Genomic DNA, 41,149 nt, shown 5'->3' with positions numbered 1-41,149 from the left:
TTGCTCGACGGACTGCCTCTGTCGTCGTGGCGCTCCCATGTAAAACCTGGCCCATAGTGCTTCCCTCCATGCCAAGGAAAATGATGCACCATCAAATGCCGGGATCAAACAACTAGGCTCTTGGCTCGATCTCCTGCTGTCATTTGGGCAGGGCATTAACTCCATCCAATCTCCCCCCTTGTGGGGGAGATGCCCGGCAGGGCAGAGGGGGGTATCCCACGGAACGCTTCAGAATGATTATTCGCGGCAACTTGCGCCGATGAAACCTACCCCCGCCACCGCAGGAACACAGTCGCCAGCGGCGGCAATACCGCGGAGATGGAAAATTCCTTCCCGTGCGCCGCCTGGCGCTCCGTCCAAGCTTCCGTCTGTCCCAGATTGGACCCGCCGTAAAGCGCCGCATCGGTGTTCAGCACCACCTCCCAGCGGCCCTCTGCCGGAACTCCGATGCGATACCCGTGCCGCGGCATCGGCGTCAGATTCGAGGCGACCAGGATATGCGACGAGCGATCCGGCGACGAGCGCATCATGCCGTAGACGGAATTTTCCGCATCATCCGTCACCGCCCACTCGAACCCCTCGTGATGCAGGTCGCCGAACTGCAGCGCCGGTTCCCGGGCGTAAAGCGTGTTCAGGTCGCGGACGAGCCGCTGGACGCCCGCGTGGTCGGGGCTGTCGAGCAGGTCCCAGACCACCGAGCCGTCATGGTTCCATTCGCTCTGCTGCGCCAGTTCGCCGCCCATGAACAGGAGCTTCTTGCCGGGATGGCCCCACATGAAGCCGTAATAGGCGCGAAGGTTCGCAAGTTTCTGCCAGCGGTCGCCCGGCATCTTGGCCATCAGCGAGCCCTTGCCGTGCACCACTTCGTCATGGGAGAGCGGCAGGATGAAGCGCTCGGAATAGGCATAGATCATCCCGAAGCTCATGGCTCCATGGTGGTATTTGCGATAGACCGGGTCGTCCTGCATGTAATGCAGCGTGTCGTGCATCCAACCCATGTTCCACTTGAAATCGAAACCGAGGCCACCCTCTTCGATTTTCCTGGTGACGCCCGGCCAGGCGGTCGATTCCTCCGCCGCGGTAAAGGCATGCGGGCAACGGTCATGGATGATGCTGTTCAGATGCTTGAAGAACTCGACCGCCTCAAGGTTTTCGCGCCCGCCATACTGGTTCGGAATCCATTCGCCTTCGTTGCGGCTGTAGTCCCGGTAGAGCATCGAGGCGACAGCATCGACGCGCAAAGCATCGACATGGTAATGCTCCAGCCATTCGAGTGCCGAGGCGATCAGGAACCCTTTCACCTCGTTGCGGCCGAGATTGTAGATCAGCGTGTTCCAGTCCCCGTGGAAACCTTCGCGCGGATCGGCATGCTCGTAGAGCGGCGTCCCGTCGAATTTGGCGAGCCCCCAGACGTCGGTCGGGAAATGCGCCGGCACCCAGTCGAGGATGACGCCGATACCCGCCTGATGGCAGCGATCGATGAAATAGGCGAAATCTTCCGGCGTACCGTGACGTCCGGTCGGGGCGAACAGCCCGAGCGGCTGATAACCCCAGGAACCGCCGAACGGATGCTCCATGATCGGCAGCATCTCGATATGGGTGAAGCCGAGGTTCTGCACGTAGGGGATCAGCCGCTGACTGAGTTCGACCCAGTCGAGCATCCGGTTGCCTTCCTCGGCGATCCTGAGCCACGAGCCGAGATGCACCTCGTAGATCGACATCGCACCTTCGCGGGTGCGATCGGCACGCTGCCGACGCATCCAGTCCTCGTCGCTCCAGCGGAACGGTTTCGAGGAGGCGACGATCGAGGCCGTCGATGGGGCAGCCTCGCTGGCGCGAGCAACCGGATCGGCCTTTTGCGGCAGCAGGTTGCCGTTGCCGTCGAGAATCTCGAACTTGTAGCGTTCCCCGTGGGTCAGGCGGGGGATGAACAGTTCCCATATGCCCGCCTGCGGACGCAGCCGCATCGGATAACGTCGCCCATCCCAGGAATTGAAATCGCCGACCACAGAGACGCGCCGGGCATTCGGCGCCCAGACGGAAAAGCGCACGCCCTCGACCCCTTCGACCTCCATCGGAATGGCGCCGAGCGCCCGGCCAAGATCGTAATGGGTGCCCTGGCCGATCAGGTGCAGATCGAGATCGCCGAGCAGCAGCGGGAAGGAGTAGGGATCCTCCATCTCCTGGATGGCGTCCGGCCAGCGGATCCGGAAGAAATATGGCGCCGTGCTGCCGGTCACCCCGGCAAACAGCCCGCCCTCATGGATGGTCTCGAGTTCGGCCAGCATCTTGCCGGTATCGGTCTCCACCACCTCGACCGACAGCGCGCCCGGCAGCAGCGCCCGGACCACGGTGAGATTGCCGTATTGATGGCGTCCGAGGATCGAGAACGGGTCTCCGTGCCGCCCTTCGATCAGGGCCTGCAGACCTTCCTGGACGGTGCCGATCATCAAATCGGTGCGCTCGTATCTCATGAGACATTCTCCAGAAGTCGGGATGCGATCGCCGAGAAGCCGGCAAGCGGGAGGGGAAGCCAATGCGGGCGGCTGCGCACTTCGTAGGCGATCTCGTAGGCAGCCTTTTCGAGCAGGAAGAGATCGAGAATGCGGCCACGGGCCTCCGGCGAGATGCGCAATTCCTCGGAATTCCCGGTCACTTCGAAATAGGTATCGAGGAAGGCCGGCTCCGCCATCTCCATGAAACGTGTGACCAGTTCTTTATGGCGGGTGTCTTCAACCTCGCTGACGATTTCCCGGTCGAGGTCGGCCGAGGCCGCAAGATAGCTCAGCGACCGCAGCAGCCCGGCGGCGTCGCGCAAGGGATTGGTCTTGGCGCGGCGTTCGGAAAGGTCGCGGGTCGGTTCGCCTTCGAAATCGATGATATAGGCGTCGCCCTCCGAGACCAGGATCTGGCCGAGATGGAAATCGCCGTGGTTGCGGGTCATCAGCGTGCCTTCCACCGCGCTCGCAAGATGCGCGGCGAGGCCGAGAAGATCGTCACGGCGGCCTAGTAGTATTTTTGCCTCGCGGGCAATATCCGAATCCAGGTCCTCGACGGTCTTTTCGAGGATCGAGAGGCTGCGGGAGATTTGGCCCGTGACAGCCTCGCGCCATTTTTCGGCATCGGCCGCCTTTGCCCGGACCGGCTGAAAGTCCGGATCGTCGGTCGGCTGGGCGAGCGCCACATGCAGTTCGCCCAGCCGCTTGCCGATTGTCGCGACAAAATTGACGAGCGGCTTGAAATGCTCGTCCACCACCTCGCCCTGAAGGCCGGTCACCACGATTTCGTCGATGGCGCGGCGCAGGTTGCTGAGCATCCAGTTCCAGGCATCGCCTTGATTGCGGATCGCACTCTGCACGATGATCAGCGTGTAGCGACTGCCATCCGGCGCCGTGCGGGCGACCTCGCCGAGCAATTGCGCGGTGTTCTGATAGCCGACATTGGTCAGGTACCGGGTCATCTCGACCTCGGGATGCATGCCGGGGAAGACGTGGCGGATGAGCTTCACCATCGCCATGTCGCCCAGAATAAGCGAACTGTTGGATTGTTCGGCCGACAGCCAGCGGACGGCCATGTCGTCGTTGATGGTCAGGCAGTCGAGCTTGTCGGTGCCGATAAATTCCAGCGTACCGGCGCGGCCTGATATCACCGACCGCTCGCAGAGGCCGCGGATCACCCCGCGCGCCAGTCCTTCCATCGCGAACCCGTCAGTCAGGAAGCCGACGCGGCGGCCCTGGCGGATGCGGGCGAGCGCCAGCTGCTGGGCGAGCGCCGTCGGCTGGGCATCGTCCCAGGAAACGGCGAGCGGCAGCAGGTATGTATCTTTGCGGCCGTCCACCTCGGCTTCGAGTTCGCCAAGCAGGATGTTGTTGGCAAACGCGATCGGCGTTGCGGCAACCAGCGAAGCACCGGTCAGGATTTCGCCCTTCAAACCGAACCAGCGGCGTTTGCCGAGGTAGGCGGGCAGGACCTCGTTCGACAGCGTAGTCGCAAGCCTCGGCTGATCGACCAGTTCCTGCAGGTCGCGGCGAGTGACCATGGTCACCATGTCCTGCATCTGCTCCGGCGGCTCCTTGCGCCAGACCGGACCGTCCGCTTCCGCTACCAGATTGAACCAGAAGAAACCGTAGGGCTGCAGGGTGAGCAGATAGGTCAGCTGCCCGATCGGCGGAAAGGGCGACATGCCGGAAAGCTCGATCGGCACACGGCCGGAGAACTGGGCCAGGTCGAGTTCTACCGCCTGCGGCAGGCGTGAGAGATTGGCGACACAGAGGATCGTGTCGCCATTGTATTCGCGCAGATAGGCAAGGATCTTGCGGTTGCCCGGCGACAGGAACTTCAGCGAACCACGGCCGAATGCGAAATGTTTGTTGCGCAATGCCAGCATCCGCCGCGTCCAGTTGAGCAACGAATGGGCATCGGCCCCCTGCGCCTCGACATTGAGCGCTTCATATCCATAGAGCGGATCCATTATCGGCGGCAGCACCAGCCGCGCCGGGTCGGCCTTGGAGAACCCGCCGTTTCGGTCCGGCGACCATTGCATCGGCGTGCGCACCCCGTCGCGGTCGCCGAGATAGATGTTGTCGCCCATGCCGATCTCGTCGCCGTAATAGAGAACCGGCGTTCCTGGCATGGAGAGAAGCAGTGCGTTCATCAGCTCGATGCGGCGGCGGTCGCGCTCCATCAGGGGTGCGAGGCGGCGGCGAATGCCGAGGTTGATGCGGGCGCGGCGGTCGGCGGCATAGATGTTCCAGAGGTAATCGCGTTCCTCGTCGGTCACCATTTCGAGCGTCAGCTCGTCGTGATTGCGAAGGAAGATCGCCCATTGACAGTTTTCCGGGATTTCCGGCGTCTGCCGCATGATGTCGGTGATCGGGAAACGGTCCTCCTTGGCGATCGCCATGTACATCCGCGGCATCAGCGGGAAATGGAATGCCATGTTGCATTCGTCGCCATTGCCGAAATATTCACTCGTGTCCTCCGGCCATTGATTGGCCTCGGCGAGCAGCATCTTGCCGGGATGGGTGGAATCGAGCGAAGCGCGGATCTTCTTCAGGACGTCGTGGGTCTCGGGCAGGTTCTCGTTGTTCGTGCCCTCGCGCTCGACGAGGTAGGGGATCGCATCCAGCCGAAACCCGTCGATGCCGGTATCGGCCCAGAAGCGCATCACGCCGAGCAGTTCTTCCAACACCTGCGGATTGTCGAAGTTGAGGTCCGGCTGATGGGAATAGAAACGATGCCAGTAATAGGCGCCGGCGCCGGGGTCCCAGGTCCAGTTCGATTTTTCCGTGTCGAGGAAGATGATCCGGGTTTCCGGGAATTTCTGATCCGTATCCGACCAGACGTAGAAGTCCCGTTCGGGAGAGCCGGCCGGCGCATGGCGCGCCCGCTGGAACCAGGGATGCTGGTCGGACGTGTGGTTGATGACCAGCTCGATGATGACCCGGATGCCGCGCTGGTGCGCCGCTTCGACAAAAGCCTTGAACTCGTCGACCGTGCCGTAATCGGGGCTGACGCTGCCGTAATCGGCAATGTCGTAGCCGTCGTCCCGGCGCGGCGAGGGGAAGAAGGGCAGCAGCCAGATCGCGTTGGCGCCGAGCGAGGCGATATGGTCGAGCTTTTCGTGCAGGCCCTGAAAATCACCGATCCCGTCGCCATTGGCATCGAAGAACGATTTGATGTGGAGCTGATAGATGATCGCGTCCTTGTACCATAGCGGATCGTCCTCATTCATCTGAGCGTGGTTCTGCCCCTGGCTCCGGTTCGCGCTCGTCATGTCCATTTTGCTTTCCTCCCTATCGCACGCGCCAGATTCCGAAAGGCAGGCCCCAATGGGGATCGAGACGCAGCCTCTGCAGCTTGCCGGCCCAGGTGAATTTGTGGCCGGTGATCAGGTCTTCGACGTCAAGTGCGCCATGGTCCGGGAGGTTCCATGACCAGAGCGGTATTTCGACATCCGCCTCGTGGACATTGTGGGGATCGAGGTTGATCGCGATCAGGAGGACGTTCTCGCGACCGGCGCTCGCCTTCTCGAAGAACATGATATTGTCGTTCCAGGCGGTGAGAAGCTGCAGGCCGAGATGCGAATGCAGTGCGGGGTTCTCCCGGCGGAGCCGGTTGAGAAGCGTGATCTCGCCCTTGATATTGCCCGGGCGGTCATAGTCCCAGGCACGGATCTCGTATTTCTCCGAATCCGCATATTCCTTGCGCTTGGCGTCCGGCCGGCCCTCGCAGAGTTCGAAGCCGTTGTAGACGCCCCAGAGGCCGGACAGCGTTGCGGCAAGTGCGGCACGGACCAGATAGGCGGGACGCGGCGCGTTCTGCAGGAAGTCCGGGTTGATGTCATGGGTGTTGACGAAGAAATGCGGCCGGAAGAACTCCTTCGGCTCCTCGGTGGTGATCTCGCGCATATATTGCTCGAGCTCCCACTTGGCATTGCGCCAGGTGAAATAGGTATAGGACTGCGAGAAACCGACCTTGGCGAGCCGGTACATCACCTTCGGCTTGGTGAAGGCCTCTGACAGGAAGACCACATCCGGATGCCGCGCCCGAATGTCGGCAATCAGCCACTCCCAGAACGGGAAGGGTTTGGTGTGCGGATTGTCGACACGGAACAGTTTTACGCCGTTGTCGACCCACTTCTGCACGACATCGCGGAGCTCGACCCAGAGCGAGGGGATCGCGTCATGGGCGTAGAAATCGACGTTGACGATGTCCTCGTATTTCTTCGGCGGGTTTTCCGCATAACGGATCGTCCCGTCCGGCCGCCAGTCGAACCAGCCGGGATGCGATTTCAGCCATGGATGGTCGGGCGAAGCCTGGATTGCCAGGTCGAGTGCGATTTCGAGGCCCTCGTCCTTGGCGGCATCCACCAGCCGGCGGAAATCCTCGAACGTACCGAGCTCGGGATGGATCGCGTCATGGCCGCCTTCCTCCGAGCCGATCGCATAAGGGCTGCCCGGATCCTCCGGTGCGGGATTCAGCGTATTGTTCTTGCCCTTGCGGTTGGTCTTGCCGATCGGGTGGATGGGCGGGAAATAGAGAACGTCGAAACCCATGTCGCGGATGGCGGGCAGCCGCTTGATGACGTCTTCGAAGGTGCCGTGCCGGTTCGGATCGCCACTCTGCGAGCGGGGAAAGATCTGGTACCAACTGGCGAAACCGGCAGCGATACGTTCCGCGTCGACCGGGATTGCTTGTGAGCGGACCTTGAACGGCCGACGGTCGGCCTCCGCCATCAGTTCGGCCGTCTCGGGCGCCAGCAGGATTTCGGTGCGCTGCGGGTCCTGCACCTCGGTCAGCTTGTCGAACAGGGTTTTGAGCCGTGTCTTGATCCTGCCCGACGAGTTGTCCAGCGCATCGAGGACGAGGTTGATGCCCTCCTGGATTTCGAGCCGCAGATCGAGCCGGGCCTCGTGCTTCTTGACGAATTCGTAGCGGAATATCGCAAAGGGATTACGCCAGGCTTCGATGAGGAACTCGTGACGTCCCATCCGCTTCAGTGTGAATTCCGCGTTCCAGCGATCGTTCAGAACGAGCTGCATGCGCTCCTCGGTCCATTCCGTCTCGTCGACCGCGCGCCACAGCAGCGCGGCCGCCAACGGATCATGGCCGTCGCCGAAAATGTCAGCCTCGACCGTCACGGTTTCGCCGACGACGCGTTTGACCACGAAACGGCCGTCGTCGACCGAAGGCGTGATCTTCTCGATCGCCAGCCGGGGGGAAGCGGTCGCCTTGTCCACCGAAGGCACCGGCACGGCATCGACGACCGGCACCGACGACCGGCCCTCGAATATCCTGATCTCGCCGGGTTTCAGCTTGAGCTGTGCGGCAAAGGCTTCGCCATCTGCCTCCGGCGCTTCGAGCGGCAGGAACGGTGAGGCAGCCTCGCGGAGCGCGTTGAAGGGAGCAGCCACGGCACGGCGCAGATCGCGGTTCAAAACCACGACGCGCACCTTCTGCGCCGAACGCACGTCCTCCCGGTCCGTCTGCATGAGCGCCACCGCCGGCGTCTGGCTGGTGGAGATGAGACGCAGCGGCTGGCGGGCGAAGCCGGCAGCGGTCTTGTTGGTACCGGCGTTGACGCTGCGTATATCGATCGAGAGATCGAACGAGCCCTGTTCGCGCAGGCCCCTGAGCCCCATCCCGTCGCCGTGCAGCGGGTCGAGCGGCGTTGAAGCGCCGAATTCGAACCCCATCGGGATCATCAGCCCGCTCGCGAAGGTCGAGGCGAGCTTCAGCGACCGGACCGCTTTCCTCTGCAGCACTTCGCAACTGTCGGTGCCGTGGGCGATGCGTTTGCCGAAAGGCGCTTCCGGAAACGTGACCTGATATCCGAGCTGGCGCTGGATCTGGTATTCGTCGAGGATCCAGCGCTCCTCCAGGTTCCACCAGGCAAGCGACGAGAAGCTGCCATCGAAACCGGCGCCCTCAAGCGCCCTCCGATCCTCGAAAGAGGTGCCTGGCGTCGATGCCAGAAAGGTGGTTTCCGGCGTCGTCTTGCGGGTCGAAACGATCAGGTCGTACCAGGCCTCCGGCGCCAGCCGGCCGATGCCGAGGCAGCGAAAACCGGCAACCCCAAGGCCGGCAAGCCGCGCCATGCGGTTGCGCCAGTCCTCGACATGACGGGCTTCGCTCATGAAATCGATGCCGCGGCTGCAGCTATCGCGCGGCGCGACACGCGGATCGGCAAGGATCGGTCCTGCATGTTCCGCATCCACCGCGACCCGGTCGACCACGAGGTCGAGCATCAGCTTGACCTTGCTTTCACCGGCCGCCTGGATGAGCGCCTTGATGCCGTCCTCGACGGAGGAACCGAGCCGAAGCTCCGAGTCGAGGCGATCGAAATTCTTCGTGACGAAGACGCTGGCATTGTGGCCGCGTTCGAAAAGCGGCGCCGTCAGCACCGTATCGAAACCGAGATCCCTGGCATGCGCGAAAACCTCCCGCCAGGCGTCGAGCCCTCTCAGCATCAGCGGATGAACGTAATAGATCTGTGGGGGGAGGTGTGCGAGGGATGTCCCGGCGATGAATTGGGGGCGCGTGTTCATCGGTTTTGCCTCGCCGCAGATTAGAGCCGTCGAATTTGCGGTCTAACTGTCGGACGGCGGCGGTTGTTCCGATAAAAGTCCCGAGACCCGCCAGTTTTCACGCCCTTCGGACATACATCCCCGCGGAAGTCATTGAAGCGGATGATCAATCCGTAGTTGTCCCCAAGCGCGTCTCATAAGCCTTATTTTCGGACAAGCTCAATGAAAAGGCCGGAGATCGCTCCGGCCTTGCTGGTGTGGTCAGGTTTCCGGAAGCCTTACTGCTTTTCGATCTTGCCGATCTTGGCCCACTCTTCCCAGCGCTTGGTGTCCATCGTCGCATAATCGAGGGTCGCCTGCGGGCTGTCGAGCGTCATCGGCTCGCCGCCATTGGTGCCGACGAACTTGCGGGCTTCCTCGCTGGTGGTGACCTGCGTCATCACCTTGTGCATCTTGTCGACAATATCCTTCGGCGTGCCTTTGGGCGCGGCGAGAACCCACCAGATGCGGACGTCGACATTCGGCACGCCTTCTTCCGCGAAAGTCGGGATATCCGGGACGGAGGAAATGCGCTTCGCCGTGCTGACGGCCAGCACCCGCAGCGTTCCATCACGCGAGCGGGCAAGACCGAAGACCGGATCTCCGACCATGTAGTCGATCGCGCCGCTTGCAAAGTCGTTGAGCGAGTCGGCACTGGTCTTGTAGCGCACCTGAAGCGTGTCCGGCACGCCGGTATTGGCCTTGTACATTTCGGCCAGGATCACCGACGGAAAGTTCGAGGTGGCGTAGGAGCCCTTGGCGCCCTTTTCCTTCATCGCCTTGGTCAGGTCGGAAATCTTCTGGTAGGGCGACTTGGCGTTGACCAGCATCATGAAGGCCTGGCTGAACACCGGCGCGACATAGTCGAAGTCCTTGAGCGGATCATACGGCGGCGCGTTGAACACGAAAGGCGCCGCCGTGAACTGGTCGGCCGAGCCGATCAGCATCGTATAACCGTCCGGCTTGGCGTTCTTCAGCGCCACCACCGAAAGGCTGCCGAGGCCGCCTGGCTTGTTATCGACGATGACGGTCTGCTTGAGCTGCTCTTCGAGTTTCTTTGCAAAGAAGCGGGCATAGACGTCCGCGCCGCTGCCGGCCGGGAAGCCGGCGATTAGCGTGATCTGCCGGCTTGGGTAATTGTCGTCGCCGGCGGTGGCCGTACCTCCCGGAATGTACGCGGAAAACACCAGCGCCAGGGCGCCTGCTAAAAATTTCTTCACTGCACTCTCCTCCTAGAGTCAGTCCGGAACATCGTAGGCGAGGCCGGAATGTGATAACGCGAACAGTCTCCTCCCGCTCGCGCTAAAATATAAGGTAGCCATACATTTTGGGGACCGTCAAATGCCCTGCCGGTGCGAAAGTGGCTTCCGGTCAAAATCTAATGGGCGCGATGGCCGCGCTTATGCCGCGGCGGCTCGAGACCTGATTTTTGGGCGATTTCGAGGCTCAAAACACGAGATCTCGCCACTCCAGAAGCCGAGCTGAAGACCGTCATTCCGCCCGACAGCTGGAGTGTGAGGAGGCTTTAGGATCGGCGTGGCGGCCAGGCGCGGAGAAGGGCGCCGGCGGCGCCTCCGACAGGATCGGTCTTTGGAAGCGGCAGGTTGGCGATCCTGGCGAACTGCGCCTCGCTCGCCGGCCCCGTCTGGATATCCGCCTTCTGCCCGGGCGGGTAGGCGCCGACGACCAGAAAGTCCCGACTGGCGTCGATCCGCATATGGCCGGTGCCGGCGGGCAGGATCAGGCAGTCGCCGGTATGGACGCTGAGTTCCGTGCCGTCCGGCCCGCCGATCAGCAGCCGTGCCCGGCCGCCGGCGATGCCCAGCACTTCGTGTGCGCCGGTGTGATAATGCTGATAGTCGAAGACGCCATTGCGCCAGATCCCCTCCCAGCCATTCTCTCGGAACCGGCTTTCGAACTTCGGCGCCACCTCGCCTTCCGCCGGAATGACGTTACGATAGACCAGCACCGGCAGTTCGGGATTGTTCGGCACCCAGGCGCTGGGTTCGAAGACAATGGTTTCGAGGGTGGTATCGGCGGTGGAGGTCATGGCATCGAGGCTCGGCGGGGTGATCTTAATGCTTCGGTTCACGGCCGAAATCCTTGCGAAGCTCATCCTTGGCCTTTTCCAGCGTCGCGCGGCGCGAGTTCGAAAGCTGGCCACCGGCGCGGTTGATGTAGAAATTCAGCATCGACATCGCCGATTGGAACGGGCTCGACTTGCGGCGATGGCTCTCCTCGGCTGAATGCTGGAGGGAGTCGGCGATCTTCTTCGGGCTGCGCGATTTGAACACGCCATCCTTCAGGTCCATCGCATCGCTATGTTCAGTCACGTCCTGCGACCATTTCTTCTTGTTCTTCTTGGGCATGGAAATCTCCCGTGGAAAGGTTGGGTCCCCATCCAACCTGCCGCAGGCGGCAAGGTTCCCGCCTATCGTGCCGCAGCCGTCGTATTGCGCACCACGAGATGGGTTTCCAGCACGTAGCGCACGTCGCGGATGGCGCGCGATTGCAGCATGTCGAGGAGCAGCGAGACCGCCACCCGGCCGGCCTCCGTCGAGCGGTTGGAGACGGATGTCAGCGCCGGGTAGGTGACGGCGCCAAGCACGTCGTCGCAGCCGATCAGGCTGAAATCGCCGGGCACCGAGACCCGCTTTTCGGAAAGCCCGGCCAGCACGCCCTGCGCCGTCAGGTCGTCGAAGGCGACGGCCGCCGTGGCGCCGGTAGCAAGGATCGCGCTCACCGCATTGCGGCCGGAATTATAGCTCGCCAGCACCGCGGGCACGGTTTCGACCACGATATCCAGCTTTGATGCGGCGGCCTTGATGGCGGTACGGCGCTGCTTGTTTGACCAGGAATTCGACGGGCCGCTGACATAGACGATCCGGCGGTGACCGAGCCTGGCGAGATGTTCGACCGCCTCGCGGACGCCCGACCCGCTGTCGATCAGCACCCGCGGAATACCGTCGATATCGCGGTTTATCAGCACCAGCGGCAGCAGGTTTGCATGGGCGCGGATGCGCTCGTCCGAAAGGCGGGAGGAGGCGAGCACCAAGCCTTCCACCTGGCCGGCGAACCGGCCGACCAGCTTGTCCTCCTGCGTCGGGTTCTCCTCGGTATTGCCGAGGAAGATGCAGAAATCGGAACGGTCCGCCTCCAGTTGAGCCGCCTGGATCAGCGGCGGAAAGAACGGGTTGGCGATATCCGGCACGATCAGCCCGACATTGCCGTGCCGCCCGGTGCTGAGCGCCCGCGCCGTGTGGTTCGGCACATAACCGAGCGCTTCTGCGGCCTTCATGATGCGGGTCACTGTTTCCGGGGAGAGCATGTCCGGCCGCGTGAAGGCGCGCGAGACGCTCGAACGCGCGACGCCTGCCGCATCCGCGACCTGGCTGATGGTGACGCCCTTGGTCCGCTTAATCATGAAAGTTGAGAACTCGCCCGTTTGGCCTGGCACTTAGCATGAAGTCCGCGGCGCTATCAATTCTGCCCGCAATTCGACTTGCAGACTGACATTCCTCCACTTGACATGCAACCGGTTGCATGGAAGTCTTTCGCCACAGATAAGGGACCTGCAACGGATGCGGCGAGACGAAGCCCGCCTGCCGGTGCGACCCTGCAGACATGGAGACCGCGTTGACCATCGCCACCGCCCATCGTCCTTCGCCGCAAACGCGGCGGACTTTCGACCGCCTGTCGGTCGAAAGCTTTGCAACACGGGCCGAGATGGGCGCCGCTGCGGCCGCCGACATTGCCGCCGCCTTGACCGAGCGCCTCGCAAGTCAGGCCGGTGTCAGAATGATCTTCGCTGCCGCCCCCAGCCAGGCCGACATGCTGAAGGCGCTCTGCGCCGTGCCGGGCATCGACTGGGGCCGCGTCACCGCCTTCCACATGGATGAATATATCGGCCTGCCGCCATCCTCGCCGGCGCGGTTCGTGAACTGGCTGAACGAGCATGTGTTCGGCAAGCTGCCGTTCGCCGCCGTGCACCGCATCACGCCCGAGCCGGATGCCGGCGCCGAAGTGCGCCGTTATTCCGACTTGCTGAACGAGGCGCCGATCGATTTCGTCTGCCTCGGCATCGGCGTCAATGGCCATATCGCCTTCAACGATCCGCCGGTAGCCGATTTCAACGACCCGCTGGACGTCAAGATCGTCGAACTGGACGACATCTGCCGCCAGCAGCAGGTCGATGACGACTGTTTCGCCGATCTCGCGTCCGTCCCCAACGAGGCGATCACGCTGACGGTGCCGCGCCTGCTTAGAGCCGACCGGATGTTCTGCGTCGTGCCGGGCGCCGTCAAGCGCGACGCTGTTTCGAAGACGCTTTACGGCCCGCTGACCACCGAATGCCCGGCAAGCGTCCTGCGCTTCCACGCCGCCTGCACCCTTTATATCGACAAGGATTCGGACCCCGATGCCTGATCACCCCGTCATCGATGCGGATGCGCTCTGCGAAGGTTATTTCGCCTCCACTCAAGCCTTGATGCGGCGGGTTCTGGAGGAGGAAAAGACCTCGCTCGACCAGGCCGCGGCAAAACTCGCCGACCAGATCGCCGCCGACCGGCTGGTGCATATCTATGGTCCCGGCGGCCATTCCAACCTCGCCTCGCAGGAGGTCTTCTTCCGTGCCGGCGGCCTCATGCATATCAGCGCCATTCTCGACGAGGGTACGCTGCTGTCGAATGGCGCGCTCCGCTCCATGGCGATCGAGCGTACGCCCGGTTACGGCAAGGTGGTGATATCAAACCAGCGGCTCGGCGACACCGACCTGCTGATCCTCGTCAACGCCTACGGCATCAACGCCGCGCTGATCGATGCGGCGCTGGAAGCCAAACGCCGCGGCGCCTTCCTGATCGGCGTCAGCTCGCGCGAACATGCCTCGAAAACCTCGCCCGATCATCCGGCTCGCCATCCGACCCGGCAGAACCTCCACGACATCGTCGACATCGCCATCGACTGCAAGGTGCCGATCGGCGATGCGGTGGTGAAGGTCCCCGGCATGGGCGAAAACATCGCGGCGATCTCCACCTTCGCCAACGCCTTCACGCTGAACTGCCTGGTGATCCGCACGGTGGCGAAGCTTGTCGAGCGCGGCATTGAGCCGCCGGTCTGGCGCAGCGGCAATGCGCCGGGAGGCGACGAGGCGAACGGCCGCTTCATCGTCAATTTCCAAGGCCGGGTGAGGGCGCTCTGACCATGGTCGTCGACGGTATCGATCCCCGCACCGGCAAAGGTTTTGCGATCGAAATCGCCGAGGGCAAGATTGCCGCCATCCGCCCGGCGGAAAATACCAGTCCATTTTATCTCTCCGCCGGGCTGATCGACCTGCAGGTCAACGGTTATTGCGGCTTCGACCTGAACAATGGCGAAATCACTCCCAACATCCTCCTCTCGCTCTGCGAGGAACTGCTGAGCGTCGGCGTCACCACCTTTCTGCCGACCATCATTACCGCCTCCGAGGCCTCCATTCTTCAGGCGCTCGCCGATATCGCAAAAATCCGCGCCAGCCACCGGCTGATCGCTGAAATGGTGCCGGGCATCCATGTCGAGGGGCCCTCCATCTCCGACAAGGACGGCCCGCGCGGCGCACATCCGCTGGCGCATGTCCGCCCGCCGTCGATCGAAGAGTTCGACCGCTGGCAGCGCGCATCCGGCAATCTGGTCTCGATGGTGACGCTTGCGCCGGAACATGAGGGCAGCGTCGATTACGTCCGCGCTCTTACGGCCCGCGGCGTTCACGTGGCGCTCGGTCACACCGCCGCGACGCCGGAGCAGATCCATGCGGCGGTGGAGGCGGGTGCGGTCCTCTCCACCCATCTCGGCAACGGCGCGGCCGCCATGCTGCCGCGCCATCCGAATTTCATCTGGGCGCAGCTTGCTGACGACCGGCTGACGGCAAGCTTCATCGCCGATGGCTGGCACCTGCCGGCCGATACGTTCAAGGCCATGCTGCGCGCCAAGGGTTTGGAGCGGGCGATCCTCGTCTCTGATATGGTCGCGCTCGCCGGCATGCCCGCCGGCATTTACGACCAGCCGGTCGGCGGCCGCGTCGAGGTATCTGCCGAAGGCCGGATCAGCGTTGCCGGCACGCCCTATCTCGCCGGTGCCAGCCTGCCGCTTTCGGCGAATGTCGCGATTGCATCTGAGATGGCAGGTCTTCCGCTCGCCGATACGCTTCTGCTCGCTACGGCAAATCCGGGCCGTTTCGTTGGGGGGCGAGGACGGCTGGAAGTCGGCGCGCGGGCCGATCTCGTCCGTTTCGAATGGTCGGAAGGCGAGCGGGAATTATATATTCGCGAAACCTGGGTCGGCGGCGAGAAGGCTTATTGCGCATGATCCAGGCCGGAGCCGCCATTGTCGATATCACCCCGCCGCCCGGTCTTGCGATGTCCGGCTTTGCGGCCCGCACACTGCCGGCCAAAGGCGCCCATGATGCCCTGACGGCGCGCGCCGTGGTGGTTGGCGATACGGCAGTCGTTATGGCCGACGTCATCGGCATCGACGCCGCGACGAGCGCCCGGATCCGCAAGCGCTGCATCCTGCCGGCGGATAACGTGGTGGTCGCAGCACTCCACAATCACGGCGGTCCGGTTTCCATGGCCGGCCGGCTCAGCATCGCCGCCGATCCCGCCTATCTGGAGCGGCTGGAAGACGCCTGCATCGCCGCCATCGACAAGGCCGCCGCCGCGCGTCGGCCGGCAACCATCACTGTGGGGAAGGGAAGTGATCCGGGGATTGCGCGCAATCGGCGCCATCCCGGCGGACCCGTGGACACTTCTCTGCCACTCCTTCGCATCCGCGCTGCGGATGGCAGCATGATCGCCGTCGTCACCGCCTATGCCTGCCATCCGGTGGTGCTGGCGGCCGACAATCTCCTCTGGACGGCCGATTATCCGCATTTCGTGCGGCAGGCGCTGGAAGAAGCCTATCCGGACGCGGTTGCCCTGTTCATGACCGGCTGCGTCGGGGACGCCAATACCGGCCATTCGGCGCATGCCTCGATCTCGCTTGCCGCAAACCCGGATCGCAGCTTTGCTTCTGCCGAACGGATCGGCCGCAAGATCGCCGAGGCGGCGCTTGGCGCTGAGGAACAGCCGGTCTCGGAGACATTAAACGCCCGCAACGGCACTGTCAGTCTCGTCTTCGCGCGCCGCGAGACCGAAGCCCCCGACTTTCTCGAAAACCGCTGGCGGGAAGAGGCTCTGAGCGCCGAACCCGCCCGCAAAAGCTTGCTTGGCTACTGGGCCGATTGGGCGCGCGACATTGCGCCTCGAAAGCCCGAGCCGCTTGCAGCCCGCGTGACCGTGCTCGATTGGGGCGGCGTGCCGATCGTCGCGCTGCCGGGCGAGATCTTTGCGGAGACGGCGCTGACGATCCGAGCCGCACTTGGCCTGGACAAGCCAGCCTTCGTCATCGGTTTTGCCGACGACAATCCGGGCTACATCCCGCCGGCCAGCGAATTCCAGTTCGGCGGCTACGAAGTCGACGAGGCGCATCGCTATTACGGCCTCGCCGCGACCTTCGCGCCGGGCTCGGCGGAAGCGCTGGCGGCCCGCGCCATCGAACTCGCAAAAGCCACCTCCAGTGGAAGCGGGGCAGCATGAGCCGATGGGCGGTGAGAAACGATCCGATGCTTGACACGCAACCGGTTGCATGAGAGCTTTTTGTTAACAACAACAAGGGAACAGGGACATGAAAAACAGATCAGCAAAGACCAGGATTTCGACCCGCGCGCTGCTTGTGAGCGCGGCATTCGGCGCCGCACTTCTCTCGGGCGTGTCCACCGTTTCGGCTGAAACGCTGACGGTCTGGAGCGGTTATCCGGAAATGGCGCCGTTCTACGAACATGTCGCGCAGGGCATGAAGGCCGCCTATCCGAAACTCGAGGTAAAGGTCGAGGCGATCGCCCTTCGCGAACATGAAAAGCGCGTCGCGCTCGGCCTCACCGGCGGCCAGGACGGCACGACGGTTATCGAGCTCTCCGGCTCGACCGCCACCCGTTACCTCGAAAACGATCTTCTGCCGGAAGCGCCGGCCGATATCTCGACCTTCGTGAAGGACCCGAAGAACTTCGACAAGTTCTTCAGCGATACCGCAGGCCAGGGCGGCAAGATCTATGGCGTGCCGCTCTTCCGCGGCCAGGGTGCGCTTTATTATAACACCGACATGTTCAAGGCTGCGGGGCTGACTGCCGCGCCAAAGACCATGGAGGAATATTCGGCCTATGCCGAGAAGCTGACCAAGCGCGATGCCTCCGGCAAAGCGACGGTGTCGGGCTGGAGCATGCGTCTCTCGGGCGGTGGCCAGGGCATTGCCGAGAAATTCTGGATCAACATGCATCAATATGGTGGCGCCATCCTGGTTCCCGCAGGCGACGGCAAGTGGAAGCCCAATTTCGCCAATGAAGCTGGCCGCAAGGCGCTGAAACAGTATCTCACCAACATCTTCACCACCAAGACGGTCACCCCGGAAATGCCGGCTGACGCCGATGCCTTCGAGCGCGGCCAGACTGCCATGTTCATCCGCGAATCCTGGGTGATCGGCGATATCGCCAAGAAGGCGCCCGATCTGAAATACGCCACCGCGCCGCTGCCGAAGGGTTCGATCGCGCTGCCGACCAACCTCTATGTTGCCGGCAAGGGCGCCGATGCCAAGGTCGGCTGGGAATTCGCCAAGGCGGCCAATTCGCCGGACAACCTCGTCTGGCTGCTCCAGAACGTCGGCTGGCTGCCGAACCGTTCGGGTGTCGATTATTCGGCCGTCACGTCCAAGCAGCCAGCCTTTGCCGCCTTCGTCGATTATCCGAAAGGCTACGAGTTCTTCACGCTGCCGTCGATCGGCCCGATCGAAGAGATCCTGACCCGCGTTGCTGCCCAGCTCGTCGTTGCCTTCGGCGACGCGTCCATGGCCGGCGACGATGCAAAGATCGACGCCTTCCTCAAGAAGACCAGCGACGAAGTGAACACCATCCTCGCCCGCGAAGGCCTGGCTGCGAAATAATCGCCGGCACCACTCGCCAATCGCATGGGCCCGGGGCATCATTGCTCCGGGCACTTAAACGGGGATCCAGGGTCCGACCCGCGCCGCGGCCGAACCCTGCTGTCTACAGGCCAAATTTTATGCTGAAGCGCAAAAGATGGATTTTTGCGATCCTTGCGATTTTGCCGACCCTGGCACTCTTTGCCTATGTCCGGCTTTATCCGATCGCCGACACGCTGAGGCTCAGCCTTTTCAAGTGGGACATCCTGTCGAAGAACAAGCCCTTCGTCGGCCTCGCGAATTTCCGCGAGCTGACAGGCGACCACCTGTTCATCGATGCGCTGGTCAACACCACGATCATCGCCTTCGGCGTTCTGATCCTGACCATCCCGATGGCGCTGATCATCGCCGCGCTGATCTTCCACCGCACCCGTTCTCGGATGGCCGGTTTTTACGAGACCGCGGTCTTCATTCCGCATGTCGTGTCGCTGGTCCCCGCCGCCATGGCCTGGAAATGGATTTTTGACGCTCGCCTCGGGCCGCTGAATGCGCTTTTGACCTTCTTTGGCATCCCGGCACAATCCTGGCTGTTCGATCCTGTCCTGTCGGTCATCTGCATCATCATTCTCTGCTCCTGGCAGGCGCTGGGTTATGCGGTGCTGATCTATATCGTCGGCTTCAAGAACCTGCCGGTCTCGCTTTATGAAGCCGCCAAGCTCGATGGTGCCTCCGGCCCGCAGAGCTTCTGGTACCTGTCGATCCCGATGCTGAAACCGATCACCCTCTACGTCTCGGTCGTGACGCTGGTCTCCGGTTTCAACGTCTATGCCCAGGCCTTCGTGCTCGCCTCCGATGCGCAAGGGGCGCCCGGACGGCAGGTGCGGGTTCTGGTTCTCGACATGCTGGAAAACAGTTTTCGCAATTACCGCGTCGGCTACGCAGCCTCCGAAGCCGTCGTGCTTCTGGTCATCGTGCTGGGGCTGACGCTCATCCAGTTCTCGATGCTGCGGGAAAGGGGCAAGGTATGACCGTCAATCCCGTCACCTATATCGAACCCACCACCGAGGAGCTTGCCGAGGGCGTGCGCCTGCGCCGCAAGAAGCGGATGACGAACTTCGCGATCGACGTGTTCCTGATCATCGTCTCGATCCTGATGCTGCTGCCGCTGGTCTTCCTAGTGGCGAACGCCTTCAAGACACCGGCGGAAATGCTCAGCTGGCCGCCGACCATCATCCCGCGCGACCCGACGATCGCCAACTTCTCCGCCGTGCTTGGTGAAACGCCACTCCTGCGCTGGATCGGCAACAGCATCGCCTTTGCGGTGATGTCGACGATCGCCATCGTCGCGACGTCCGCGATCGCCGGTTACATCTTCGGCAAGTTCCGCTTCCGGACACTGAACATCCTCTTCGCGCTTTTCCTCGCCACCGCCATCGTGCCGTTCGAGGTCTATATGATCCCGCTCTATTTCCAGGCCAAGAGCCTCGGCATCCTCAATTCTGTCTGGGGCCTGCTGCTCGGTTATCTGGTGATGAGTTTCGGCATCTTCCTGATCCGCCAGAACGTCATCCACTCGATCCCCGACGAATTGCTGGAAGCCGCCCGCATCGACGGCGCCGGCGAGTTCTGGATTTTCCTACATATCGTGCTGCCGCTTTTGCGCGGTGCGCTCGGCGCACTCGCCGTGCTCGCCTTCTTCCAGGCCTGGACCGCCTTCGCCTGGCCGATGATCGTTACCACGACCCGCACCAGCTATACGATCGAGGTCGGGCTGGCGCTGTTCCAGACCGGCTTCACGGTCGATCTCGGCCGCCTCAGCGCCGCCTCCGCCACGGTCCTCATTCCATCCATCCTGCTCTTCGTCGTCCTGCGCCGCAACTTCGTGCAGGGTGTCGCCAGCACCGGCCTCAAGGAGTGACCATGGCGCTGGATTTTTTCGCGGAAGCCCGCACCACCTATGCCGCAGCCAACGCTGGCACGCTCTACTGGATGCTGCAGCGGCCGATGCTCGGCGGCGGGTTTCTGAACACCAAGCAGAACAGCCTGACGCTGAAGGATTATGGCGCGGAGGACGGCGTCCGTGGGCCTGACTACACCTATGGCTGGATCCAGGGCCGCGGGCTGGAGGCCTTGGTCGGACATGCGGAGTTCTTTGAAGACGAGCTGCCGCCGCTCGCCAAAAAGCTCGATGCCGCCGGCCGCCGTCTCTACGAACTACTGGCCGCCTTGCAGAAGCCGGATGGCCACGCCTATTTCTGCTACGACCGCGACATGCAGGCCGTTTATACGGATCAGTCCAACGTTCTCCATGTTCAGGAAAAACCGGCGCTGATCTACACCTATTCCGACGCCTTCGTGGCCAAGGGGCTGGTCGCCGCCGCCAGCCGTTACGGTCTGCCGGAAATCGCCGACCACCTCGTTTATTTCGACAGGGTGATCACTGCCATCGAAACCGGCCGTTTCCAGATGGACGAACGCCGGCCGCTGTCGCTCGACAGCCTCGCCGCGCAATCCGACGATTTCGGCCCGCGGATGATCCTGCTCGGTGCAGCCGGCATGCTGAAACGCGCCGGCCACACGGCGCATCTCGCCTTTGCCGACCGCTTCATCGCCCATGTCATCGACAGGCACTATGACGCCGCAACCGGTCTGCTGCGCAACGTACCAGGCGAGGACAACTGCAATGTCGGACACGGAATCGAGTTCGTCGGCTTCGCGCTCGACTATCTCGACGACACCGCCGACCCGGCCCTGATCGACAAACTGGAGCGCATCCACGTTTCATCCTTCAAGAAAGGCTTTGTCGGTCCCGGTATCACCCTTACCGTGTCGATCAAGACCGGCAACGCGCAGAGCCCCTATTGCCCCTGGTGGTCGCTGCCGGAAACGATCCGCTCGGCGGCTCTCGCCCACGAGCGCACCGGCAGTGCCGACAGTCTGGACGTCTGGAAGGCGGCGCACGCAGCTTTCTTCGAGCGCTACTGGCGCGGCACGCCGCCGATCGCCTACCAGACCAAAACGAAGGACGGCCCCGTCGATTTCGTGCCGGCCACGCCGGATCTCGATCCCGGCTACCACACCGGCCTCAGCCTGCTCGCAGCCATTCACGCCGCAGATCGGCTGAAGCCTCAAACCAGAACAGTTTCAGGATAAATTCCCAAGGTGAAAAATGGCTTCCGTTGAAATCCAGAACGTCCGCAAGGCCTATGGCGACTTCGAGACCATCAAGGGCGTGTCGGTCGATGTGCCGGATGGCGCCTTCGTCGTCCTCGTCGGCCCCTCCGGCTGCGGCAAGTCCACGCTGCTGCGGATGATCGCCGGGCTCGAAGATATCTCCGGCGGCACGATCCGCATCGATGGCCGCGTCATCAACGAGGTCGAGCCGAAGAACCGCGACATCGCCATGGTCTTCCAGAACTATGCGCTCTACCCGCATATGACGATCGCCGAGAACATGGGTTTCTCGCTGCGGCTCGCCAAGAAATCCAAGGACGAGATCGCCGAGCGGGTCACCGACGCGGCGCGTATCCTGGGGCTTACCGATTACCTCAAGCGTTACCCGAAACAGCTCTCCGGCGGTCAGCGCCAGCGTGTCGCCATGGGCCGCGCCATCGTTCGCAATCCCAAGGTGTTCCTGTTCGACGAGCCGCTTTCCAACCTCGACGCCAAGCTGCGCGTGCAGATGCGCGCAGAGCTGAAGTATATTCACGCCCGCATCAAGACGACCACCGTCTACGTTACCCACGACCAGATCGAGGCGATGACCATGGCCGACCGGATCGTGGTGATGCGGGATGGCATCGTCGAGCAGGTCGGCGCGCCGCTGGAGCTTTACGACAAGCCGGTCAACACCTTCGTCGCCAGCTTCATCGGCTCGCCCTCGATGAATTTCCTCTCCGGCACGGTGGCTGAGGATCGTAAGTCCGTGCTGACTGAAAACGGCGTCCGCCTGCCGCTCGGCCCGGAGGCTTCCACGCCCCCCGGCACCGCTGTCAGCTACGGCATCCGCCCCGAACATCTCGCCATCGCCTCCGGGAACGAGGGCATTCCGATGACCGTGACGAATATCGAGCCGACCGGTTCGGAAACCTTCGTGCAGGGCACCGTCGACGGCCAGAAATTTTCGGCGCAGCTGCGCGAGCGGCTTTTCATCAAGACCGGCGAAGTGCTCAATCTGGCGCTCGCGCCCACCAACAGCCACGTCTTCGATGCCGCCACCGGCATGCGGCTCGGCTGACAAGCATAAGGTAGCAATAGGATGGAACAGACTTGGCGCTGGTTCGGGCCGGACGACACGGTCAAGCTTTCGCATGTGAAACAGGCGGGCGCGACAGGCATCGTCAGTGCGCTGCATCACTTGAATGACGGCCGCATCTGGCCGGACAACGAGATTTTAAAGCGCAAGGCGATCATCGAGGAGGCGGGGCTCACCTGGTCGGTGGTCGAAAGCATCATCGTTCACGAAGACATCAAGACCCGCACCGGCCGTTACCGCGAGCTGATCGACAACTACAAGGCCTCGATCCGCGCCGTCGCCAAGGCCGGCATCAAGACGGTCTGCTATAATTTCATGGCGATCACCGACTGGACGCGCACAGATCTCGAATACGAGATGCCGCATGGCGGCACCGCGCTGCGCTTCGATGTGGTCGAGTTCTGCGCCTACGACGTCTTCATGCTGAAGCGTCCCGGCGCCGAAGCCGATCATCCGGCCGACCGCGTCGCCAAGGCTCAAGACTGGTTGAAGACGGCGAGCGAAAGCGATCTCGCCCGGCTGGAACGCAACCTGATCGAATGGGTGCCGGCCCGAGAATTCGTCTACGACCGGCAGAGCCTCAACCGCATGCTGGACATCTATAGGGAACTGTCGGAGGCCGGCTTCCGCGAAAACCTCTTCATGTTCTTAGATGAGATCATCCCCGTCGCCGAAGAGGCTGGCGTCAGGATGGCGATCCATCCGGACGATCCGCCGTTCCCGCTGTTCGGCCTGCCGCGCGTCGTCTGCAAGGCTTCCGACGCACGTGCACTGCTCGCCGCGGTTAAGTCGCCATCGAACGGCATCACGCTCTGCACCGGCTCCTACGGCGCCAATCCGGAGAACGATCTGGTGGCGATGGCCGGGGAATTTGGTCCCGACATTCATTTCGCCCACTTGCGCAACGTCACCAAGGAAGGCGACGGCTCCTTCCACGAGGCAGAGCATCTGGACGGGGATACGGACATGGTGCGGGTCACCATGGCGCTGATGGCTGAAGAGAAGCGCCGCAAGGCCGAGGGCAGGGTGGACTGGCAGATCCCGATGCGACCGGACCACGGACACGCGATCGTCGACGACATAGGCAGACGCGTCAATCCCGGTTATTCCTGCATCGGGCGACTGAAAGGACTGGCGGAGCTGCTCGGCATCATGCGCACGCTCGAGGTTCTCGGCTGACAGCAGATCTTGAGGGGGAGGATAATATGACGAAATTGAAAGTAGCAATCATCGGGCTCGGCATGGCAGCAGGGCACCATGCTCGCTCCTTGCTCGACCTGTCGGACCGCATCGAATGCGTCGCCGCCTACAGCCAGACCGCAGCCCGCCGGGAAACCTTCGCCGCCCAATACCCCACGATCCCTACGACCGGCGATCTCGACGCCATCTTCGCTGACACATCGATCGAGGCGGTGCTGATCCTCACCCCGCCGAGCAGCCATCTGGAACTCGTAGAGCGCTGCGCGGCGGCGAAAAAGCATATCCTGCTGGAAAAGCCGCTCGATATCTCGTTCGAGCGCTCGGAGGCGATCGTCCGTGCTGCGAGGCAAGCGGGTGTGCTGCTGGCCATGGTGCTGCAGAACCGTTTTCGTGCAGCGGCGCTGAAACTCGACGAGATCGTCAAGTCCGAGCGGTTGGGGCAACTGATCGAGGCGTCTGTCGCGATCCGCAACTGGCGACCGCAGAGCTATTACGACGTCGAGGGCCGCGGCACGATGGCACGCGACGGCGGCGGCGTGCTGCTGACTCAGGGCATCCACACGGTCGACCTGCTGCTGAGTTATGCCGGCACTCCGAAAGACGTCTCGTCCTTCGTCCGCACCAGCCCGATCCATTCGATGGAGACCGAAGACTTGGTGACGGCGACCTTCGCATTTGAAAACGGCGCGATCGGGACGCTCAACGCCACCACCTGCGCCTATCCCGGCCTGCCGGAACGCATCGAGCTGCTCGGCACCCATGGTACGGCAGTCCTGACCGGCGATACGCTGAAGGCCGCCTTCATGGACGGCACCAGCATCACGGAAGGCGGCGAGAAAACCGGCAGCGGGGCAGGGGCCAACCCGATGGCCTTCGGCCATGAAATGCACCGGGCTCTGATCGGGAATTTCATCGATGCGATCCGCAAGGGCGCACCGCTGCGCGTCACCGGCGAGGATGCGCTCAAGGCCCACCGTTTCATCGAGCAGATTCTGGCTGCTGGCCGGTAGACCGTCTCAGAGGCCGGCTGCCTTGCGCAGTTCCTCGGCCATTTTGGCTCGCCAGTCCTTGCCGGACGCCTTGTATTTTTCGAGCACGTCCGGGTCGAGCCTCAGCGTGACGGCCACCTTCGGCGCCTCGACCTTCGGCCGGCCGCGAGCGGCGATCGCCTGTTCCATTTTTGCGGCCATTTCGGGAAACACTTCCCGGAACGGCCGCATGCTTGCCATCTCTTCGGCAGTTAGCGGTGGACTGTCGACCGCGTCCCAGTCCTCTTTGGTGTATCCGCGACCAGGGCGAAATTCTTTCTGTTTTTCGTGCTTGATATTCATTCGACCATGCTCTTCTCATCTTTTCGGGCAGGGCGCATCGAAATAACCGAGATTGCTTCCGAGCCAAGCGCCAGGAATATCACGACGATCGTTCCATCCTTGAGGCGGCCAACAGCTTTGGATCTCGCCTTTCTGGCAGGAGTGGTAACCGCCGTCGCGAAGAACTCGAAATAAAGATCACCGAAATCGAGACCGTGCTTCTCGAGATTCACAATCCGCTTCGTCTCGTCCCAAATAATCTTCAACTATTATCCGTACACGAAAAATCGCCGCCCGACAACGAGCGACGATGGAACGGTACGAAACCTTTTACAACCCTAAGGATTGAGGGAGGTCAGCAGATCACCGTTTCGGCGATCTTGATGCCGAAACCTTCGAGGCCGACATAGTGGCGCTCGCTGCGGGTAAGAAGCTTGATGGAGGTGACGCCGAGATCCTTTAATATCTGTGCGCCGAGGCCGATTTCCAGCCATTCGCTCTCGCGGGCCTGGGCTTCGGCATGACCCTCCTGGTCCTGGCGCAGCTTGCGGCCATGGTCCTTCTGGCCGACGCCGACCGAACCTTCGCGCAGGTAGATGATCACGCCGCGACCCTCTTCCTCGATTTTCGCCATGTAACGGTCGACCGAGCGCTGCGTGCCGAATACGTCGCGGGTGACGTTTTCGAGATGCAGGCGGACGGGGATATCGACGCCGTCGCGGATGTCGCCGAAAATCACCGCTACATGCTGCATCGGGTCCCAGGGCAGCGAATAGGCATGTGCCTTCGCCTTGCCATGCGGTGTCTCGACGTCGAACGACGTCTGCAGCTCGATCAGCGTTTCCTTGCGCTGGCGGTAGGCGATTAGGTCGGCGACGGAAACCTGCTTCAAGCCATGTTTGGCGGCAAAATCGGTAACTTGCTGGCCGCGCGTCACGGTGCCGTCGTCGTTGACGAGTTCGCAGATGACGCCGATCGGCGGAAGGCCGGCGAGCCTGCAGAGGTCGACGGCCGCTTCCGTATGGCCGGAGCGCATCAGCACGCCGCCTTCGCGGGCGATCAGCGGGAAAATGTGGCCGGGCCGCACGAAATCGCTCGCGCCGACATTCGGATTGGCGAGATTGCGGACGGTCAGCGTCCGGTCCTCGGCCGAAATGCCGGTCGTCGTGCCGTGCTTGAAGTCGACGGTAACGGTGAAGGCGGTCGTATGGGCGCTGTCGTTTTCCGCCACCATGGCATTGAGGTTGAGCCGTTTGGCCTCCTCGCGCGGCATCGGCGCGCAGACGATGCCCGACGTGTGGCGCACGATGAAGGCCATCTTGTCCGGCGTGCAATGGACTGCGGCGACGATAAGGTCGCCTTCGTTTTCGCGATCATCGTCATCGGTGACGACGACGATTTCGCCGGCTTCGAAGGCGCGGAGGGCGTCGACGACGCGCTTCTGATCATAGGCCATGGATGTTGTTTCCTAGAGATTTCGCCCGGTAATACTGGAGCCAATCTGGGCCCGGTCGCGGAGATAGTGATCGGCAATCGCGCATGCAACCATCGCCTCGCCGATCGGCACGGCGCGGATGCCGACGCAGGGGTCGTGGCGGCCCTTGGTGCGGACTTCGACATTGTTGCCGTCGACGTCGATCGAGCGCTGCTCGGTGAGAATGGAGGAAGTGGGCTTGATCGCGAAGCGGGCGACAACCGCCTCGCCGGTCGAGATGCCGCCGAGAATGCCGCCTGCATGGTTGGAGAGGAAAATGCGCTTTCCGTCATTGCCCATGCGCATCTCGTCGGCGTCTTCCTCGCCGGAAAGTTCGGCGACACCGAAACCGTCGCCGATCTCGACGCCCTTGACGGCGTTGATCGACATCAGAAGGCTGGCGATATCCTGATCGAGCTTGCCATAGACCGGTGCACCGAGGCCCGCGGGCACGCCTTCGGCGATCACCTCCACCACGGCGCCGATCGAGGAGCCGGCTTTGCGGATGCCGTCGAGATAGTCTTCCCAGACGGGCACCATCGCCGCGTCGGGGCAGAAGAACGGGTTCTGGCCGACCTGATCCCAGTCCCAGTTGGCGCGGTTTATTCTGTGCTTGCCGATCTGGATCAGCGCGGCGCGGACTTGGACGCCCGGCACGATCCTGCGGGCGAGCGCCCCGGCGGCAACGCGGGCTGCCGTTTCGCGGGCCGAGGAGCGGCCGCCGCCGCGATAGTCGCGGATGCCGTATTTGACGTCATAGGTATAGTCCGCATGGCCGGGACGGTAGCGGCGGGCGATCTCGCCGTAGTCCTTGGAGCGCTGGTCGGTATTCTCGATCAGCATGGAGATTGGCGTACCGGTCGAGATCATCGTCTCGCCGTCGGCATCCATCATCACGCCGGAGAGCACCTTGACGATATCGTCCTCGCGCCGCTGCGTCACGAAGCGCGACTGTCCGGGCTTGCGCTTGTCCATCCAGGCCTGGATTTCCGCCAGCGTGAAGCGGATGCCGGGCGGGCAGCCGTCGACCACGCAGCCGAGCGCCGGGCCATGGCTTTCGCCCCAGGTGGTGACACGGAAAAGGTGACCGAAAGTGTTGTGCGACATGGCGTTACAGGACCAGCTGTGGCGGAGCTGGCCTTTCGCCAACTTCTGACGCGGTTGTCATATGGAAAAGGTTGCCGGGCGACAAGTCTTTCTTGGCAGAACTGTCGCGCCGGAAATGGTGAACAATGATGGTTCTAGGCGGCGGCCCTGCGCCAGCCCGCATGCGCGGCTGCGGTGAAATCGTCGAAGGAAAGCGGCCGGGCGAAGGCATAACCCTGCAGCAGGTCGCAGCCGAGTTCGCGCAGAAGGCTCGCATGCTGCATGGTCTCGACGCCTTCCGCCACCGTTTCGACGCCGAGCGAACGGGCAATGTCGATGATCGAGCGCACCAGCGCGCGTTCCTGCGGCGAGGTCAGGATCGGCATGACGAGCTGCCGGTCGATCTTCAGCCGTTTCGGCTTCAGCTTCAAAAGGCTGACGATCGAGGTATGGCCGGTGCCGAAATCGTCGATCTCGATGTCGATGCCGAGTTCCTTGATGCGTTCGAGATTGCTGGTCGCGGCCGCTTCGCTCTCGTCGAGGAAGATCGATTCCACCAGTTCGAAGGAAATCTCGCCGGGCACGATCGCCAGCGTCTGCAGCGTGTCGATCAGGGCTTCGTCATTGAGGCGTTTTGAGGAGACGTTGACGGAAACCTTCGGCACCCGGACGCCGAGTGCAGCCCAGCGCATCTTGTCCTTCAGCACCGTCTGGAGCACGATGTGGTCGAGTGCTGCCGAGACGTTTAAATCCTCGGCAATCTTGAGGAACCGGTCGGGCGCAAGAATTCCATGATGCGGATGGTTCCAGCGGATCAGTGCCTCGACGCCCGTCAATTGGTTGGTGCGGGCATCGAACTGCGGTTGGTAGAAGGTGATGAATTCGTCATTGTCGATGCCGGTCAGAACCTCGTCGGCGGTGCGCTTGTGGCTGACGATCTCGGCCTGCAGGTTCTGCGTAAAGAATTCGTAGCGGTTGCGGCCCATGCCCTTCGCCCGGTAGAGCGCGATATCGGCATTGACGAGCGTGCGGCGTGCATCGACATTCATGCCGCTTGCCTGGGCGATGCCGATGGATACGCCGCAGCGGCAAGCGAAACCTTCAAAGTCGATCGGCTGGTGGAATTCGGCGATGATGCGCTGAGCGAGCTGACTTACCTCCTCGGTGCTCGAATTGTCGGTGGCGAGGATGACGAATTCGTCGCCGCCGATACGCGCGACGATATCGCTGCCGCGGACGTTGCGCGACAGGATGCGTGAGGCGTGTACGAGCATCGCGTCGCCCGCTGCATGGCCGAGCGTGTCGTTGATCTGCTTGAAGCGGTCGAGATCGAGATGCAGGATCGAGAATTTCTGGCGCTCGTTGTGGCTGGAGCGCGAGAGCCGGTCGAGCTCCATGTCGAGCTTGCGGCGGTTGGCGAGCAGGGTCAGCGGGTCATGCAACGAATTGTGCTCGATGCGGCTCTTGGCGAGTTCGAGTTCGGCGTTCTTGGCGTCGGCCTCGTCCTTGGCGGCTTTCAGTTCCCGGGTCAGGATCGCGTCCTGGGTAACGTCGAAGGCAATGCCCACCACCTTCTGGGATCCGTCGCGCATCGTATGCACCTTGCCGATGGAGCGGATATAGCGGATCGAACCATCCGGTTGGGGCACGCGCACGACCAGCGGACCCGCCAGGAAGTTCTCGGTGAAATTGTAGGAGCTGCGCTTGGCGTGCTCCCGGTCGTCGGGATGGATGAGCTCGATCCAGGTGTCGACCCGGATGAAGCCGTCGGTAAAGGGGATGCCGTGCAACTGGCACATCCGGGCGTCCCAGGTTTCGATATGCGTGACCGGATTGGATTCCCATATGCCGCAATTGTAGGAATCAAGCGCCAGATCGAGGCGGCTCGACAGCTCTTCCAGGTCCTGCTCGCGGTTCGACAGTTCATCGAGCGCCAGTTCCAGTTCGGCATTCTTGATGTCGGTATTTTCCTTGGCGTTGCGCAGCGTCTGCGTCATCACCACGTCGCCGGTGACGTCCCAGACAATGCCGGTGGTGCGCAGGGTGCCGTCGGCATTGCGATAGTTCGCGCCTGCCGATTTCAGGTATCGCAGCGTGCCGTCCGGCAACTGCACCCGGTAGGTTTCGCTACAGGGCGTGTTGCAGGAGGCGCAGTCGGCGAAATGTGTCTCCGCTGCCGTCCGGTCCGGCGGATAGATCGATCCGAGCCAGTCGTAGAGACGGTTGCCCTCGCTGGCTGCCGGCTTGTCGTGCAGCCCCGCGGCCCGCTTGTCCCAGAACAGACTGTTGCCGTTGCCCGTCACCTCCCAGATGCCGATATTGGAGGCTTCCATGGCAAGGTTGAAGCGCTGCGACAGCTCGATGAGATTAAGCTCACGGGCCTTCAGCGCCTCGATATTGCGGTTGCGTTCGGAAATCAGCGAGGTGGCGATGAAGATCGGCACGATCACCCCGAGTGCGGCAAGCACGATGGCGAGGCGGAACCCGAGCTGGTTGGGCGGCACGATGTCCCAACCGGAACGGGGAGCGGCAAGCAGCGTCCAGTTGGCGCCGTTGATGGGCACCGTCCATTTCATCGGAGATTGGTTTTCGATGGAATCATTGCCGAAGAAGGCGAAATATTGCGGCCTGTCGTCGTCCCGCAGAACGACGTTCAGCCAGTCGAGATTGATCAGGTTCGGTTTCCTTGCCGCGGCAGGGGAGAAGGTGACGCCGGATGCCTCCATCAGGCCCTGCTTATCGATCAGCACGGCGATCGCGCCCCAAAGGTCCCCACCGTCCTCTTCCTTCGATACCGGTACGACGAGCGTCAGATCTCCTTCCTGGGTGCCGCTCAGCAGAGATACGCGGTTGCGGCCGCTCACGGATTTCAGGTCGTTTGCAAGGCGCAGCAGATCGATTTTGCCGATCTTGCCCGCCCCGCCGCCGACAATGCCGTCGCGCGTGATGACCTGGGCAAGCTCGAAATTGGGTGCGACCGCGACGCCCGAAAAATGCGTGACTTCGCCAAGTTGCTTTTCGACATGGCGCTTGAATGTATCCGCCGATCCGCTGAAATCGTCCCTCAGCACGTGAACCAGATGATCGGTGGCGGCGATGTCGGTCTCTACGCGTACGATGAGGCGCCGCGCCAACAGGCCGCCGACTTTTTCCGTCGTTGCCCGCAGGTCGCTGCGAAAGCCTTCGGTGTAACGTTGGTCGATGATGACGCCGATCGAGATGACCGCAAGGGTGATAACGAACGCGATTGTCGTCGGGGTCTTGGTGCTGCGTGCGAAGCGCAGTGATTTGGAACCGGACGACGGCCAGAATTTCACGTGCGCGAACCTTCTCATTAACCCCTGTGGCAGACGGTCGAGCCTATGGGGCGGGGGTTAATTTACGCTTTCACGGCACCCTACAAACTTTGGTCCGATTTATTGTAAGGGAATACTTGGGATTGGTTTCGCAAATGCCGCCGGACCCCGTCACAGGGCGGTATCCCGCCCTTGAAAAGCGTTAACAATCAGGTCATTACTTATACGGAAAATGTCACGGTAACGGGCGATTTTTGCCACAATCGGGAGGCTATCTGTGCGTCGGAACAAGACATCATCGACCTCATCAAGGCTTCCGACCATGCGCATCCTGATTGCTGCTCTGCTTGCCACTGCCAGCATCTTTTCGCCCCTCAACAGCTGGGCTCAAAGTGCCGACGTCGAAGCCACGATCAAGGCCGTGGATGCGAAGGCGCTCAACTTAACGCTCGACGACGGAAAGACCTATAAAGTGCCCGAGGAATTCAATTTCGAGGGCTTGAAGGCCGGCGTGAAAGTGCTGGTCTTCTACACGGTCGTCGATGGCAACCGCGTCGTCGACGATCTCCAGGTCGTTCAGTAATACCGTAGAATTAGCGAAGTATAATTTAGAATATCCGCTGCGCTGCGGATAATCCGATCAGAGCCATGCCATCCGGCTGAGGTCGGTATCGATCATCAGGATGCGGTCCTGTGGGGTCGGAACGGTGGCCGCCTCGTCTTCGTCGAGATTGCCGATCAGCCGGAAGAGCGAGCGGATCACCCCGCCGTGGCTGATGCACACGGTCGGACCGTCAATGGACTGCAGCCAGGCGCCGATCCGCCAGCAGAGAATCTCATAGCTTTCGGCAGAGATGCCCGGCGGAATGAAGCTCCACTTCTGCTCGGCCCGGGCGGCGAGTCGGTCCGGAGAAATCCGGCTGATCTCCTCGAGCGTATGGCCTTCCCAGTCGCCGAAGGAGACTTCGATCAGCCGCTCGTCGGTCCGGTAGGCGAGGGGATCCAGCCCCATGGCGGTGCGCAGCCGTTCCATTGTTTCGCGGGTCCGCGACAGCGGGCTGGCAACGAAGGAGAAACCTTCGGCCGCGCCGATCATCTCGCGCAGCCGCTCGCCGTTCCGCGTTGCCTGAGAACGGCCGAGCGCATTGAGCGGAATGTCCTGCTGGCCCTGAAGCCGGCCTTCGGCATTCCAGTCCGTCTGCCCGTGGCGGATCATATAGATGAGCACGGCAGACGTCCCTGGAAGAGCATCAGTCCTTGATGACCGAAATGTCCGGTGCATCGACGGCCTTCATGCCGACGACATGGTAGCCGCTGTCGGCGTGATGGGTTTCGCCGGTGACGGACCGCGACAGGTCGGACAGCATGTAGAGGCCGACATCGCCCACTTCCTCGATGGTAACGGTACGGCGCAGCGGCGCATTGTACTCGTTCCACTTGAGGATGTAGCGGAAGTCGCCGATGCCGGAAGCGGCAAGCGTCTTGATCGGCCCGGCCGAGATCGCGTTGACGCGGATGTTCTTCGGGCCGAGATCGACGGCGAGATATTTGACGCTGGCTTCGAGTGCCGCCTTGGCGACGCCCATGACATTATAGTTCGGCATGACCTTTTCCGCACCATAATAGGTGAGGGTCAGCATCGAACCGCCGTCGGTCATCAGCTTTTCCGCCCGCCTTGCGACCGACGTAAAGGAATAGACCGAGATCTGCATCGTCTTGGCGAAGTTGTCCGCCGAGGTGTCGACGTAACGGCCGGTCAACTCGTCCTTGTCGGAAAAGCCGATTGCATGCACGAGGAAGTCGATCTTGCCCCAGTGCTTTTCGAGATTTGCGAAGACCTCGTCGATGGTCGATTCGTCGCCGACGTCGCAATGGCCGGCCATGTAGGCGCCCAGTTCTGCGGCCAGCGGCTCAACCCGCTTCTTGAGTGCATCGCCCTGGTAGGTGAATGCAACTTCCCCGCCTTGGCTGTGGATGGCCTTGGCAATGCCCCACGCGATCGAACGATTATTGGCAACGCCCATGATGAGACCGCGTTTGCCTGCCATGAGGCCGGAAGCCTGAACCATTCATAGTCCCCTGATACCTTAGATGAACGCTGCCTATGACATAGGCGGCTCAAGGGTTCAAGCTGAGTTGGATCATCTCGTGTTAGTAGCCGTAACAAAGGGTGCGCAGCGGTGAATACCGACGCAAAACTGTCATACTGGGCAAGGCCCGTCAGACATACAGTCCGTGGCGCATGTGCCGCATCAGGTCGGTGACCTTTTCGTTCGGCTTTTCCCACAGGACGACGCGCAGCTCGACGACGAGATCGCCGCGGCCGCCGGCATCGTCATGGAGGCCGAGGCCCTCCAGCCGGATCGTCTGGTCGGAACCGGACCAGGCCGGAATGCTGATGCTGCGATTGCCGTCCAGCGTCTCGACCGATGCGTCGCCGCCGAGCACCGCATCCTCGAGCGAGATCGACAAGGTCGTGTGGAGATCGAAACCCTCGACCCGGAAACGGCTGTCGCGGGCAATCTTGATCGAGGCGAGCAGGTCGCCGGATTTCATGCCGGTGAGCTTGAGGCCCTGGCCCTTGAGGCGCGCCACATGGCCTTCGGTCATGCCCCTTTCCAGGGCAAGGCGCACTTCGCGGTCGTCGGCCATTTTCAACGTGATCGTGTTGAGCTTCAGGAGATCCTCGACGGTCACCGTGGCTTCGACGGAGATATCCGGTGCCTTTTCAGGAGCCGGCGTCGTGCCGCGGAAACGGCGCACGATGGAGGCGATCAGGTCGATGGCAAGGGCTGGAAGCGGCGGTCGTTCGCCCCCGGACGGATCTGCCTTGGCCGTTTCGACCGAATCGCCGCTCGCCTGCGCTGAGCCGCCCGGCGTGCTGCCCGCTTGAGCTTTTGCCTGCTCGGCCGCCGCGGCGCCGAAGATACGCTCGATCATGTCCTCCGGCGTTTCGCCTGCAGGGCCGGACTGATTCTGGGGATGGGCCTGAGATTGGGCCTGAGATTGGGAATGTGATTGGGTTTGCGATTGGCCGCGAGCCTGTGCCTGCGGTTGCGCCTGGGACTTGGCGTTTTGCGCATTGGTCTTGGCGAGCTCTTCCATGACCTTTTCGGCGTTGGCCTTTGCGACCTTGGCGCGTTCGGCGGCTTCGCGGGCGGCATTGCGCTGCTGCATGATGGTCTGGTGCATCTCGGCGGCCCTGTCGTATCGCTTGCGGCGCTCGGGATCCTTCAGGACCTCGTAGGCCTGGCCGATCTCTGCGAAACGGCTCGTCGCAGACGGATCGTCCTGATTCTGGTCGGGATGAACGGTCTTGGCCTTGGCGCGCCAGGCTGCCTTGATTTCGTCGGGCTCGGCATTGCGCTTCACGCCGAGAAGAGAATAGGGATCACGCATCGTGGGACCACCGGTTACCTGAAACGGCGGGTCCCCGCTTGATCCTTGGACCCCTCCATTATTCGTCACAACTCCGACAGTCGTCCGCCGGTTCCTCATGTCCCGGACAGATTACTGCTTACGTCCGGAGAGCCTATGTTAGGACTTGTGAATCAGTTGTTACACAGCCGCCGGCGGCACTCGTTAAGGTAAACGAATCGTTTCCAGCACGAATTACGCAAACGCGCGAAAACCGTTTCCTTGCAGCCGCATCGGGTGTGGGGCAGGGATGACGGCGACTACTGGCGGTCGAAGGCCGTCAGCATCCAATCGCCGCTGCCGGTGAGGCAGGTCTGGCCGGAAAACATCGCGATACCCTCGTAGGAATGACGCGTGGTGGTGAAGGCGCGGCAGATCTGCTCGCCGTTGCGGGCCTCGCGGATCTGCGAGACGACGCCGGCGCTGCCGGTGGCGGTATTCGCCCACGGAACCGAGGCTGCGCCGACCTTTGCAAGATCGGCCGAGGAGACCGCATTGCGCACCGTCGCCTCGTCGGAAAGCGTAGCGCCGGTGTGCGGCTGTGTGCCCGGCACGGTGCCGGTCGCGATCGAGCGGTCGACTTTCGGGGAACTTCCGAAGAGATCGAGGCTGCTGGTACAACCGGCAAGCGAAAACCCGGCAAGGCAGAGGGCGGCTGCCCGTCTGCCGAGGAGAAACGACCTCTTTGTGCGGCTCTTCGACTTTGCTATCACTACCACCGTGCGTCCTGTCCGACTGAAAAACTCGGGCATTTTTCATGAGATTGGGAGTATTTTAGTCAATATGTCTGAGAGCGGGTTAACAACTGGTGACTTCACCGCCGAGAACGAGCCTTTCGCGCTTTTCGGTGCCTGGCTGAAGGATGCCGAGGCCTCTGAACCCAACGATCCGAATGCCGTTGCGGTTGCCACCGTCGACGAAAACGGCATGCCGAACGTTCGCATGGTCCTGTTGAAGGGGTATGACGAGAACGGTTTCGTCTTCTACACAAATTTCGAAAGCCAGAAGGGCCGCGAGATTCTCGGCCAGAAGAAGGCGGCCATGTGTTTCCACTGGAAATCGCTGCGTCGCCAGGTTCGCCTGCGGGGCGAGGTGGAAGTAGTGAGCGACGCGGAGGCGGATGCCTATTACGCCTCTCGCGCCCGCGGCAGCCGCATCGGCGCCTGGGCGTCGAAACAGTCCCGCCCGCTCGAAACCCGTTTCGCGCTCGAGAAATCGGTTGCCGAATACACCGCAAGATACGCGATCGGCGACATTCCGCGCCCGCCCTACTGGTCCGGTTTCCGCATCAAGCCGGTATCGATCGAGTTCTGGCACGACCGCCAGTTCCGGCTGCACGACCGCATCGAATTCCGCCGCCCCGTCGCCGACGGCCCGTGGGAAAAGGTGCGGATGTATCCGTGAGCTATCATTGACCAGGCATGTATTTATATCTAGATTATACGGAAAACCGTATAACGAGGCCGAAGATGGAACGCCTGGTCTTTGAAAATATCTTTGACGTCGTCACGGAGGATCCGATCGAGGCTGCCGATCTGCGGTTTCGCTCGGATCTGCTTACCACCCTGGTTGCCATCTTCGAAGACAGGAAGTGGAAGCAGGGGGATATCGCCAAGGCTCTCGATGTTTCCCAACCCCGCGTCAGCGAATTGATGCGCGGCAAGATTCAGCTTTTCTCGGCGGACAAGCTGATTGGTTATCTTGCAAAGCTCGGTGTGCGCCTGAAGCCATCGTTCAGCGCCGAGCATAAGGTAATCTGTGAAGTGGTCGAGGCGGCCTGACTTATCTGCGGCTCTTGACGATTTGCAGCATCGACTTGTGGCGATCGTGGACCGTGTCCATCGCCTTGCGGTCGACGCCGTTGGTCGTTTTGGTGAAGGCATGGAGAATGAAAACCGTATCGAGGTATTTGGCACAATAGACGGTGCGATAGGCCGGGCTACCGTTCTCTATGAGCTCGATGACGCCGTTACCGATGCCCTTCAGGTGCTTGAAGTCCGAGAGAGGCTGTAGTCCTTCCTGGACGCGCTGAAGGTCGTTGGCGAATTGGATCTGGATATCTTTTGGAAGTTCCTGGAAGGCCTTTTTCGCGGAAGAATTCACGAATTCAAAGGACTTCACCATGCTCTCACCGCCCGATCGCGAACGGGATGCCTGACGCGAGGGCCGAGACGTAGCGCGGCTGCTGGTAATAACCGTTGAGCGAGATGCGCGGCAGGCCGGTGAGCCTGTTGACATATTTGGCGCAGAGCGTGCCCGGCTGCGTCGTCACCGCCACCGAAAAGCCGAGTTCCTTGGCAATCGCATAGTCGCGCTCGGAAACCGCGGCGCGGCTGCCATAGGGATAGGCGATCGTTTGCGGACGTTCGCCGGTCAAAGCCTCGATCCAGTCGGCTGACTGCTTCATCTCCGCACGGGCGTCTTCCGCCGAAAGCCGGGCGACGGCCCGGTGGCTTGTTGTATGGGCACCGAGCGAAGCCAGCGGATGGGTGGCGACCGAGCGCAGTTCCTCGGCATTCATGGTGAGATCGGCAGTGATCTTCAGCGGGTTGACGCCGTGTTTTCTCGCCAGCGCATCGATCCGCGAGACGGCGGTCGATTCTTCGACTTCGAGGACATAGCTGGAGAACCGGTCGAAGGCATCGAATTTTCGGGCCTCGGAGGTGAGGTCGAGGACCTCGGACCCGCCGCCGAAGTCGAACGTCACCTCGCGTTCGCGTCCGAGCAGTTCGGCAACCGTCTCCCACCAGAGCGAATGGGTCCGCTCGGCAAATCCGCGGGTGACGAAAATGGTGAACGGCACGCCGTAGCGGGCAAAAACGGGCAGTGCGTATTCGGCATTGTTGCGGTAGCCGTCGTCGAGCGTGAAGGCGGCGAACGGCTGCTTGGTCGGCGCGGCAAGCCGTGCCGGCACGTCGCTCAAGGGGATGAACTCGTAACCCTCCGCCGAAAGCCGCTCGATCGCTTCGCCAAGGAAATCCGGCGTCACTTCGAGATGGCCGCTCGGTTTCAGCGGACGGCTCTGTTTTGGCCGCACGTGATGGAGCGTGAAGATGGCGCCATGGCCGCGGGCATTGGGCATCATTCCGGCACGTGCAAGCGCTGCGGCCATGTCGAGGCCACCGGCGACAAGCCGGCGTTTGACATCCCGGCGCCAAAGCGCCTGAAACCTCTCCTTCGTGTTCCCCACCGCGATCACGCCCACGTTACTTCGGTGAGGCCGACCCTACTCTTGGACGGGTTAAGTCTTGCTGAATAATCCGTGCTGAATCCTGCTCAGGGCCGCAGCGCATCGAAAAGCGGCAGGCTGACGATCGCCGCCATGGCGATCAGCAGAAAGCAGATGCGCCGAAAGGTGCCTTCGGAGGCAAATCCGAACAGTTTCGAACCGGCGGTCACCCCGAGGCCGTAACCCGGGCCGGCGATCAGCGCGAGGGCAATGACGTCGAGCGTCAAAAGGTGCCCGATGACATAGGCGGTGGCCGAGATCACCGTCGAAAGCGCGAAATAAAGGATGAGATTGGCGCGCACGGTAAGCGGCGGAATGGCGCCGCCGAGCCAGTAGGCGACGACCGGCGGACCGGAGAGTTGCGCGGCGCCGCCGAACAGGCCGGCAAGCGCCCCGACGCCGATGGTCAGCGGCGTCTTCGGCTTGCCGTGGTAACGCCAGCCGGAAATCAGGAAGATCAGCAGGCAGAGCACGACGACCGAGATCAGCCAGCGCAACGCCGTTGGATCGATCAGGGCCAGCAGCGTCGTACCCGCCGGCACGCCGACCAGCGTACCGATCAGCATCGTGCCCACTTCCCGCCGGTTCGCCCGCCTCCAGCCATCCGGCAGCATGCCGAGCGTCGTCACCCCGTCGATGACGAGCAGCAGGGCCGGGGCGATCTTCGGGCCGACGGCAGCACCTGCAAGCGGAACAAAGATCAGCGCTCCGCCGAACCCGGAAAACCCGCGTGCCAGTCCGGCGATCAGCGCCGAGAGGAAAAGAAAGACGAGCTGCGCCGCCCCGTGGCCCGGAACCCATGCGTCCAGCAAGGCGGAAATCGGATTGGCGGAGTCCATGGAATGCCGTGATGCGGATGAGATCGGATGGCCCGCACCTGCCGGGATTTGGGTGAGGGTGTCAAGCAAACCCTCTGGACACGGCGCTGGAATCGGCATTCTCCTGTGGATACAAAAGGAGAACGTTATGCTGGGCAAACTTACCGAACAATTCGAGGCCGCATCCGCAACTTATGCCGAAACCCACGGAATGATCCGCGATCCCGACTGGTTTCTCCTGAAGCTGCAGGAGGAGATGGGCGAGCTGACCCAGGCCTGGAACCGCGCCACCGGCCGCGGACGGAAAAAGGGCAGGAGCGACGCGGATCTCAGCCGCGACCTTGCCGACGAGACGGCCGATCTTCTCGGCCACGTCCTGCTGTTTGCCCACAACAACCGGATCGATCTTGTATCGGCGATCGAGCGGAAATGGCTGTTCAGGCCGGATGAGGGGTGAGTTTGAGGCTCATACGCCGGCATTGGGATTTGGCGATAGAAACCTCAGCGTTTCTATCGCCAGGCAAATTGCTGCGCCTTACGCCTTGGTCCCACCCACCGTTACCTGGTCCATGCGCAGATGCGGCTGGCCGACGCCGACGGGGACCCATTGGCCGCCCTTGCCGCAATTGCCGATACCGGTGTCGAGCTTCATGTCGTTGCCGACCATCGAGACGCGGCGCATCGCATCCGGGCCGTTGCCGATCAGCATGGCTCCCTTGATGGCCGGGCCGATTTTACCGTCCTCGATCATGTAGGCCTCGGTGCAGCCGAACACGAACTTGCCGGAGGTGATGTCCACCTGGCCGCCGCCGAAGGAGACGGCGTAGATGCCCTTCTTTACTGAGGCGATGATCTCTTCGGGCGATTTGTCGCCGCCGAGCATGTAGGTATTGGTCATCCGCGGCATCGGCGTATAGGCATAACCCTGCCGGCGGCCGTTGCCGGTCGGGCTGACGCCCATCAGCCGGGCATTCTGGCGGTCCTGCATGTAGCCGACAAGCTTGCCGTTCTCGATCAGCACGTTGTAGGCAGAAGGCGTGCCTTCGTCGTCTATCGTAATCGAGCCGCGGCGGTTGTCGATCGTGCCGTCGTCGACGACGGTGACGCCCGGAGCCGCGACCATTTCCCCCAAAAGACCGGCAAAGGCCGAGGTCTTCTTGCGGTTGAAATCGCCTTCCAGCCCGTGGCCGACCGCCTCGTGGAGCATCACGCCCGGCCAGCCGGAGCCGAGCACGACATCCATGGTGCCGGCCGGCGCGTCGATTGCGGAAAGGTTGACGAGCGCCTGGCGCAGCGCCTCGTCGGCGCCGGTCTGCCAGTTGCCTTCCGTGACGAAATCGCCGAAGCCGATGCGGCCGCCGGTGCCGAACGAACCCGATTCTTGCCGGTCGCCGTCACCGACGACGACGGAAATGTTGATGCGGGTCATCGGGCGGATGTCGTGCACCCGGTGGCCATCGGCGCGCAGGATGTCGACCACCTGCCAGCTTGCGGAGACCGTTGCCGTCACCTGCCGCACCTTGTCGTCCTTGGAGCGCAGATAGGCGTCGATCTCGGTGAGCAGCTTGACCTTCTCTTCGAAGCTGGGGCTGCCGATCGGGTTCTCGTCGCCGTAATATTTCTTGTTGGTGCGCTGGGGGGCGGCCGCGTAGGAGCCGGAATAACCGGAGGTCACTGCCCGCACCGCATCCGAGGCACGGGACAGCGCTGCGGCGGAAAGCTCGCCCGCATGCGCGTAACCGACCGCTTCGCCGGCGACCGAGCGCAGGCCAAAACCCTGGTCTGTGTTGAACGAACCGCCCTTCAGGCGACCATTGTCGAAGGTCAGCGATTCCGCCTGGGCATGTTCCACGAAAAGCTCGCCGTCATCGGCGCCGGTAAGCGCCTCGGAGAGGATCGAGCGCAGCTTGGTCTCGTCGCAGTCGAAAAGGTTGAGAAGGTCGGTATTCATGGGATGCTCCTTCTGCGCTGCCACTGGAAGACGCGCTCTGTTCCAACCGATGTAGGTCCGGAGAGGGACCGAAGCAAGCCTGTCTTCAGATGGCTTTTGCGCTGAGGAAGGCCTGCACCTCCTGCGGCATGGCCTTTCGCGGCAGGATATTGAAGGCCGATGTGCCGCTGAACAGCATGAACGAAAGCGGCCTTTCCCAGATCTCGGTGACATTGGGCCAGTTGAGCCGCCCGTCGCCGAGGTTGGAGGCGATGCCGAACCCATCCGGGTCGATGGTCACTTCGGCGCTGCGATCGGTCATGCGCCTGTAGCGGCCAAAGGCGCTGGCGGAATGCGCGCGCCAGACCACGGCGCTGAAAATCGCCGGGAAACAGGCGACGAGGAACGCCAGCAGCGCGAGGGTGAAGTTGCCCTGGAACAGGAGGACGACGCCGGCGACGACCACCAGCCCCGCCGCCGCCCACTTCCCCTTCTGCTCGCGCATCGTGCGCTCTATGACGAACACGCGCACCGCATCGCGCACGACCTCGTCGTCGAAATGGACGGGAAAGGTATGGCTGCCGCGAAGCTCCATGAACGATCGTTTCTTTATAATAACGTGATCACGGAAGTGCGTCGTAACCTTCGCCGAAGCCGGTCAGCTCGATCGGAATACCGACCCGGTCCTGATCGGCGGATTCGCGCAGTGCAAAGACGGCGGCCTTGCCGGCCCGGAGGATGCGCATCAGTTCCTCGTCGATCTCCACTTCCACATAGCAGCCCTCGGAGAAGCAGCGGGTGAAATAGGCGCGGCCGATATTGTTGTTGTCGACATAGAGTTCCATGCCATCCTTCAGGAGCACGCCGAGCGGCGCGAGGATGCGCAGGATGCGCGCCTTGCGGTCGGCGGTCTTCAGTACCACCACCGACAGGCCGACTTCCGGCCGGTCCTCGGCAATGACGTTCTGCATCAGCGCGCATTGGTCGGCGGAAGCGCCGGCCGGGCGGTCGCAGATGATCGACCATGCGCCGTGGTTTTCACGCACATTGCCGGGCGGTTGCGCCTGCTGCCCCGGGGGCTGCT

37 protein-coding genes are annotated in these 41,149 nt (G+C 62.3%); 15 read left to right on the top strand and 22 right to left on the bottom strand.

Annotated features, from left to right (window positions below; all coding sequences use genetic code 11):
• Positions 1-266: 266 nt before the first annotated feature.
• The 7 genes from glgB to MOV63_RS22290 all read right to left on the bottom strand — a co-directional run bounded on the left by glgB (position 267) and on the right by MOV63_RS22290 (position 12,492).
• The gene (glgB, locus tag MOV63_RS22320) at positions 267-2,474 is read right to left on the bottom strand and encodes a 1,4-alpha-glucan branching protein GlgB (protein ID WP_247036933.1); all 2,208 of its coding nucleotides are present in this window, start codon (positions 2,472-2,474) and stop codon (positions 267-269) included.
• Positions 2,471-5,776, bottom strand: coding sequence for a maltose alpha-D-glucosyltransferase (gene treS / locus MOV63_RS22315; RefSeq protein WP_405029365.1), 3,306 nt, complete (start codon positions 5,774-5,776; stop codon positions 2,471-2,473). The genes glgB and treS overlap by 4 nt, the downstream gene beginning before the upstream one ends.
• A 19-nt stretch (positions 5,777-5,795) precedes the next feature.
• Positions 5,796-9,050: a maltotransferase domain-containing protein gene (locus MOV63_RS22310; RefSeq protein WP_247036931.1), complete on the bottom strand. Its 3,255-nt coding sequence runs from the start codon at positions 9,048-9,050 to the stop codon at positions 5,796-5,798.
• Between the two features lie 257 nt (positions 9,051-9,307).
• Positions 9,308-10,288: a tripartite tricarboxylate transporter substrate binding protein gene (locus MOV63_RS22305; protein ID WP_247036928.1), complete on the bottom strand. Its 981-nt coding sequence runs from the start codon at positions 10,286-10,288 to the stop codon at positions 9,308-9,310.
• 305 nt (positions 10,289-10,593) lie between these two features.
• Positions 10,594-11,118 (bottom strand): cupin, encoded by a 525-nt coding sequence (locus MOV63_RS22300; protein WP_247036939.1) that lies wholly within the window; start codon positions 11,116-11,118, stop codon positions 10,594-10,596.
• A gap of 25 nt (positions 11,119-11,143) precedes the next feature.
• Positions 11,144-11,437 (bottom strand): DUF3175 domain-containing protein, encoded by a 294-nt coding sequence (locus tag MOV63_RS22295; protein WP_247036926.1) that lies wholly within the window; start codon positions 11,435-11,437, stop codon positions 11,144-11,146.
• A 62-nt stretch (positions 11,438-11,499) separates the two neighbouring features.
• The gene (locus MOV63_RS22290) at positions 11,500-12,492 is read right to left on the bottom strand and encodes a LacI family DNA-binding transcriptional regulator (protein WP_151041231.1); all 993 of its coding nucleotides are present in this window, start codon (positions 12,490-12,492) and stop codon (positions 11,500-11,502) included.
• A gap of 212 nt (positions 12,493-12,704) precedes the next feature.
• Between MOV63_RS22290 and MOV63_RS22285 the strand changes: the two genes are divergently transcribed.
• From MOV63_RS22285 to MOV63_RS22235, 11 genes are all read left to right on the top strand, one after another.
• Complete coding sequence (locus tag MOV63_RS22285; RefSeq protein WP_309500845.1) at positions 12,705-13,493, top strand: 6-phosphogluconolactonase; 789 nt, start codon at positions 12,705-12,707, stop codon at positions 13,491-13,493.
• Positions 13,486-14,265 carry a sugar isomerase domain-containing protein gene (locus MOV63_RS22280; RefSeq protein ID WP_247036924.1) on the top strand — a complete coding sequence of 260 codons (780 nt, stop codon included), beginning with the start codon at positions 13,486-13,488 and terminating at the stop codon, positions 14,263-14,265. The genes MOV63_RS22285 and MOV63_RS22280 overlap by 8 nt, the downstream gene beginning before the upstream one ends.
• A gap of 2 nt (positions 14,266-14,267) precedes the next feature.
• A complete protein-coding gene (locus tag MOV63_RS22275; RefSeq protein ID WP_247036922.1) occupies positions 14,268-15,407 on the top strand; it encodes an N-acetylglucosamine-6-phosphate deacetylase in 1,140 nt (379 codons plus the stop codon).
• A complete protein-coding gene (locus tag MOV63_RS22270) occupies positions 15,404-16,675 on the top strand; it encodes a neutral/alkaline non-lysosomal ceramidase N-terminal domain-containing protein (protein ID WP_247036919.1) in 1,272 nt (423 codons plus the stop codon). Before MOV63_RS22275 ends, MOV63_RS22270 begins: the two co-directional genes overlap by 4 nt.
• A gap of 88 nt (positions 16,676-16,763) precedes the next feature.
• Positions 16,764-18,071 carry an extracellular solute-binding protein gene (locus tag MOV63_RS22265; protein ID WP_247036903.1) on the top strand — a complete coding sequence of 436 codons (1,308 nt, stop codon included), beginning with the start codon at positions 16,764-16,766 and terminating at the stop codon, positions 18,069-18,071.
• A gap of 119 nt (positions 18,072-18,190) precedes the next feature.
• A complete protein-coding gene (locus MOV63_RS22260; protein ID WP_247036902.1) occupies positions 18,191-19,078 on the top strand; it encodes a carbohydrate ABC transporter permease in 888 nt (295 codons plus the stop codon).
• The gene (locus MOV63_RS22255) at positions 19,075-19,968 is read left to right on the top strand and encodes a carbohydrate ABC transporter permease (RefSeq protein ID WP_247036900.1); all 894 of its coding nucleotides are present in this window, start codon (positions 19,075-19,077) and stop codon (positions 19,966-19,968) included. The genes MOV63_RS22260 and MOV63_RS22255 overlap by 4 nt, the downstream gene beginning before the upstream one ends.
• A 2-nt stretch (positions 19,969-19,970) precedes the next feature.
• The gene (locus tag MOV63_RS22250; RefSeq protein ID WP_247036898.1) at positions 19,971-21,203 is read left to right on the top strand and encodes an AGE family epimerase/isomerase; all 1,233 of its coding nucleotides are present in this window, start codon (positions 19,971-19,973) and stop codon (positions 21,201-21,203) included.
• Positions 21,204-21,219: 16 nt separating this feature from the next.
• Positions 21,220-22,287 (top strand): ABC transporter ATP-binding protein, encoded by a 1,068-nt coding sequence (locus MOV63_RS22245; RefSeq protein WP_247036897.1) that lies wholly within the window; start codon positions 21,220-21,222, stop codon positions 22,285-22,287.
• A gap of 21 nt (positions 22,288-22,308) precedes the next feature.
• Positions 22,309-23,484 carry a mannonate dehydratase gene (gene uxuA / locus MOV63_RS22240; RefSeq protein WP_247036895.1) on the top strand — a complete coding sequence of 392 codons (1,176 nt, stop codon included), beginning with the start codon at positions 22,309-22,311 and terminating at the stop codon, positions 23,482-23,484.
• Between the two features lie 26 nt (positions 23,485-23,510).
• Positions 23,511-24,515 carry a Gfo/Idh/MocA family protein gene (locus MOV63_RS22235; protein ID WP_247036893.1) on the top strand — a complete coding sequence of 335 codons (1,005 nt, stop codon included), beginning with the start codon at positions 23,511-23,513 and terminating at the stop codon, positions 24,513-24,515.
• Between the two features lie 6 nt (positions 24,516-24,521).
• Here MOV63_RS22235 and MOV63_RS22230 read toward each other — a convergent pair whose 3' ends face one another.
• From MOV63_RS22230 to MOV63_RS22210, 5 genes are all read right to left on the bottom strand, one after another.
• A complete protein-coding gene (locus MOV63_RS22230; RefSeq protein WP_038540576.1) occupies positions 24,522-24,836 on the bottom strand; it encodes a BrnA antitoxin family protein in 315 nt (104 codons plus the stop codon).
• Positions 24,833-25,081 (bottom strand): BrnT family toxin, encoded by a 249-nt coding sequence (locus MOV63_RS22225; protein ID WP_247036891.1) that lies wholly within the window; start codon positions 25,079-25,081, stop codon positions 24,833-24,835. Before MOV63_RS22225 ends, MOV63_RS22230 begins: the two co-directional genes overlap by 4 nt.
• An 89-nt stretch (positions 25,082-25,170) precedes the next feature.
• Positions 25,171-26,271, bottom strand: coding sequence for a 3,4-dihydroxy-2-butanone-4-phosphate synthase (ribB, locus tag MOV63_RS22220; RefSeq protein WP_038540584.1), 1,101 nt, complete (start codon positions 26,269-26,271; stop codon positions 25,171-25,173).
• Between the two features lie 12 nt (positions 26,272-26,283).
• Positions 26,284-27,396: a chorismate synthase gene (gene aroC / locus MOV63_RS22215; RefSeq protein WP_247036889.1), complete on the bottom strand. Its 1,113-nt coding sequence runs from the start codon at positions 27,394-27,396 to the stop codon at positions 26,284-26,286.
• A 134-nt stretch (positions 27,397-27,530) separates the two neighbouring features.
• The gene (locus MOV63_RS22210) at positions 27,531-30,692 is read right to left on the bottom strand and encodes an EAL domain-containing protein (protein WP_247036874.1); all 3,162 of its coding nucleotides are present in this window, start codon (positions 30,690-30,692) and stop codon (positions 27,531-27,533) included.
• Between the two features lie 301 nt (positions 30,693-30,993).
• On the opposite strand from MOV63_RS22210, the gene MOV63_RS22205 reads away from it, so the two are divergent.
• Positions 30,994-31,254, top strand: coding sequence for a DUF1344 domain-containing protein (locus MOV63_RS22205; RefSeq protein WP_247036872.1), 261 nt, complete (start codon positions 30,994-30,996; stop codon positions 31,252-31,254).
• Between the two features lie 57 nt (positions 31,255-31,311).
• Here the strand turns inward: MOV63_RS22205 and MOV63_RS22200 are convergent, their stop codons facing one another.
• The 4 genes from MOV63_RS22200 to MOV63_RS22185 all read right to left on the bottom strand — a co-directional run bounded on the left by MOV63_RS22200 (position 31,312) and on the right by MOV63_RS22185 (position 34,807).
• Positions 31,312-31,899 carry a histidine phosphatase family protein gene (locus tag MOV63_RS22200; protein ID WP_247036868.1) on the bottom strand — a complete coding sequence of 196 codons (588 nt, stop codon included), beginning with the start codon at positions 31,897-31,899 and terminating at the stop codon, positions 31,312-31,314.
• A 22-nt stretch (positions 31,900-31,921) separates the two neighbouring features.
• On the bottom strand, positions 31,922-32,740 hold the full coding sequence (gene fabI / locus MOV63_RS22195) for an enoyl-ACP reductase FabI (protein ID WP_038540600.1): 819 nt from the start codon (positions 32,738-32,740) through the stop codon (positions 31,922-31,924).
• A gap of 151 nt (positions 32,741-32,891) precedes the next feature.
• Positions 32,892-34,070, bottom strand: coding sequence for a DnaJ C-terminal domain-containing protein (locus MOV63_RS22190; protein WP_247036856.1), 1,179 nt, complete (start codon positions 34,068-34,070; stop codon positions 32,892-32,894).
• A gap of 278 nt (positions 34,071-34,348) precedes the next feature.
• On the bottom strand, positions 34,349-34,807 hold the full coding sequence (locus MOV63_RS22185; protein WP_247036849.1) for an RT0821/Lpp0805 family surface protein: 459 nt from the start codon (positions 34,805-34,807) through the stop codon (positions 34,349-34,351).
• A gap of 64 nt (positions 34,808-34,871) precedes the next feature.
• On the opposite strand from MOV63_RS22185, the gene pdxH reads away from it, so the two are divergent.
• Together pdxH and MOV63_RS22175 are read left to right on the top strand one after the other, a co-directional pair.
• Entirely contained in the window at positions 34,872-35,492 is a 621-nt protein-coding gene (pdxH, locus tag MOV63_RS22180) for a pyridoxamine 5'-phosphate oxidase (protein ID WP_038540609.1), read from the top strand.
• A 65-nt stretch (positions 35,493-35,557) separates the two neighbouring features.
• On the top strand, positions 35,558-35,869 hold the full coding sequence (locus MOV63_RS22175; protein WP_247036847.1) for a helix-turn-helix domain-containing protein: 312 nt from the start codon (positions 35,558-35,560) through the stop codon (positions 35,867-35,869).
• Position 35,870: 1 nt separating this feature from the next.
• Here MOV63_RS22175 and MOV63_RS22170 read toward each other — a convergent pair whose 3' ends face one another.
• From MOV63_RS22170 to MOV63_RS22160, 3 genes are all read right to left on the bottom strand, one after another.
• Positions 35,871-36,212 (bottom strand): type II toxin-antitoxin system RelE/ParE family toxin, encoded by a 342-nt coding sequence (locus MOV63_RS22170; RefSeq protein ID WP_247036845.1) that lies wholly within the window; start codon positions 36,210-36,212, stop codon positions 35,871-35,873.
• A gap of 4 nt (positions 36,213-36,216) precedes the next feature.
• Positions 36,217-37,200: a polysaccharide deacetylase family protein gene (locus MOV63_RS22165; RefSeq protein WP_247036935.1), complete on the bottom strand. Its 984-nt coding sequence runs from the start codon at positions 37,198-37,200 to the stop codon at positions 36,217-36,219.
• A gap of 164 nt (positions 37,201-37,364) precedes the next feature.
• The gene (locus MOV63_RS22160) at positions 37,365-38,156 is read right to left on the bottom strand and encodes a sulfite exporter TauE/SafE family protein (RefSeq protein WP_247036843.1); all 792 of its coding nucleotides are present in this window, start codon (positions 38,154-38,156) and stop codon (positions 37,365-37,367) included.
• A gap of 127 nt (positions 38,157-38,283) precedes the next feature.
• Between MOV63_RS22160 and MOV63_RS22155 the strand changes: the two genes are divergently transcribed.
• Positions 38,284-38,592: a pyrophosphatase gene (locus MOV63_RS22155; RefSeq protein ID WP_038540617.1), complete on the top strand. Its 309-nt coding sequence runs from the start codon at positions 38,284-38,286 to the stop codon at positions 38,590-38,592.
• 78 nt (positions 38,593-38,670) lie between these two features.
• On the opposite strand, the gene tldD is transcribed toward MOV63_RS22155, so the two are convergent.
• From tldD to MOV63_RS22140, 3 genes are all read right to left on the bottom strand, one after another.
• A complete protein-coding gene (tldD, locus tag MOV63_RS22150; RefSeq protein WP_247036841.1) occupies positions 38,671-40,086 on the bottom strand; it encodes a metalloprotease TldD in 1,416 nt (471 codons plus the stop codon).
• A gap of 85 nt (positions 40,087-40,171) precedes the next feature.
• Positions 40,172-40,660, bottom strand: coding sequence for a YcxB family protein (locus tag MOV63_RS22145; protein WP_247036838.1), 489 nt, complete (start codon positions 40,658-40,660; stop codon positions 40,172-40,174).
• A 28-nt stretch (positions 40,661-40,688) separates the two neighbouring features.
• On the bottom strand, positions 40,689-41,149 hold a 461-nt coding region (locus MOV63_RS22140), incomplete at its 5' end, for an invasion associated locus B family protein (RefSeq protein WP_247036837.1).

Origin of the sequence: Neorhizobium sp. SHOUNA12A (assembly GCF_023006505.1) — a bacterium.
In the GTDB taxonomy this organism is placed as follows: domain Bacteria; phylum Pseudomonadota; class Alphaproteobacteria; order Rhizobiales; family Rhizobiaceae; genus Neorhizobium.
The sequence above is the reverse complement of the archived record's forward strand: the minus strand, read 5'-3'. Positions and strand labels throughout refer to the sequence as shown.

Excerpts from the sequence above, each read along its gene's own strand:
- MOV63_RS22290 (WP_151041231.1), bottom strand. The coding sequence starts at position 12,492 with ATGATTAAGCGGACCAAGGGCGTCACCATCAGCCAGGTCGCGGATGCG.
- MOV63_RS22250 (WP_247036898.1), top strand. The coding sequence starts at position 19,971 with ATGGCGCTGGATTTTTTCGCGGAAGCCCGCACCACCTATGCCGCAGCC.
- aroC (WP_247036889.1), bottom strand. The coding sequence starts at position 27,396 with ATGTCGCACAACACTTTCGGTCACCTTTTCCGTGTCACCACCTGGGGC.
- MOV63_RS22160 (WP_247036843.1), bottom strand. The coding sequence starts at position 38,156 with ATGGACTCCGCCAATCCGATTTCCGCCTTGCTGGACGCATGGGTTCCG.
- MOV63_RS22165 (WP_247036935.1), bottom strand. The coding sequence starts at position 37,200 with ATGGCCGCAGCGCTTGCACGTGCCGGAATGATGCCCAATGCCCGCGGC.
- MOV63_RS22270 (WP_247036919.1), top strand. The coding sequence starts at position 15,404 with ATGATCCAGGCCGGAGCCGCCATTGTCGATATCACCCCGCCGCCCGGT.
- glgB (WP_247036933.1), bottom strand. The coding sequence starts at position 2,474 with ATGAGATACGAGCGCACCGATTTGATGATCGGCACCGTCCAGGAAGGT.
- MOV63_RS22190 (WP_247036856.1), bottom strand. The coding sequence starts at position 34,070 with ATGCGTGATCCCTATTCTCTTCTCGGCGTGAAGCGCAATGCCGAGCCC.
- MOV63_RS22265 (WP_247036903.1), top strand. The coding sequence starts at position 16,764 with ATGAAAAACAGATCAGCAAAGACCAGGATTTCGACCCGCGCGCTGCTT.
- MOV63_RS22235 (WP_247036893.1), top strand. The coding sequence starts at position 23,511 with ATGACGAAATTGAAAGTAGCAATCATCGGGCTCGGCATGGCAGCAGGG.
- tldD (WP_247036841.1), bottom strand. The coding sequence starts at position 40,086 with ATGAATACCGACCTTCTCAACCTTTTCGACTGCGACGAGACCAAGCTG.
- MOV63_RS22300 (WP_247036939.1), bottom strand. The coding sequence starts at position 11,118 with ATGACCTCCACCGCCGATACCACCCTCGAAACCATTGTCTTCGAACCC.
- MOV63_RS22175 (WP_247036847.1), top strand. The coding sequence starts at position 35,558 with ATGGAACGCCTGGTCTTTGAAAATATCTTTGACGTCGTCACGGAGGAT.
- fabI (WP_038540600.1), bottom strand. The coding sequence starts at position 32,740 with ATGGTTCAGGCTTCCGGCCTCATGGCAGGCAAACGCGGTCTCATCATG.
- MOV63_RS22155 (WP_038540617.1), top strand. The coding sequence starts at position 38,284 with ATGCTGGGCAAACTTACCGAACAATTCGAGGCCGCATCCGCAACTTAT.
- treS (WP_405029365.1), bottom strand. The coding sequence starts at position 5,776 with ATGACGAGCGCGAACCGGAGCCAGGGGCAGAACCACGCTCAGATGAAT.
- MOV63_RS22275 (WP_247036922.1), top strand. The coding sequence starts at position 14,268 with ATGGTCGTCGACGGTATCGATCCCCGCACCGGCAAAGGTTTTGCGATC.
- ribB (WP_038540584.1), bottom strand. The coding sequence starts at position 26,271 with ATGGCCTATGATCAGAAGCGCGTCGTCGACGCCCTCCGCGCCTTCGAA.
- MOV63_RS22260 (WP_247036902.1), top strand. The coding sequence starts at position 18,191 with ATGCTGAAGCGCAAAAGATGGATTTTTGCGATCCTTGCGATTTTGCCG.
- MOV63_RS22295 (WP_247036926.1), bottom strand. The coding sequence starts at position 11,437 with ATGCCCAAGAAGAACAAGAAGAAATGGTCGCAGGACGTGACTGAACAT.
- uxuA (WP_247036895.1), top strand. The coding sequence starts at position 22,309 with ATGGAACAGACTTGGCGCTGGTTCGGGCCGGACGACACGGTCAAGCTT.
- MOV63_RS22205 (WP_247036872.1), top strand. The coding sequence starts at position 30,994 with ATGCGCATCCTGATTGCTGCTCTGCTTGCCACTGCCAGCATCTTTTCG.
- MOV63_RS22170 (WP_247036845.1), bottom strand. The coding sequence starts at position 36,212 with ATGGTGAAGTCCTTTGAATTCGTGAATTCTTCCGCGAAAAAGGCCTTC.
- MOV63_RS22145 (WP_247036838.1), bottom strand. The coding sequence starts at position 40,660 with ATGGAGCTTCGCGGCAGCCATACCTTTCCCGTCCATTTCGACGACGAG.
- MOV63_RS22245 (WP_247036897.1), top strand. The coding sequence starts at position 21,220 with ATGGCTTCCGTTGAAATCCAGAACGTCCGCAAGGCCTATGGCGACTTC.
- MOV63_RS22255 (WP_247036900.1), top strand. The coding sequence starts at position 19,075 with ATGACCGTCAATCCCGTCACCTATATCGAACCCACCACCGAGGAGCTT.
- MOV63_RS22230 (WP_038540576.1), bottom strand. The coding sequence starts at position 24,836 with ATGAATATCAAGCACGAAAAACAGAAAGAATTTCGCCCTGGTCGCGGA.
- MOV63_RS22310 (WP_247036931.1), bottom strand. The coding sequence starts at position 9,050 with ATGAACACGCGCCCCCAATTCATCGCCGGGACATCCCTCGCACACCTC.
- pdxH (WP_038540609.1), top strand. The coding sequence starts at position 34,872 with ATGTCTGAGAGCGGGTTAACAACTGGTGACTTCACCGCCGAGAACGAG.
- MOV63_RS22280 (WP_247036924.1), top strand. The coding sequence starts at position 13,486 with ATGCCTGATCACCCCGTCATCGATGCGGATGCGCTCTGCGAAGGTTAT.